This window comes from Cupriavidus sp. UME77 (assembly GCF_014170355.1).
Lineage (GTDB): Bacteria > Pseudomonadota > Gammaproteobacteria > Burkholderiales > Burkholderiaceae > Cupriavidus > Cupriavidus basilensis.
The window spans coordinates 1-56937 of the sequence record NZ_LZZU01000013.1 but is presented as its reverse complement, the minus strand read 5'-3'; the positions used below and the strand labels follow the sequence as shown (position 1 = coordinate 56937).

The window sequence follows — 56937 nt, the reverse complement described above, 5'->3', positions numbered from 1 at the left end:
TCATGGTTGTGCGGGATGGTCTTCTTGCCCGGCACGATCGAATTGAGGTAGAGCGCCGGCAACTGGCCTTCTCCGCTCAGGCGGTAGCGGGTAGAGGTGGCGGTGCCGTCGCTGGGCGGCGGGAACTCGGCAAAGCCGAACAGGTCCTTCTGGTCGGCCAGCTTTTGCAGGGCGGCGGTGACCTGCCCGAGCGTGGCGCGATCCACCTCGCGCTGTGCCGTCAGCGCGCAGACCTCGGCGAGGGTGGCGGCAATGGCCGCATTGCGCTGGCTTTGCTGATCGGTCTGATTGGTCTGGTTGGTCTGGTTGGTCTGGTTGGTCTGGGTCGTCATGGGGGGAGATCCGGTTATGAATACGATGCCGTGGCAGGTGGCGGCCGTGCGCCACTCTACGGAGTGCGGGACCCGGGAAGAACGAACAATATCGCCGATGCATATTCGGTTTTGATCCGGTGCAAGGCGACATGATGCCCACGCCAGGCACGGCATAACGATCTGCGATCTGATTCGTTAGCGCCCGGCGCAACTTCTTTTAGGCTTCAACCTGCCCAGCATTTTCAAGAGCTTCCCGCCATGACCATTACCGACTTGTCCCAGACCTTGGCCGATACTGACGCAAACGCCGACGCAAACGCCGACGCAAATGCCGACGCAAATGCCGACGCCACGGACGCGACCGACCACGTGAGCGGCGCCCGCGCCGCGGCGGTCGCCGCCTTCATCGCCCGTGCTCGCGAGATCGCCGGCGGCCACGCCGCCGACAAGACGCCGCTGGCCGCGATCGCCGACGAACTGGTGGCGCTGGCTGGCCAGGCGCACCTGTTCCCGCCGGCGCACTTCCCCGTGGATGCGGCCAGGCCCGCCGCGATCTACCGGCTGGCCGAAGACCCGGACGGCCGCTTCGCCTTGTTCGCCTCGGCCGGCCTGCCGGGCAAGGCGCAGCCGCCGCACGACCACACCACCTGGGCGGTGATTGCCGGCGTGCGCGGCGTGGAGCGCAACGTGATCTTTCATCGCAGCCCGGGCAGCAAGCCCGGGCTCGACACGCTGGAACCGCTGCGCCAGCTCGATGTGCAGGCAGGCAATGCCATCACGCTATCGCCCACCGACGTGCATACCATCGAACTGATCGGCGACACGCCCGGCCTGCACCTGCACTTCTACGGCCTCACGCTGCCCCGCCTGAGCGAGCGCGTGAAGTTCGACCCAGCGCCCGAGGGCGGCACGCAATACAGCTACCGCACCTTTGCCGCGCCCGCGCTGATCCGCCATCCGCTGGTGAGCCCGGCCGCGCTCAAGCGCGCCATTGCCCAGGGGGAGGAGCTCGCGGTGCTGGACGCGCGGGAAGAGGGCGCTTTCTCGCGTGAGCACCTGTTGTTCGCCGTGCCCGCGCCGCTGGGCCGGCTCGAGACCACGATCGACCGGCTGGTGCCGCGCCGCACCACGCGCATCGTGGTGACGGATCTGGTCGAGGATATCGCCCACGCGGCCGCGGCAAAGCTGCTGCGCTTTGGCTATACCAACGTATCCGTGCTGGAGGGCGGCACGCGTGCCTGGCAGGCCGCCGGCTATGAAATCTTCAGCGGCACCAACGTGCCCAGCAAAGCCTTCGGCGAAGTGATCGAGCACGAGCTGCACACGCCGTGGATCACCGCCGAGGCGCTCAAGCTGCACCAGACGCGTGGCGACAATGTGGTGGTGGTGGACAGCCGCCCCTTCACGGAATTCCAGAACATGAGCATCCCCGGCGCGGTGGACTGCCCGGGGGCTGAGCTGGTCTACCGCATCGGCGAGATCGCGCCCGATCCCGAGACGCTGGTGGTGGTCAATTGCGCCGGCCGCACGCGCAGCATCGTGGGCGCGCAGACGTTGATCAACGCCGGCATTCCCAATCGCGTGGTGTCGCTCAAGGACGGCACCATGGCATGGCTGCTGGCCGGCTACCAGCTCGACCATGGCCAGACCCGATTCGCGCCACAGCCCGGCGAAGCCGCCCAGGCCGCGGCGCGTGAACGGGCCGCTCGCGTGGCGCAGCGCGCTGGCGTGCAACATATCGATGCGGCGCAACTAGCCGCCTTCACGCAGCAGGCGGATGACCGCACGCTGTACCGCTTCGACGTCCGCTCGCCCGAGGAATACGCCGCAGGCCACCTGCCGGGCTGGCGCAGCGCGCCCGGCGGCCAGCTGGTGCAGGCCACCGATGCCTACGCCGGCACCCGCCGCGCCCGCATCGTGCTGGCCGACTGGGATGGCGTGCGCGCACAGATCACGGCAGCCTGGCTGGCCCAGTTCAGCGGCCACGAGATCTACCTGTTCCGCCCGGCACCGCTGGCACCGCGCGAATCCGGCCCCGAGCCCGTGCGCGTGCTGCGCGCCTCCGAGGTCGAAGCGCCATGGATCGAAGCCGCATCGCTGTCCGCGCTGAAAGCGCAGGGCGGGGTCACGGTGGTGGATGTGGATAGCAGCCTGGCATTCCGACGCAGCCACCTGCCCGGTGCATGGTTCGCCACGCCGGAGAAGGTCGCGCTGGTGCTGGAGCATGCCAGTGCCGACGACATCATCGTGGTGACCTCTTCCGACGGCGTGCTGGCGCAAGCGGTAGCGGCCGAGTTGCGCCGCACCGGCCAGCGCGACGTACGCGCACTGCTCGGCGGCAACGCACGCTGGCAAGCGCTTGGCCTGCCAACGGAATCCGGCGAAGCCGGCACGGCCGCCGCAGCGCGAGTCCTGACCGGCGACGAAGACGCATGGTACAGCGCCTACGCTTACGAGGATGAAAGCCGCCGGAAGTCCGAGATGCACGCCTACCTGAACTGGGAAATCGGCCTGGTGGATCAACTAGAACGCGACGGTGATCTGCCGGTACGGCTGGTGGATTACAGCCAGCAGTAGGCGCAAAGGCATCGCCTCGGCCAGCGCCCGCCCTCTCCCCCGGCCCCTCTCCCACAAGTGGGAGATGGGAGCCAACCAGCGGCAAGATCAACCCATTGTTGTAGCCGTGTGAAGCGCCCGAAGGGCGGGCCACACCCCAACGCGATGCGAAGCGAGCCGTCAAGGTTCACCTAGGCCGTATGGGGCGCCTTCTTTGCCTACTTTCTTGGCAAGACAAGAAAGTAGGTCGCCGCCCCGCAGGGGTGGTGAAACTGCAGTTGCCTTTGCCTTTGACGTTAAGCAGCCGAAGCCAGCCGAAGCCGAAGCAAAACCCAACCCCAAAAAAATCACCTCAACGACATCCCCGCCCCCAAAATCACCAAAGCATACCTAGGCAAATCCCGAGCCAAAGCAGCATCCAGCTCCTGCGCCGAAGACCCCACCACAACATACCCCGCATCCTCCAGCTGCCCCCGCGTAGCCGGCACATCAAGCACAGCCGCAACATCGCGGCTAATGCGATCCACCACAGCAGCCGGCGTAGCCGCAGGCGCCAGCAAGCCCTGCCAGCTTTCCACCGCGAAACCCGCGGCACCTGCCTCCGCCATGGTCGGCACCTGTGGCAGCGCCTTCGAGCGATAAGGCGTGGTCACCGCCAGCGCAGTCAGCCGGCCGGAGCGCACGTAATCGGTCACCGCCGCGAGCGTGATCAGCGTTGCGTCGATGTGCCCGCCAAGCAGGTCGACCGTGGCGGGCGCGCCCCCGGCATAGGGAATGTAGTTGACCTTGATGCCGGTCTGGCGCGAAAGCATTTCATGGGCCACGTGGGCAATGCCGCCATTGCCGGGCAGGCCAAGCGTGACCTCGCCGGGCTTCTTGCGTGCCAGCGCGATGTAGTCTTGCAGGTTGCGCACGCCAAGATCCGGCCTGGCGACCAGGATCTGCGGATTCACCACCGCCTTGCTGACACCGCGAAACGCGCGGCTCGCATCGTACGGCAGTGTCTTGAACAGCGAGGCGTTCAGCGTCACGCCTTCGCCACCCAGCAGCAAGGTGTAGCCGTCAGGCTTGGCCCGCGCCACCTGCGCGGCACCCAGGGTGCCGCTGGCGCCCACCACGTTTTCCACCACCACGGGCTGGCCCCATTTCTCGCTGAGCTTGAGCGCCAGCGTACGCGCGAGCTTGTCGGCGCTGCCGCCGGGCGCCACCGGCACCACGATGCGCACGGGTCGCGCGGGGAAAGCCTGCGGGGCCTGCGTGGCATCGCTGTGAAAGGGTACGCCAGCGATGGCGGCCGCAGCAGCGGCGACGGGCAGGCAAAGAAGGGCGCGGAACAGGGTGCGACGTTGCATGACGGTAATGCCTGAGGCGAATCGAGCGCCAAGCTTAGAAAGCGTGGCCTCCGCGGCCAACGAATCTTTCCGCGCATGGATATGCGGACGCGCTGTGCTGACACGGGCAACGGAATGCGCATAACGATTGGCTCTTTTATTCGTTCCGTGCCCGTCGGTGCTTGCGTACAGTTTGTCGGCTGCAATGCATCAACCACGACTTAGCCAACAAGAACTCGAACACACCATGACCCGCACTCTTTCGCTGCGCTCCCCGCGTCCTCTCGCCTTCGCTGCCGCCTTGCTGGCCGGTACCTTCTTTGCCGGCGCCGCGCAGGCCGACGCCACGCTCGACAAGATCCGCCAGCGCGGCAAGATCGTGGTCGGCATCATGCTGTCCGGCAGCGCCTTCGGCTCGATCGATCCCGCCACGCAAAAGCCCGTCGGCTTCAATGCGGACCTCGCGCAGGACCTGGCCAGGCAGCTCAATGTGGAGCTGGAAACGGTGCAGGTGCAGCCGTCCAATCGCGTGCAGTTCCTGCAGCAGGGCAAGGTCGACGTGCTGATCGCGGCGATGGAATACAACGCCGAGCGCGGTGAGCAGCTGGGCCACGCGCCTACGCCTTACTATCGTGTGGGCGGCGCCGTGATCGTGCCCAAGCAAAGCGATATCCGCCGCTGGGAAGACTTGAAGGGCAAGACGGTGTGCATCTCGCAGGGCAGCAGCTATACGCGTGCGGTGCAGGTGGAATACGGCGCCATCCCGAAGGGCTTCAAGGGCTCGGCGGAATCGCTGCTGGCGCTGCGCGGTGACAATTGCGCCGGCGCCGTGCACGACAACACGCTGCTGCAGCCGCTGGTGCGGGGCAACCCGGAATGGCAGAACTACCGCATCGTGCTGCCTGAGCTCAATCCCGCGCCGACCGTGATCTGGACCCGCAAGGGCGAGCAGGACACCATTTCCGCGGTGGACCGCATCGTGCAGAACTGGCATCGCAGCGGCTGGCTGGTTGCCACCGAGAAGAAGGCCGGCATCCTGCCGCCGTCGCCGGCGCTGACCGAGCTGCATGACAAGTTCAAGGGCGGCCGTTCCTGATGGAAGCAGCGATTGCCTGGTGGATCGATGCGGCGCACCGCCTCGGCCTGAACTACGCGTTCCTCGCCGATGCCTATGACCGCGCCTCCTTCGTGCATGGCGCCTGGGTAACCATCCAGCTGGTGCTTTGCACCCTGGCCGGCAGCCTGGTCGCCGGCGTGGGAATGGCGGCGGCACTGACTTCGCGCAATGCGCTGCTGGCCGGTGCCACGCGCGCGTTTGTGGAAGTCACCCGCAACACGCCAACCCTGGTGCAGCTCTATTGCGCCTTCCTGGTTCTCAACATGCTGATCACCCATGCCTTGCAGGACGCGCACCGGACCAATCCGCTTACGCCGTTCCTGTGGGTGGTGGTGGTGCTGTCGCTGCACAAGGGCGTGTTTCATGCCGAAGCCTTGCGCGCTGGCATCGAGGCCGTGCCCAAGGTCACGCTGGAAGCGGCGGCCTCGCTCGGCTTTGATCGCCGCACCTTGCTCTGGCGCGTGCAGTTGCCGCTGGCGGTGCGCTTTGCCCTGCCTGCCCTGGTCAACAATTCCGTGGAGCTGGTCAAGGCCACGGCGGTGGCGTCCGCGATTGCGGTGGGCGATATCACCTACGCCTCCATCATGATCTGGACCCAGCGCGACAACGTGCTGGAACTGATGGTGCTGTTGCTGTTGTTCTTCGGCCTGCTGACCTGGGCGGTCAGCCAGGCGGGTAACTGGCTGGAACTTCGACTAAGGATGCCCGGCTATGGCGAGCGCTGATTCCACTTATCTCGCTGCGCCCGCAACGTCGCGCGCCGGTCGCTATGCGGGGCTGCTGTGGCTCCTGCCGCTGGTGGCGGTGGCGCTGGCGGCGACCCGCCATCCGGACCTGGCCCGCGCGCTGGCCAGCGCCTGGCAATGGTCGCCGGCGCTGGTGCGCGGCTTCCTGGTCAATATCGGCGTGAGCCTGCTGGCGATCTTGCTGGGCACGGCCGGCGGGCTGCTGATTGGCGCGTTGCGCCTGTCGCCGGTGGCGCTGCTGTCGCGCCCGGCGCATCTGTACGTGCAGGTGTTCCGCAATGCGCCCTGGCTGGTGCTGATCTACTTCTCCACCTACGTCTTCCCGTTCGAGGTGAATATCGGCAGCCATATCGTGCCGTTCCCCGACTGGTTCAAGGTGGTGGTGGGGCTGGCGCTGCCGGCCAGCGCCAATGTGGCCGAGGTGCTGCGCGGCGCGGTGCAGTCGATTCCGCTCACGCAGTGGGAGGCGGCCAGCTCGATGGCGTTCTCGCGCTTGCAGATCCTGCGGCTGATCATCGTTGCGCAATGCGTGCGCCGCATGCTGCCGCCGTGGATGAACCTGTACGCCACGCTCACCATGGGCACCGCGCTGGCCTCGCTGGTGGGCGTGCACGATCTGCTCGATACCGCGCAGATGGCCAGCAATACCGTCAACCAGACCGCCTTTACCGTGCTGATCTATTTCACCGTGCTGGCGATGTTCTTTGCCTGGTGCTACCCGATTTCGCGCTTCACCCGTTTCCTGGAACAAAAATATGCTGTTGCCTGAACATAACGGCGGACCCGTGTTGTCCGTGGTCCCCGAGGCTGCCGCGCCGCTGGTTGCGCTCAAGGACGTGCACCTTGCCTTTGGCGGCAACCCGGTGCTCAAGGGCATCGACCTGGAAGTGCGGCGCGGGCAGGCGGTGTCCATCATCGGGCCGTCCGGCTCGGGCAAGTCCACCATCCTGCGTTGCCTTACCGGCCTGCTGGAGCCGCAGCAGGGCACGGTGATGGTCGGCGGCGTTTCGGTGCGCGAGCTGCGCAGCGAGGCCGAGCGCATTGCGCTGCGCAAGCGTGTGGGCTTTGTCTTCCAGCAGTACAACCTGTTTCCGCACCTGACCGTGCTGCAGAACCTCACCATCGCGCCGTTGCGCGTGCTGGGGCGCGGCCGTGCCCAGGCGGAGGCCACCGCCATCGCGTTGCTGCGCAAGGTGCGCCTGGCCGACAAGGCAGGCGCGTATCCGGGCGAGCTCTCCGGCGGCCAGCAGCAGCGTGTCGCGATTGCCCGCGCGCTGGCGATGGAGCCCGAACTGATCCTGTTCGACGAGGTGACCTCGGCGCTAGACCCGGAGACGGTGGGCGAGGTGCTGACCGTGATCGGCGACCTGGTCGAGGAGGGGCTGACCTGCCTGCTGGTGACGCATGAGATGCGCTTTGCCGAGGAAATCAGCGACGAGGTTTACTTCACCGAAGGCGGGCGCATTGTCGAGCACGGCCCGGCCAGCCGCATCTTCAGCGCGCCGCGCAGCGAGCGCACGCGCGCCTTTCTCAACCGCTCGCTCGGCGCAGCCCCGCGCGCGCAGGCCGATCCCTTCGTTTTCTCTTTCGACAAGCTGCGCTTTGCCGTCTGAGCGCGGCGCAAGCCAATATCCCGATCCAGGAACCATGAGCCATCATCGCGATACCCAACTGATCCATGCCGGCACGCCGCCCTTTGTCCAGGGCCACGGCCCGGTCAATGTGCCGGTGGTGCGCACCAGCACCGTGCGCTTCGAGAACTCGGACGCCTATGACGATATCCGGGCGCGCCATGCGCGCGGCGAGCGTGTCAGTTCCTATGGCCGGCAGGGCATGGATACGCACCGCGCGCTGGAAGACGCGATTGCCGGACTCGAAGGCGGCAACCGCACCTTCCTGGCCCCCTCGGGGCTGGCGGCGATCTCGCTGACCTTCCTGGCGCTGCTGTCGCCGGGTGACCATGCGCTGGTGGTGGACAGCGTCTATGCGCCGGTACGCAGGCTGGCGCAAACGCTGCTGCGCCGACTGGGCATCGAGGTCAGCTACTTCTCGCCCAGCCAGGACGATTTGGACACGCTGATCCGCCCCAACACGCGGCTGCTCTACCTGGAGTCGCCCAGCTCTTTGCTGTACGAGGTGCTGGACCTGCCGCGCCTTGCGCAGATCGCGCACCGCCATGGCGTGGTGGTGGCCACCGACAATACGTGGGCTTCCGGCCACGTGCTGCAGCCGCTGGCGCTCGGCGTGGATGTATCGATCCTGGCATCGACCAAGTACATCAGCGGCCATTCCGACCTGATGCAGGGCGCGGTGGTGGTCAAGGACGAGGCGCTGGCGCGCCGCATTGCCGATGCCTACGATGGCTTCGGCCTGGCCATCAGCGCGGACGATGCCTACCTGGCGCTGCGCGGCATCCGCACGCTGGCCGTGCGGCTGGCCCAGCACCAGCGCAATGCCTTGGCGGTGGCACAGTTCCTGGATGCGCATGCGGCGGTAGGGCGCGTGTTCTATCCGGCCTTGCCCTCGGACCCCGGCCACGCGCTGTGGCTGCGGGATTTCTCCGGCGCCAACGGGCTGGTCTCGTTCTCGCTGCCGGGCGCCGATGTGGCGGCGGCGCGCAAGCTGGTGGATTCGCTAAGCCTGTTCGGGCTGGGGGCTTCATGGGGCGGCTATGAAAGCCTGGTGCAGGTGGCAGCGCCGGAGCGCCTGGCGGAACACTCGTACTGGCGTGGCGCCGAGCCGGTGATCCGCCTGCATATCGGCCTGGAAGCACCGGAGGACCTGATCGCCGACCTGGCGCAGGGGCTGGCAGCCACGACGCAGGCATCGGTGCCGCAACGGCGCGCGGCGGCGTGAGGCGGCTTGAGGCGGCGTGAGGCGGTGCGATTTGCGGCCGTTCGCTAGACGGCAAGGCCGCTAAAAAAAAGAAGCGGGACGGGAATTTGCCCGCTTCGCAAAAAAGCCAGTGTCATCGTTGCGCTGGCTTTCAGTACCCACTGGCGTGGCGACACCGGCCGCGGGCGGTGCCGCGGCCGTCAAGCCTCAGATTGCCCAGCCGCCGCCGTAGAACACGGCCAGCGCCAGCGCGATGCCCACGGTGCCCACGTTCAGCTTGCGGTATTCACCGGCCACGAGGCGGCCGATCACCAGGGTGCAGAAGCCCAGCATGATGCCCGTGACGATATTGCAGGTCAGCACGATAAACACCGCGCAGACCAGGCCGGCCATGGCGTCGACCATATCGTCCATATGCAGCTTGCTGACGCTGCTGAGCATCAACAGGCCCACATACATCAGGGCAGGTGCCGTCGCGTACGAAGGCACCAGCCCGGCCAGCGGCGAGAAGAAGATCACTGCCAGGAAGAGCAGGCCGACCACCACCGCGGCCAGGCCGGTCTTTGCGCCGGCGGCCACGCCAACGCTCGATTCGATGTAGGCCGCAGCGGGCGCACCACCGAAGAAGGCCGAGAAGATCGAGCTGAGCGAGTCCGTGGTCAGGGCACGGCCGCCGTTGGGGATCTGGCCCTTCGCATCGAGCTGGCCGGCCTGGCCCGCGACGGCGCGGATGGTGCCGGTGGCGTCGAACACGGCGGTCATCACCAGTGCCAGCACGCTAGGCAGCACCGTCAGCGACAGCGCGCCCTTGATGTCCATCGCACCGATCAGCGAGGCATGGCCCGGCGCGCTCAGCGCGGGCAGCGCGAACACGCCCGTGAACTTGACGGCGGGATCGAAGGCCAGGCCCAGCGCGGAGATGGCGACGATCACCAGCAAGATGCCGCCCGGCACCCGGCGCCGCTCCAGCCCGAAGATGGCGGCCAGGCCGAGGATCGACATGACGACCGGGAAGGCGGTGATCTTGCCCAGTGCGACCGGCAGGCCGGCGCCGGGGTTCTTGATCACCAGGCCCACGTCGTTGGACGCGATCAGCAGCAGGAACAAGCCAATGCCGATGCCCGTGCCGTGCGCCACGCCGGCCGGCAGGTTGCGCAGGATCCAGGAGCGCACGCCGGTCACGGAAATGGCGGTGAAGACCACGCCCATCAGAAAGATCGCGCCAAGCGCAACGGCCGGGGAGAGCCCCTGACCAAGCACCAGCCCGAACGCGGTGAAAGCGGTCAGCGAGATCGCGCAGCCGATGGCGATGGGCAGCTTGGCCCACACGCCCATCAACAAGGAGCCGAATGCCGCGGTCAGGCAGGTTGCGACGAACACGGCGCTGCCATCGAAGCCCGCCTTGCCGAGCATGCCCGGCACGACGAACACGGAGTAGACCATGGCCATGAAGGTGGTGGCGCCGGCCAATGCCTCGCGGCGCCCGGTGCTGCCGCGCTCGCTGATCTGGAAGTACCGGTCGAGGAAGCCCTTGGCCTCCATGGAGGTGACGGCGTCGATGGCCTTGGCCTCGATCGCGTCGGTGCCAGGGGCGGTGGCACGGCCGGGGAACGGCTGTTCAAGCATGGCGGAGTGTCTCCTTTGTGGTGCGCTGGGGCGGCGGCTACGTCGCTCATACCCAGGCTGTCTCGCTTTTTCGTTGTCGTTGCCGAGGCCGTCATGCGGGCCGCTGCGCACAAGGTCTGTGTCGCATTCGGCACTGCATGCAGCCCGGTACGCCGCTGTCGGCCGCTTGCTCGCCACTCCGTGCTGGCGCTGCCGGTCCGACATGGCGCAAGACTAAGGGAGGGGCAGCATTCGTTCATAACGGCGGGAACATGGCTGACATTGGGAATTGAATATGAGTGGCCGGTTGCGCTCGCGGCAGGCGGGGCGTTCGGAAAAGCGCGGATTGTGGCTGGACGCGGGCAGGAAGGCAACTACCAAAGCGGCGATTGTGCGAATGCCGCCCAAATTGTCATGACTGCCGGGACATTGGGTAAGGGGTGGGGCGGCGGGCCCGGCAGCTAGACGCATTCGCCTCTTCGCCCCTACACTGCATGGCCACTCCGGCACATCGAGCGCCTCCACCTAGCCAAGCCATGCACGCCATGCAAGTGACCTTCCGTTGCGATCCGCTGCTGCAGGACTACCTCCCGCGCCCGCAGCCTGCCCAGCAGGCGCTGCCGGAGTGGGTGCGGGCGATGCGTCCCAAGGCGTTCTCGCCCCTGCACGGCCGCGACATCCGCACCATCAAGCAATGCCCGCCGTTCATCGACGCCATGACCCACGGCTTTGTGATTCTGCTGCCATGTGACGTGCGCGTGGAGCGTGGCGTGTTCTCCTGGGATTGGGACTTGCCCGAGCCGGGCATCGACGGCCATCCGCGCGCGCCGCTGAGCTTTCACGTGCCCGAGCAACTGGGCGGCACGCCACTGCACTCGGAGGCCGTCGCCCTGAAATTCAACAGCTTCTGGACCATCGAGCTGCCGCCCGGGTGGTCGCTGCTGGCGATGCATCCGGCCAACCGCTGGGATCTGCCGTTCCGCACGCTGAGCGGCCTGGTCGATGCGGACCGCTTCCATGACGTGGGCATCAATTTCCCGGCGCTATGGACCGACACGGGGTTCGACGGTGTCCTGCCCAAAGGCACGCCGGTCGCGCAGTGCTGCCCGGTGCCGCGCGCGGAGCTTGAACTGTCCTTCGGCACGATCGACGCAGAGGGCGCCGGGCGCTACGAGAAGCTGGCGGCGGAGGTACTGACCACGCCCGGCGTGTACCGCAAGCGCTTTCGCGCGCCGCGCGAGCGGGGCGGTCAGTCCTGAGTGCTGCCCGGGTTGCCCGAGCCGCCGAGGCTGGTTAGCAAGGCACGCAAGGCGCCCAGGTTGGCCCATAGCCGGCCGTGCGGTCCCGAGCACAGCGCCTGCGCAATGCGCCCGAAGGTCTCCGGCGCAACGCGGTAGGCGTGGGCATAGGCGGCCAGGGCCGCATCGGGCTGGCCGTCTTCCTGCAGCACGATGCCAAGGTTGACCGCCGCCGGCGCAGCGTCCGGCTGGCAGGCCAGGGCGCTGCGCAAGGCGGCCTGCGCACCGCGCAGGTCACGCCGGTCCTGCCGCACCAGCCCAAGCTGGATCCAGCCGTCGTAGTCCTGCGGATGCGCGCCGACGAGGGCTTCCAGCGTGGCTTGCGCGGCGCCCAGTTCGCCGAGTTCCTGCTGCGCGATGGCCAGGTTCAGGCGCGCCTCCCGGCTGTGCGGCTCCAGCGCCACGGCACTGGCAAAGGCGCCGGCGGCCTCGGCCTTGCGCCCGAGCGCATGCAGCACTTTGCCCCGCTGGAAATGCGCGCGCGCGATATTGCCCTCCAGCGCCAGGGCGCGGTCCAGCGCCGCCAGCGCGGCTTGCAGCTCGCCGCCTTTGCGCATCGCTTCCGCCAGTTCGAGCCACGCCGGCGCAAAACCCGGCGCCCGCTGGATCAGCAGGCCCAGTTCCGCCACGGCATCAGCCGTCCCGCTCTGCAACCGGGCGAGGCAGGCGAGATAGCTAGGCTCCAGGGCATTGCCACTGAGCGCGCAGGCGCGCAGCAGGGGCGGCAGCGCCTCTGCCGGCGCGCCATCGGCCAGCGCCGCCCGGCCGGCGATCAGTAGCGAGGGCAGATGATCCGGCCGCAGCGAGAGTCCCTGCGCGATGTGCCGCCGCGCCAGCGTGGCCTCGCCACGCTGCAAAGCAATCTGCGCGCTCAGCTGGCACACGGCGGGATGCGCCGGGTAGCGGCCGATGAGCGCGGCCGCATAGCTGGCAGCGGCATCGATGTTGCCCTGGTTCAGATACGTGATGGCCGCCGTCAGCCCGGCCTCCAGCGCAATGGTCAACTCAACTGCCAGCGCGGCTTCGGGCGCGCTCGGGTCCGTACTCGGCTTGGTCATGGCAAGCGGCGTGGTTGCGGTGGCGCAAGCTTAACCGGTCTTGCCGGCACGCGGCGTGCTTACGCCTGGCTCATTCGCCGCTATCCAACGTCATCCAGCGCCAGTCAATGTCGGCATGCAAGTCAAATGCCATCGATATTTCTTAAAGAATGGGCAGAAAATTCTTAAAAAATAGGAAATCAAGTCTTAAAGAATGAGAAATCAACTCAAGTTAGGACTTGTCCGATAGACACCCCTTGAATTAGTGCGCTAGCCTGTTTCGCGAAACGGCACTGGCATACGTGCCCGTGCCGATCAACGAGAAACCGGACTTCACCGCCGCCATGCGAACCCTCAATGATGTTCTGCAGCATCCGAGTGCCAGGCTGACCCAGCATCTCGGGCTCGCGATCGCTACGCTCGCCTCACCGCTGGATGTTCTGGAATTCCGTATCGAGGAAGGGTTCAACGAAACCTACGTGGCGGACATTACCGTCACGTCGATCGACAAGACGATCGACGGCGCAGCCTGCGTGGGGCGCCGGTCGACCTTCACGATCGACGAGCGCGCCGCGATCCCATCGTTGCCGGACCTGGTCGACCCGGTCATCAATCCCGCCCGCACGGTCAATGGCGTGGTGACGCAATGGGAGCGTGTCAGCACGAGCCGTGACGAGGCAACCTACAGGCTGCGCATCGAGCCACGTGTTGCGCTGTTCAGGCAGGTGTACGACTCGGGAATTTTCCTGGAAAAGACAGTGAAGGACATGATCGCCGAGTCGATCATCGACCGCCACCTGATCGAGTCATTCGACGTCGAGTTCAAGCTGGAAGGCGTCGAGGAGCGCTTCGAGCAGGCGCTCATGTATGAGGAAACCGTCTGGGATTTTGTGGCGCGCCATTGCCGGCGCGCTGGCATCTTCTTCTACTTCAAGCAGGGCCGCAAGGCAGACGGGCCACAGCGCGACACAATCGTGTTCGGCAACTCGCCGCGCGGCTACGTGCGCGCGCTTGAGGTGCCGCTGATGCCGGTTTCGGGCCTCTCTGGCAACTGGCATGAGGCGGTGCTGTCGATCAGCTCGGTCCGCAAACTGGTGCCGGCCATGGTCGAGTTGCGGGAGCACAACTACCGTACGCCAGCCGATCCGCTGAAGGCCGAGTCGTACGTCGCACGCGACGACCCCTCCGTGTACGGCAGCGTGAACCGCAGCACCGAGCACCATCACACGGCAGAAGTCGGGCAGATGCTGGCCGACGCCAGACGCGACGAACTGATCGCCCGGCAGACCACGTTCAAGGGCAGGAGCAACGTGATCGGCATGATGCCTGGCATGGTGGTGCGCCTGACCAACCACAAGATGCCCGAGGCCGAACACGGCGTCGTGATCACCAAGCTTGTCACGACAGGCAGTCGCAGCCAGCCGGTCATCAACGCCTTCGAGGCGACGCCCTCGCATCTGACGTATCGCCCCGAGTACATCCCCGAGCGGGACTGGCGCTGGATCAGCGGCACGCTGACCGCCACCGTCGAGTCGGGCGACGACGGCCCCTACGCGTGGCTGGACGAAGCCGGCCGCTACCGGGTATTGCCCCATTTCCAGCGCCGCACGGGCAAGCGGGGCGTGAACACCATGCCGCTGCGTCTCCTGCGCCCCAGTGCCTCGTACCAGGGGGGCTTCCATTCGCCGCTGCTGCCCGGCACGGAGGTCCGGCTCGAAGGCACCAACGGGGACGTGGACCGCATGTATATCGCCGGGGCGTTGCATGACTATGCGCACCCGGACCTTGTGCATGGCAGCGCTGGCTGGCACAGCCGCGCGATATGGCGCTCGCCGCTCCAAGGCGCAAAGATCCGCTTCGAGGATCTGAAGGGCCGCGAAGGCGCGAAGGTCGCGACGGTCCATATGAAGTCGTCGGTCAGCCTCGGCTATCTGGTCGACAGCCAGAAACAGAAGCGCGGCGAGGGCTTCGAGATCAACACGCAGGGCTGGGGCACCGTGCACGGGGCGAAGGGCCTGATGCTGTCAGCCGACGGCTTGTCGAGCCCGAATGCCCCGCAGCTTGAGATGCAGGCGGCGCTCCAGGAGCTTCAGTCGGCCCTGAGCCGCGTGACCGCGCTGGTCGACACCACCACGCAGGCGAAGGCAGTGCCCGCCGACAAGGCGACCCAGGCGAGCCTGAAAGACGCGCTGGACCAACTCAAGAGCGCAGGGCTGATCGCCAGCGCACCAGGCGGCATCGCGCTGGTGACGCCACAGTCAATCCAGCAGGCCGCCAGCGCAAACGTGATGGTGAGCGCCGGCCGGCACGTTGACGTAAGCGCGGTAAAGCGCTTCACGCTGGCCGCTGGCGACCTGATCTCGCTGTGCGCGCACAAGCTCGGGCTGAAGATCTTCGCGGCGAAGGGCAAGGTCGAGATTCAGGCACAGAGCGACGCGATGGACCTGTTTGCCGACAAGCAACTGCGGGTGGCAAGCGCTAGCGCCGACGTGTTGGTTACAGGGCGCACGAAGACTGTCATGGCGAGCGGCGGCGCCGCGCTTACGATCGAGAACGGCAATGTCGTGTTCCACTGTCCGGGCGATTTCAAGATCAAGGCCGCCTCCTTTACCTTCGAGGGGCCTGCGAATTTTGAAAACGCGCTGCCCCATTTGCCGCAAAGCGAATTGAAGGTTTCCAACACCTACAACATGTCGCGCTAAGACGATGATTATCAGCCCTCCCTTTCTTCCCGTTGCCGGCACCGCGTCAAACAACCCCGAACTAACCGACCCGATGATGAGCGTGGTGGATACCTTCGAGCTCGCTCACGGTATCTATCCGATCGCCTTCGACCGCCGCTGGCACACCGGCGTGCATCTATATCCCGATACCGGGAACGAAAAAGTACGGGCGATTGCCGATGGCGAAGTCGTGGCATATCGGGTGTGCCAGCACGCAACCGATGGCGGCAAGGGCGCGCTCGATAGCAACGCGGGCTTCGTCCTGCTCAAGCATACGACGGAGACGGGTGACGGCCGCACGCTGACGTTTTACTCCCTATACATGCATTTGCTGGAATTGAGCGGATACAACGATGTTGGCGTAAACGCGAGCGTGTTGCCGGAGTTTCTGCGCATGCCATCGCCCGGCGGGAGCCAGACTCCGCCCGTGGCGCCGCCGGCGCAAGCGGGCGGTGGCAAAAAGGTATACCGGAAAGACGTGCTCGGGTTGCCGGGACGTTGTCACGAGCAGCGGCATATCCACTTCGAGATCTTTATGCTGCCCGATGACTTCAATCGTTACTTCGCCGCGACGCAACTGGGGAGCAGGCAACCCCATACGCCCACGGGGCCGGACTACTGGGGGCATAGCCACTACATTGTTCCGGCGCACCAACCGTTCTGGACGCAGCCGCCGGGAACGGTCAACGGAAAATTGCAGGGCGTTGCTTTCGCCGCGTTGCAAGGCGGTCAAAACGAGCAACCTTTGCACATCGAATCGTATTTTCACCGGGGTAACAAGTACACGAGCGTGTGGAGTGTCGCCGAAGACGGTTCGCGAACCCAGCTCCTGAAGGACAAGAAAGAGTCTGAGTACGAATACAACCTGTACGACCGGGCAACGAAACTCTATGTGGCGTGCCCGAGCGATGGGTATGAATTGCTGCGCTTTGGCCGGATCCTGTCAGCTTCGCCCACGCTCCCGGCCGGCACGGCAAGAACAACGTGGATACGGGCAGCGTTCGCTGTGGGCAAAGAAGGCTATATCGATCTCAACAACGACGCGATCGTGAAGCTGTCGGATGCGGATTTTCCATTCCTCGCGAACTGGCAGAAGATCGACGAAGGCAGTAGCCCGTTTGCAAGTGACGGGCTGTGCGACATTGATCGATTGCAAGCCATTCTAGGCGCGGCAAAGGAGAGTCAGACGCAGCAGGAGCAAGGCGAGCGCGAGGCGTATCAAAAAGGAAGAAGCGCTCGCCCGGTACGTCAGGAACACGGAAGGCGTGCGTGATCTGCTCAAGGGGTTTGTGTGTCAGGCGCCGAGCGAGTGGGACGGAACAAATAATGAAGCGCGATACGGAAAGCTGCTCAGCCAGCAGGGTGAATTTTATTACGGTAATAGCGCTGGGTACGCGAAATATGTGGCCCTGTTGAAGCAGTTCCAGTTTTGGGATGCGGTAAATCTGCAATCCGGTACGAAACTTTGGTTTTTTCACCCGCTCCAGTTCATCCGGTATTTTAGGCGGTGCGCGTGGTTAAGTTTGCGGGAGCAGATTCAGTTGTTGCCTCGAAGATCGTTGCTGACCGCCGGTGGTCAAATACCGTGGGCTCGAAGCAAAGCGAGGTTTTTCGAAGGGGCAGATAGTGAAGGGGGGACCGCGCCGCGGGGCCTTGGCTTGGCACTCAATCACATGTTCCGAAAATATGGGTTCGATAGTAGCTTGCGCAAGGCTCATTTTCTCGGGCAAGCTTTCAAGGAAACAGCGGCTTTGAAATATACCGTCGAGAATGGTAATGCCACTTATTTCACAAAAATGTATGAGTGCTACACGGTGGCAGACGCGGCTTATGACTTTGACCATAAATATAATTGGCTAGTCACTCTCGATTTTCTGAAGGGTCGCGATCGTCAAACGTATATCGCCCAGCGCCCAGGCGAGATTCAAAATAAGGCTGCATCCCGTGGAAACGTGCAACCTGGTGATGGCCCCCGATTCTGTGGGCGCGGCCTAATTCACCTTACTTGGCGTAAAGGTTACCGGGATTATGGGGTTTTTCGTGCAAAGGATTTTACGACGGATCCTAACCCGCTTCTTCTTCAATCCGATGCGGACGTGGCAGCGGATTCAGGGGGGTATTTTTGGGCCATGACTATTATTAACCGGAAAGCGGACAAGGGTTCAAGCGACAATGATGTCCGCAACTGCCTCAATTTGGTCGGTGGTGCAGGCGGTTTGGCAGAACGTCAGCAGTTTTTCGGCTATGCCTATTTTATTCTTGGTGATGGAGTAAGTATGCCAACGGCAGGGGGGCTGTTGCGCCAAACGGAGGATGATCAATGATTCGGCGCATCATCGCAGCGACCGGGCTGCTCCTATACTCGATGGTCTATGCGCAATCCGCCGCCGATGCGGCTCGTCTCGGCAGCATCGGAACCAATCGCAGTTCCCCTAGAGTGGAGGAGCAATGTGGCATGTCATTGCATACCCCAGTTTTGAAAAGCGTCTCTGATCAAACGATTGGGTTCGGCTGCGTCGGTTCATATAAAAAAGGTGACTACGCCGTCATGGAAATGGATTTTCAATACGATCCGAACTTCAACCCTCGTGGGGGCGATAGCGTTGCCTTCATCGTCGAAGAGATCGGAATCGAAAGAAAGCTGACTGCTAAAGGCCACAGCGTATTCCGATTGAAACCCGGAGATAGCCTGCCGACGCTGGTGATGAGTTCAGCCTACCAAACATCAAACTGCAGTGACCCGGTAATAAAAACCGAGGTGAGGCCGATCCAGGGCAGTAACTGGCATGGCTGGATCGCGGAGGAAACCTTCGCCAAAGCACGTGGACGTTGCAAGCCAGAGAAGGAGTACACATCAGGCTATCGCTGCGTTCATGTCATGGTTGGCAACGACAAGATGACGGCCCAATTAGATGCCGTGTGTCTGCTACGCAAGCGCGAACTTAGCCTGGAAACTGGATTCAGTTACGACCTGTTTATGGAGATGCTTGGGACGCTCCGTTTCATGGAGGAGTAACTTTAAAGTCGGGCGAATGATTGCCAGTGATTTCGCTGGATGACAGTTAGGTTTATCTGCGTTTTGTATCTGAGGATCTAATGAATATGCCAACGTTGTTGATGTTGAATGTGGAAAATTGAATAGAATTGATCGTACGTCGTGCGAGATGTTATTCAGATTTCAGTGATTTTTATGAGATCCTATATTCGCATCGATGATGACTTATTGGGCAGAAAGAGTATCGTTTGATGAAGATATTGACTCGACAGCGTTAGCCAGTGCGATCAGAAATGTCACGCTTTGTGTGAATGCGCAGACAGTTGGCTTTGACGAACGACTAAGGCTCACAAGACACGCGTATTCGTATCTTTCCGATATAGTCGATGGATTTTCAGTTGACTTCAAGCTGATAATGGATTGATTGATGAAATTATTCTATTTGGCCGTGCTTGCGCTGATGTGTGCGGTTTCATCCTCCACCGCATTTTCGGAATCGAGGTGTAATTTTGAGTTGCCTGAGAGCAGGGAATTTAAATTTAAGATGATTTCTGATTGCTATTATGAAATAGAAAACCACACTAATTATGGTGGGGATAATTATCTCTCCCTTGATGATAGGCATGGCATTGATTCCGTGATATCAGATGCTGACAGATTATACTTGGATGATGGGAGGTACTATTTTTCATACGAAGAAATCGATGGCCAGAATTTTACTCGACACCAGATAGAAAATTATCCGGCTCGGCACGTATTTGTCAGTGGAATGGAGAGGTATATAGGTGAGTGGGTCGGATTTATGCAGATGCTGCCTAAATACAAGAGGAATGACGGCTATTCACTGACCGCAAAATGCGTATCAATTGCGCTGGGCGATAAAAAAAATGTCCTGACAACAAAATTTTGCGCTCCAAATACATCTTCGGGGAATAATTTTATTAAAAAATATGAGGCTCTAATTTTGAAAGCTAGGCTTGCCAAACAAGTAGGTCAGTAGAGAGTGATGACGTACAACCCATTGTGTTATGCACATCTTTTGCCCAATTTCCGAGCACCATCCTTAGGAGGCGCATTGACAGAAGGGCTTCCGGGCTGCGGTGGCCGCACAGAGTGGTGCCCGGGCGGCGTCGCTAGCCGCGCGCGCGGTCCTTGGTTCTGGTTTGGCGCGGCGGGCTCGCCCAACGGCTTGCTCCTTCTCGCACTTGGCATTGCACGTGCCGGATACGAGCAATCACAGCTACCGCTGTGTTTACGTCATGGTTGGCAACGAAAAAATGACGGCCCAATTAGGAGGTGTGTGTCTGCTACGCAAGCGCGAGCTTAGCCTGGAAAGTGGCTTCAGTTACGACCTGTTTATGGAAATGCTTGGGACGCTCCGTTTTATGGAGGAGTAACAGTGAAAGGCGGGCATATACGGAGTTTATGCTGACGATGTTTGGAAATACCTATGGGAAGGCAATTTTTACTCCTGGTCGCCCCAGCATTCGGCTCAGCATGACAACACGAATTGATGACCATGCGCATGATCGATAGATTGCTCCTCGTTCCGTTGGTTTTGGCCTCCTGTTGCGTTTTTGCGGAAGATTCGACAATCGCATTCGCGCCGACTCCCGCTACGAGGGCCGTCTTGAGAGTCGACGGTCATTCAGTAACCTTCGATATTGTGGACCTTGAGAAAGGGGTTCATCGTGGAATAATTGACCTCGAAACGGAAAACCCCATTCATATCGCCATTGATGATTATAGCTTCGATGGTCGGAATGGGTTTTCCATTTGGTCTGTCGATGAGGGATGGGTGTTTATACAACTCATAGGGTTTTTCTTTATTCAATTGGTCAATCTACGTTTGTGGAAGCGTACCCGGCGTGTGGGGGTCAGTTTATCAACCTGAAGGTTGATAAAAAGAGGAGTCGGATTATTAGTATGTACTATGAAGAAAATATCCCAAGACTGTGTATGATGCGTCTGCCGGAAGTCGGAAACCAAATGCCATGATGGGGTTTTCATCAAGGCAGATAAATGATCTGAGGCGGGCAATGCGAAACCGTATTCGAAGGGGCGAAAAACGGGGAAGTGGCGATGAGAAGTCGATAGCCGACTCAGGCGTGTTTGGGCGACGGGGCTCGCGTGGCAGGGCGACGATCGCCATGGGCAACGTGTCGCTGCCGGGTAAGGATGGCAAGCTGATTGCGATACGTTTTCGACGCGTCGCTATTTTGTTTTTGATGTGGATGCGTGGGCTTTCTTGTGCTGAATCGACCACAGATAGGGGTTTCAGTATCGAGATAAATTCTGAGCCGGAGATTGTTATAAAAGGGTTCGGATATCGGAATCGTTGCTTGGTCGAAAAAAAGCCGCTTGGTATAAGGCTGAGTTCTGACCGGGAATTGGTGATTGTGTCGGGGACTTCATATATTCCAGTGGATAAATTGATGCGATGTGAGCCTGAGGTGGTCGTTCACGCAAAGAAGGCGGCTCCCCATGTCGGATTTTTATCAGACGTAAATCTGCGGGCTGGTATTTATGCATCTCTTGTTCCCGTTTCCTTGAATCCGATGAGTTTCCTGGCGGTTGTTGCGAAAATCGGTAGCGATAAAAATATCGTTAGTTTGCCTGGGTTTTATATGGCGGGCATGCGTTCGTCAAGAATGCGGAGAGAGGCATCTCCAAATGTTTTGCCAGTGATTTCGCTCGACGGACGTTACGTTTCTCTGAGTTTGCATAGTTGTGGATCTAATGAATACGTCGACGTTGTTGAAATTAGATCGCGTAAATGGACTCGGATTGAACGCGCATCGTGCGAGAAGCTATTCAACTTTCAGTGATTCCTATGAAATCCCCTATTCGTGTCGGTGATGCGTTGGAAAACGGCGGTTCCGTAACGACCGCCTCATCGGAAATGATGTTCATGGGCCGGCTTCTGGCGTGCCTCGGTGACGAGGCACTCTGTGCGCGGCATGGGAGGACGACGATTGCCGAGGGCAACGTCTCGTTTCCCGGCAAGGGCGGCAGGCCGATGGCGATGCACCATCACCGCTGCGCGTGCGGCTGCCGGCTGCTTTCGTCGCTGCAGAACGTGAATATCGCCTGACGATGGCGGTCGATCTGGCAGCGGTGGGCTTGCCGAGCGCCTACCCCGCGAACAAGCCGCGCCTTGTGCCGTGGCTTATCGGCTGGGTGCTGTGCTGCGGGATTGGTGGCGCGGCAGCGCTGTTGCTGTGGCCGGCGGGCACGCCCGCGCGCGGCCCGTGGTTCTGGTTCAGCGTGGTGGGCCTGCCCAATGGCTTGTTTCTTTTCGCGCTTGGCATTGCGCGTGCTGGATACGAAGCGATCTGGTTCCGGGCGCATTACCGGAACATGCACCGGCGTCAATGGCTGAGTCACCGCGTGCGCTATGCGCAGCAGCCATTGCAGGTACTCGGTATTGGGTATTGCCTGCCGCTCAAGAGCGAGCCGCTTTCGGCGGCCCTGGCCGGGACGATGACCTTGATGGAGGCGCAGTCGCCCCGCACTGGTTCCGGAACGATCGTGCATAGCCGGTTTGCAGATGACGATCCGCTGTTTGCGGAGCCGAACGAAGAGGAGCCGGTGCCGTTGACGGATGAAGACATGGCGGACGTTGCCGGACGGCGGCTGAGCGTTGCGCCCGCGCCCACGCGTGAGCAAATTCCGCCCGTCGTGCGGATGCTTGCCCAGACTCTCGACACGCTCGGCCCAAGCCTGCATGCGTTGTCGCAGTATGGCGCGACTTATGCGCCCGCCGTGCGGGTGCTCGCGTCCGCCGAGTGCGCCGATATTCGTGTGCAACAGGTCCGCCACGCCCTGCGGATTGCCGGATTGCCTGCGCTTGAATGCATAGCGGTGCCGGCCGGCAATGGCCTGCTCGTAGCCGACGCGTGGCTCGACGCTGGCGAGAAGCGGCCGCTGCTGGTGATTGCCGCGCAGTGGCACGATGCGCCGCCCGCTGGCAGTACCGAAGGCGGCGTCGCCGTACTGCTCGGTCCTGGTGTGTTTCTGCTACCTGAGCCGGTCAAGGTCATGGCAACCCTGCACCGGCCCGTTGCAGGCGAGCTGGATGCGCTCGCTGATGTGCTGGCGAACGCCGTGATGTGGGGCAACGCCGAAGCCCCGGCCGTCCATCCCGCCTGGATCAGCGGGCTGGACGCCGCGAACGATACGGCTCTGCTGTCTGCACTCGGCAGCGCTTCGCTGAGTGGCGTCACCAAGCTGGAAACGCAGCGACGGCCCGATAGCCTCATCGGTCACGCGGGCGCGGCAGGCGGCTGGCTGTCGATTGCCGCCGCCGTTGAGTCGGGGACTGCCGGCCCGCACCTGATCCTTCACACGCCCGAGCACACGCAAACCGCGCAGGCCGCCATCCTTTACGTGAGTCCCAGAACTGACCCAACGGACCCCACAACGGACCCCACAACGGACCCCACTTCGCCGTATGACGAATCCAACGAATAACCTCAAGGCACTGGCACCGCGCGACGACTCCTCTGGTGCTTCCGGCTCGCTCGCCACCTGGGGGCTGGTGGTGGCCGCCGTCGCGTTGGCCGCACTTGCGCTCGGTCTGGTCTGGCTCAAGGGCGATCAGTTCAATGTGCCGACGCTGGACGCCAAAAAGACGGCCTCGATCTGGATTCTCGCCGTACTGGCTGGGGTCTTGATCCTGCATCCCGTCGCACTGGGACTTGGCGCATACAGCGTGGCAGGCCGGCTTTTTCGCCGGGAGACCGGCAGCCAGCAGGAGGCCATCAAGGGCACCTCCGCGCTCAAACGTGATGCGCGCCTGCAGTACCTGTGCGAAGACCTGCGTGCCTCGCACGGCTGGTTCTGGCGCTACCGGCTGCCGTGGCTGCTGGTGAGCGGCAGCGATACGCTGGTCGACACCGTAGCCCCCGGCCTCAAGCAGGCGGGTGTGATGCATATCGCCGATGCCATTCTCGTGCACGCGGCGCCCGACGGCATGGATGCGGGGCTGTGGCGCAAACAGGTCAGGCAGTTGAGACGCAGGCGTCCGGTCGACGCCGTGGTGCAGGTGGCGCGCACGGGTGAGGCCATCCGGCCCGACGCCGAGCTTGCGCGCACGCTCTCGACCATCGCAACCGACTTCGGCTGGGCCGCGCCCGTGACGTTCCTGCATCCGGTGCCGACGACCGGCCGCCAACCCGAGACGTTCCAGGCCATCGGCGCCTTCCTGACGGGTTCATGCCACCGTCGTGCTCCGGGGCCTGCCAATGCACTGAACGACCAGCTTACGATGCTTGAACAGCACACGGGGACGATTGGCGTGCCACTGTGCTACGAGTCGACGCGCATGCCGTACCTCGCGCAGGTATCGCGGTACATTGGCGGGCAACGCGAGCGGATCGTGGCCAGTTGGGATGCGTTGATGGCCTCGAAGTGGCTTCGCGCGCCACTGCAAGGCGTGATGTTCGCGCCGGTGTTTGCCGCGAGCCAGCCGGTTGCGGTACCGGTTCTGACGCCAGCTATGGCCGCTTCGGCCGCCTCGGCTGAAGCGGCCCGGCCTGGCATCCCAAGCATGGCGCTGCGCGAACAGCCAGCCTCGCTACGGCCCACGTGGCAGGAGATTGGTCGCAGCCTGCGCCGGCATCGCGGCAGGCGCATCGGCTTTTACTGGCCGAAGGCGCTCGCCGCGCTTGTCACCGTGGCAGCGATCGGCTGGTGCGTGGCGATGACAATCTCGTTTGCCGGCAACCTGCAAGGCATCCGGCAGGCGCGGGCGAGCGCCGAGGCAGCCGACGCAACCGTCGCGGCCGCGCCTGGCAGCCCGGCAGCCCTGCGCGCGCAGCTCGCACTGCAGCAGCGCATCGAGATGCTGGAGTACCGGCAGCAACATGGCGCGCCGTGGCATCTGCGTGCGGGCCTGAACCGCAACGACACGATTCTCGATGACCTGTGGCAGTCGTATCGGACGGTCGCCGAGCGCAACCTGCAGCGCCCGGTCGTGCAGACCCTCCGGGCCACGCTCACCGATCTCGCGCAGACGCGCGCCGATGCGTTGCAGAGCCACGACGCGCAGCGGCGCGGCTATGACGCGCTCAAGGGGTACCTGATGCTGGCGGAACCGCGCCGCACCGATCCCGCGTTCCTGACCGGGCTGATTGTCTCTGCGTGGCCCGCACCGGCTATGATGCCGGCCGGCGAGTGGCTGGACACGTCGCAGCGGCTCGCCAGCTTCTACGCAGCCCACCTGAAGGCACACCCGGAATGGCGCATCAACGCGTCCGACACCGTCGTGGCCGAGGCGCGCAACACGCTCGTCAACCAGATCGGGCTCGCGAACGCCGACGACACGGTCTACCAGAACGTGCTAGAAGACGCGAGGGGCAAGTACGCCGATGGATCGCTCGCGACGCTGCTCGATGGCGCAGACGCGCGTGGGCTCTTCACCACGACGCGGACGGTGCCGGGCGTCTTCACGCGCGCGGCGTGGGACGGCATGATCGCCGAGTCGATCGACAAGGCCGCTCGCGAACGGCGCGTGCATGGCGACTGGGTGCTGGCGAACGGGGGGGCGGCACAGTCGGTGGACGCGGCCGTCGTGCAGGGGGCCGTGACGACGACGAGCGCAAGCCAGGAACAACATGCCACCGACGATCTCAAGGCGCGGCTGACTGCGCGCTATTTCGCGGAATACACGGGCGCATGGCAGGGCATGCTCAACAGCATCCAGTGGCAGCCGGCGGCGAACCTGAACGATGCGATCGACCAGCTCACCCGGCTGACGGACGCGCAGACGTCACCGCTGATCGCGCTGATGCGGTCCGTGCAGTATCAGGCACAGGCGGGCCGCCCGCCGCAGGCGCTGGCCGACACACTGGTGCGCAAGGCGCAAAGCCTGATCGGCAGCGACGATAAGGCCCAGGCCGCCGCCGTCCATCCTCTGGACAAGCCATTTGGGCCGCTGCTCGCGCTGATGGGCGACGGTGGCGGCAGTACTAGCACTGGCAGCGGCGCGGGTCACGGCGGGAATGCCGCCGGTGCCACCACGACGCTGAACGGGGTGAGCCTCGCGCGCTACCTGACGGTCGCCACCACGATGCGCCTGAAGCTCCAGCAGGTGGCGGCGAGTCCCGATGCGCAGGCGATGGCCCGCTCGCTCGCGCAGGCCGTGTTCCAGGGGAAGCTCTCGGAACTGGCACAGGCAAAGGATGACGCAGCGCTCACCGCCGCCAGCCTGGGCACGCAGTGGTCTGGCTTTGGCGACGCGCTGTTTGCGCGACCGCTCGACACGGCCTGGCAGACGATCCTGCAGCCGGCCGCCGCGAGCCTGAACGAGGCGTGGCGCGTGAGCGTCGCTGCACCGTTTGCGACCACCTTCAGTGGCCGCTATCCGTTCTTCGATACAAATGCCGATGCGTCGTTCGCCGAACTGGGGCGCTACGTGCGGTTCGACACGGGACTGGTCGCGCGCTTCATCACGACACAACTGGCCGGCGTACTCAAGCCGCAGGGCGACCTGTGGGTGCCCAATGAACTGGCGCCGCAGGCGTTGCAGTTCGATCCCGCGTTCCTCGCCGCGATCCGGCAGCTCTCCACGCTGGGTGCCCAGATGTACGTGCAGGGCGATGCGGGATACCGCTTCGAGATCATGGCATTGCCGACACCGAACGTCACGCGTTCGGCGCTGTCCGTTGACGGCAAGCAGATCGTCTACTTCAATCAGCGCGAAGCGTATACGCCGCTCGCGTGGCCCGGCAATGGCCTGAACGGCCACGCGGGCTTGACGTGGCAGTCGATCAATGCCGGCACGCGCCAGGCGTTCGAGTCGACCGGCGACTGGGCCTTCCTGCGCCTGCTGGCGAAGGCCGAGGTCCAGCCGCTCGACAGCACGCGCTATGCACTCACGTGGAAGGCGTTGGACAAAGATGCGGACGGCGAGCCGCTGCGCTACGTGCTGCGCACGCAGGTTGGCGCGGGTCCGCTGGATCTGCTCAAGCTGCGCGGCTTCAGGATGCCAGAGCGCGTCTTTATCGTCGGCAAGGCCGGGACGGCGCCGGTTCTGCCTCCTTTGCGACCGGAGATGACACCATGAGTGACGAGGACAATCCGCTGCTGAGATATTACGACGCGGAGATGCGCTATCTGGGCGAGGCGAGCAGGGAGTTCACCGCGGCGCAGCCCGATGCGGCGCGCCGGCTGGGCCTGACGCGCCTGGGTGAGCGCGAAGACAGCGTGGAACAGCTTTACCAGGGCTTTGCGTTCCTGATGGCGCGGATGCGCGCGAAGCTCGATGACGCGCTGCCGGAAATCACCGACCCGCTGATCGACAACCTGTGGCCGCACGCCGGGCGCACGATTCCGTCGCTGGCGATCCTCGAATGCGTGCCGCGCGCGGGCGGGGCACGCGTGCTCGGCACGCTCCCCGCGGGCACTCAAGTGCGCTCAAGCCCGGTCGGCCCCGAGGGCACCTTATGCGCGTACCGCACCACCCAGCCCGTGCGCCTGCTGCCGCTCGAGCTGGTGGAGGCGGCACCTGCGGTGCGCGCCGACGGCCGCAGGGTGATCCGCATCGCGTTCGAACTGCCGCATTTTGACCAGCGCCCGCTCGATGACCTGGCGCGCATCCGCTTGTACCTGCATGGCGACCGGCCGACCGCCTCGGCGTTATATGCGGCGTTGACGCGCCAGGTCGACGCGATTGCAGTGCGCATGGCGCGGATCCATGATGGGCGCCCGCAGCCACTGCCGCGCATGAGGTTCGAGGTGGCGGGCTTCGGCCCTGAGACACGGCTCTGGCCGTCTGACCACGAGCGGCGCAACCGGGAGCTGGATCGCGAGCAGACGATGCTCGAGTACTTCACGTTCCCCGAGAAATTCCATTTCGTGGACCTGTGCGGCTTCGATGCGGCGAGCGTGCCTCCGGGCGAAACACGTATCGAGTTCGAGGTCCTGCTCAACGGGCTGCTCAACGGGCTGCTCAACGGGCCGCTCGCTGGCGACGTCGCGTTTGGCACCAGCAACCTCCGGCTCTTCTGCACACCGGTGATCAACCTGTTCGAGCTCGATGCGCAGCCGCTGCAGCCCAACACGCACGATCGCGATTACCTGGTGCGCGCGCCGGACGCCGACGGCGCGCACATCGAACCCTACGATGCGCTGTCGGTTGCCGCCACCGACCTGAACAGTGCGGAGCAGCATGCCTACCGGCCCTTCAAGACATTCCAGCACCGCGGTGGCATGCTGCGGCACGAGGCGCCCGAACGTTTCTTCCATGCAACGCTGGGCTTTGGTGTGACCGGTGGCCGCCAGATGTGGATCACGCTGGGCGGCAACGTGTGGGACAAACTCGGGGACGCCCCCGGCAGCCCGCCCGATACGCACGTGAAAGTGCGCGTGCTGGCGAACAACGGCACGTTGCCGCGCACGGCGCTGCGCGAGTCGACGATCACCACGCTCGCATCGGGCGCGGGGGACGTCGGCAGCGTTCGCAATCTGACGCAGCCCACGCTGCCGCTCTATCCGCCGAGAGACAGGCAATACCCGTGGCAGGTCATGTCGCACTTCTCCGGTCACGAGTTCAACGCACTGGACACGGATGTGCTGCGCGGCGTGCTTGCCCTGTACGACTGGACCGGGCGGGACGACAACGCGAAGCGCATCGCGGCGATCCGGCGCGTCAGACTCGACCAGCGGGGCGTCCTGCGCAAAGGGGGCCTGCTGCGGGAGTTCGCCATTCACGTGGAGATTGATCCGGCGGGCTTCGCCGGACCTGGCGATGTGGTGCTGTTTGGGGACGTGCTGAGTCACTTCGTGGGGCGCTACGCCAGTCTTCACTATTCGGTGCGGCTCGTGCTGGTCGCGAACGGCAAGGAGACTGCGTATCCCGCCACCGAATTCACCGGATCGGGGTTCTGATGGCAGCGAAACACGCGACGTACGTGATGTACGTGACATTGCGCTGGGTGCAGCGATTTGCGGTCTGGCTGGGGCTGGCAGGGATGGTCATGGTGCTGGCTGGCTGCGGTGCCTGGCAGTCGGTCAAGGACACGACGGCGGCGGCGGCGAGCGCGGTTTTCGTCGCGAAGGTCAAGCAGATGAACCTCGTGATCGTGAGCCGCAGCGCACTGAATCAGGATGAGCGCGGCGTGTCGTTGCCGGTCGTGCTGCGTATCTACCAGTTGAAGGACGCCAAGGCGTTTGATACGGCCACCTATGCGCAACTGCTCGAAGGTGCCGGCGACCCGCTGAAAACGGATAGCCTCGGCCGCACGGAAGTGACGCTTGGCCCCGCCGCAACGGTCGGCCCGTCCGAGCCGATGGCTGATGATGCGCAATACGTCGGCGTCGTCGCGTTTTTCCGTGAGCAGTCGGGCGCCGAATGGCAACTGGTGATTCCGAAGGCGCGATGGAAGAAGGGCGATCCGGTAAAGCTCGCTGTCACGGACAACCGGCTCGAACTGGAGCCAACGCATTGAACGCCAAGAAGCGGATGCGAACCCTGGTATCAATCAGCGGTTCCAGTGCCGGGCATGCAGCATCGGCGGGCGCTGGTTGCCCGCCGCCCACGGACGTGCGGTAACATCTGGTCAAAGGCGGCGCCGCTGCCTCCGCTTCTCAACGCTGTTTTCCCGAGCCTCCCGCTTCGTGTCCGCCGAACCCTATTTCTACGAGCCCGCCAACGGGCATGGCCTGCCGCATGATCCCTTCAACGCCATCGTCGGGCCGCGCCCGATCGGCTGGATTTCCTCGCGCGCTGGCGATGGGATTGTCAATCTCGCGCCCTATAGCTTCTTCAACGCCTTCAACTACACGCCGCCCATCGTGGGTTTTTCCAGCATTGGCTACAAGGACAGCGTGCGCAATATCGAGCAGACCCGCGAGTTTTGCTGGAACCTGGCCACGCGGCCGCTGGCCGACGCCATGAATGCAAGCTGTGCGGCCGTGCCGCCAGAGGTCGACGAGTTCGAGCTGGCAGGGCTCACGCCGGTAGCGTCGCGCCTGGTCGCGGTGCCGCGGGTGGCGCAAAGCCCGGTCTCGTTCGAATGCAAGCTCACCCAGTTGATCCAGCTCGAGGGCGTCGACGGCCATAAGGTGCCAACCTGGCTGGTGCTGGGCGAGGTGGTTGGCGTGCACGTGGACAAGGCACTGTTGAAGGACGGCATCTATGACACTGCCGCGGCCCGGCCGATCCTGCGCGGCGGCGGGCCGGCCGACTACTTCGAAATCGGGCCCGAGGCGCTGTTCCGCATGCGGCGCCCGCGCTGAGCGCTTCCTCGGCGCTGATGGCGGATTCCAGGCCGGCTGATTGCCGGCTTTTTCACGCCTGCAGATTCGCCTTGACAGACAGACCTGTCTACTAAAATAATGTAGACAGGTCTGTATCATTTTGAGTTTTGCCGAATGTGATGCGGGCCGCCTTTTTCAATTCACTGCTGTCGCAGCCAGGAGAAGTCGATGTCGTCCAGCCCCGAAATACGTCCGCCCGTGCCCCCGTTCACCCGTGCAACCGCCATCCAGAAAGTACGCGGCGCCGAAGACGGCTGGAACAGCCGCGACCCCGAGCGTGTGGCGCTCGCCTACACCGTCGACAGCGCGTGGCGCAACCGCGCGGAGTTCGTGAACGGGCGCGAGGCCATCGTCGGCTTTCTGGCGCGAAAGTGGCAGAAGGAGCTGGACTACCGCCTGATCAAGGAACTGTGGGCTTTCGACGGCAACCGCATCGCGGTACGGTTCGCGTACGAGTGGCATGACGATTCGGGCAACTGGTATCGCTCCTACGGCAACGAGAACTGGGAGTTCAACGAAGCTGGCCTGATGCAGCGGCGCTTTGCGTGCATCAACGATGCACCGATCAAGGCGTCCGAGCGCAAATTCTTCTGGCCCCTGGGGCGCCGGCCGGACGACCATGCCAGCCTGAGCGATCTCGGCCTTTAAAGGCCATTTCAAAAAGACAAAAAGACGCTGGCGTCGTTGCGCGGCCTTGGCGGATCCACTTGTACGGTCTGCGGCCGCGCGCCTGGCCTGAATCGCTTCGCTTCATGTTGAAACAATCAGCCTCTTAGTCCGCATGGCCCAATCGGGGATAATCGCCCCACTTTCGTGCCACTTTTCGCAGCAAGGAACACTTCAGCCATGGCCACGCCTTCCGCCCGCGAGCGCATCCTGGATACCGCCGCCCGCCTGTTCTACCAGGACGGGCTGCGCGCGACCGGCATCGACAAGATCATTGCCGAGTCCGGCGTGGCCAAGATGTCCCTGTACCGGCATTTCGCCTCAAAGAACGAGTTGATCGCGGCCTTCCTCGACCGGCGCCACGAAGGCTGGATGCGCTGGTTCGAGCAGGACGTGGAAGCGCGCTTTGCCGCCAGCCCCGGCCTGGAGGTTATCGCGCTCGCGCTGGCCGACTGGTTCTCCGACGAGGATTTTCGCGGCTGCGCGTTTATCAATGCGGTGGCGGAGGCGGGCGCCTCCGGCGAGGGCACTCAGGTGGCGCAATCCGTGGCGCACAAGGCGGAACTGGCGGCCTTGATCGGTTCGCTGGCCAGGCGCCTTGGCCTGCCGGAGCCCGATGCCATTGCCGAGGAGGCGATGCTTTGCGTGGAGGGCATGATCGTGCGGTACCAGATGACGGCCGATCCGGGCGTGGTCGATGCAGGACGGCGCTTGCTGCGCCGGTTGCAGCAAGTGCGTTGAAGGCTGGGGCGTAAAGCCCGTTTCGGGGCGGCAGTTACAGCGGCGCGGGCTGTGGCTGCGCTGCCTGCGCCGGCGGCGTTGACTGTGCTGGCGCGGCCGGCTTCTTGTCGCTCGTGCCGCTGTAGGCGAAATACTTGGCCTTGGCGCCCTTGGCCCAATACGCCAGGGTGAACTGCTTGCTGTCGCGCGCGTAGAGCATCTCGAGGCTGCCGTTGGCTGCTTCCCACTCGGCGTAGCCGTTCTCGGCACCGGGGTCGGTCTTGCGCTTGGACTCGTAGCGGGCGTCGAGCTTCTTGCTGACGTCATCCAGCGCGGACCGGTCGAACGTCAGTGTGACGAGCGCCACCGCGTCGCCCGCGTCGCAGTTCACGATCGCGCGGGTCAGGCCCGGCAGATTGAAGCGGTCAAGGTGCTTGAGCTCCACCGTGTCCCCGCCGGCCCACGGCGTGGTGCCTGTCTTGACGCGATTCGGGCCGGGTGTCATCCGCGCGCACTTGGTCTTGCCAAGCTCAAGGCCGAGGGGGGCCGCATCCTTGCCGGGCGGTTGCGCGTGGGCGGCGATCGACGCGAACAGGAGGGCGGCGAGGAGGGGGCGCTTCTTCATCATGGTTTTGGCGAGATTCGAGATCTCGAAACGAACATGAGCGCGATTTTAAGGCCTGCCGCCGCGAGGATAGGTATTTCCGCGGTTTGCCCCAGTGTGTTGAGCAAGCTTTGACGCCGCCACTGTTTGTGTTTTGGATGGCGCACAGCGCGTTCCGGGCGCGCGATTGGCGGCCGGAACGCGTAGCATGCAGCGGCGTTGACGCGTCATGCGCCGTAGTAGAAGGCGCTGCGCACGGCGTCGATCCGCGGTTGCAGGCTGGCCTGAGCCTGAGGCTGCGTTGGCATGCTTGCCGCGGCCCCCTTGGCTGCGGCGGCATCTTGCGCGGCCACCTTGGCTTCGGCTGCTTGAATGTCCCGGGGATAGGTCGCGTCGTCGCCGCGGCCCGGCTGGTAGCCGGCTTGCTCCAGCCGGATCAGGTCGGCGCGGACTTCGGCACGGGTGAGTGGCGCCTGCTCGCTTTGGGCGAAGGACAGAGCTGGGGCTGCCAGGGCGCAGGACAACAAGAGTGTGCGAACGATTGCTTTCATGGTGCGTTACCTCTTTCAGTTGGAAGGGCCCGGTGTCGCTGGGGCCACCGCGCTTTCATCGAGATGATGAAAGGCTGTAACCAGTATGGGTTTTGCGCGGTGACCTCGGCCTTACCATCTCATTACAATCCCGTCATGCACCGCTGATGCTGCCAATGCCGCTATGCCGCTATGCCGCTATGCCGCTATGGCGCCACGGCAGTCCGTTGCCAGCCGCCGCCCAGTGCCTTGACCAGCATCACACTCGCGATCAACTGGCGTCGGTGCACCAGTTCGGCGGCCCGTTCGCTGGCAAGCGCGGTGCTCTCCAGCACGCTGACATCCAGGTAGGCCACCGCGCCCTTGCGGTAGCGGTCCAGCCCCAGCGCCAGGGCGCGCTCGGAGGCCTCGGTGGCGGCTTGCTGGCTGCTGGCCTCTTCCTGCAGCGCATGCAGTGCGGCAAAGTTGTCTTCCACCTCCTGGAAGCCGCGCAGCACGCTTGCGCGATAGTCGGCGGCACTGGCGTCGAACTGGGCGCGCGCGCTGTCGGCCATCGCCTGGCGGCGGCCACCGTCGAACAGCGTGGCAGCCAGTGCTGGGCCGATCGCCCAGAAGCGGCTCGGCGCGGTCAGCCAACTGGCCAGGCTGGTGCTCTCCAGGCCGCCACCGACGGCGAGCAGCAGGCTCGGGAAAAACGCGGCGCGGGCTACGCCGATCTGCGCATTGGCGGCTGCCACGCGGCGTTCGGCGGCGGCAATGTCGGGGCGGCGCTCCAGGAGTTGCGAGGGCAAGGCGGCCGGCATGGCCGGCATGGCCGGCAGGGTGGGCAGCACGGAAGTATCAGCCAACGGCGGCAGCGAGAAGCGCGCCACGGGCTCGCCGATGAGCGTGGCGATGGCATGCTCCAGCTGCGTGCGGTTCAGGCGCAGGTCGGCTAGCTGCGCCCTGGTGCTTTCGAGCTGCGCCTTGGCTTGCGCCACGTCGCCTTCGGTGGCGATGCCGCCACGGTAGCGGTTGTCGGCCAGTTGCAGGACCGTGCCGTAGGCGTCGACGGTGCGCCTGAGCAGGTCGATCTCCCGGTCGGCCGAACGCAGGCCGAAGTAGTCGGCGGCCAGCTCCGCCTGCAGGCCGAGGCGCACCGCCGCCACGTCGTCCGCACTGGCCTGGGCGCGCGCCTCGGCTGCATCCACGCCATTGCCGATGCGTCCCCACAGGTCGGGTTCCCAGGAGGCGGTGAGCCCCAGCAGGTGGTCGGGCTCGGTCTTGCCGGCCAGCGAGCGGCCAACCACATTGGCCGAGGTATGGCTGCTGCTGGTGCTCAGCCCGGCGCTGACGGTGGGAAAGTAAGCCGCATGCGCGGCCCGGGCCTGGGCCCGCGCGTCTTCCAGGAGGGCCACGGCCTTGCGCAGCGTCTGGCTGGAAACGTCGATGCGGGCTTCGAGCGCGTTGAGCGGCGCGTCGGCATACACCTGCCACCAGTCCGGCGCGATGCCCGCCGGACCGCCCGGATGCGCGGCGCTGGCGCCGGCTTCCTTGTACGCGGCGGGCGTGTCGACAGTGGGTGGCTGGTAGGCCGGCGCGGTGGCGCAGCCTGCCAGCAGCGCTGCCAGCGCCAACGAGACGAGCGACGCCGCCAGGCGGCATGGCCGGGCTGCAGGCACGCGGGTTTGATGAGAACGCTTGGGAGTCTGCATGGCGGGCCTACTTAGCCTGGCTGGCCGTGGTTGCCGGCTGCGTGGCCGGCGTGGCAGATGCATTCGCCGCATCCGCCGCATCCGTCGCCACCCGGACCCGATCGCCCGCCAGCAGGCCGTCGCCGGGGTTGACCACCACCTGCTCCCCGCCCTGCAAGCCCTCCGTGATCTCCACATGCGAGCCAAAGTCCCGGCCCAGCGTCACCAGCCGGATCGCCAGCATGCCGTTCGCGCCCACCACAGCCACGCAGGTGCCTTGCGGGCGGAACATCAACGTGTTGGCCGGCAGGGTCAGGCCTGCCCTTGCTTGCGGCGCGCTGAGGTGGACCTCGGCGTAGGCGCCCGGCAGGATCCGTCCCCCCGCATTGTCCACGTCCAGCTCCACGCGCAGGCTGCGCGTGACGTTGTCGATGGCGCCGGCATTGCGCGCCACGGCAGCGGCAAAGCGCTGGCCGGGGAACTGCGGCAGTGTCAGCCATGCCTGCATCTGCGGGCCAACCATGCCGCTTGCATCCTGTGGCACCTGCACATACACACGCAGCCGCGTGCCAGCGGAGAGATGGAACAACTCCCGGCCGGGTCCGCCGGCGCTGCCGGCATCGATCAGCGCGCCGGTATCCACGTTGCGCGCGGTCACCACGCCGTCGAAGGGCGCGCGGATCTGCGTGTACGAGGCGAGTTGCGCCAGCCGGGCCGTGTTGGAGCGGGCAGAGGCCAGCGTGGCGGCCTTGGCCTGCATGTCGGCCACCTTCTGGTCGGTGTCCTGCTGCGCCACCGAGCGGGATTTGAGCAGATCTTGCCAGCGCTCGGCGGTGCTCTTGGCCAGGGCGTAGTTGGCCGCGGCGATGGCTTCGTCGGCGTGCGCTTGCCGCAACTGGTCGCTGACCTCGGGCGCGTCGATCTCTGCCAGCAACTGGCCTTGCTTGACCGGGGTGCCGATGTCGGCGTACCAACGGCGCAGGTAGCCGTTGACGCGCGCATAGACCGGTGCGTCCTGGAAGGCGCGCACGTCGCCCGGCAAGGTCAGCTCCTGCAGCGCTGGCGCGCTGGCAGGGCGCACCGTCGAGACGGTGGTGGCCAGGGCTTCGGCGGTGCGCGCGGCCAGCGTGGCATGGGCATGCAGCCTGGGCAGGATGCCGGCGGCCAGCGCGCCGCCAAGCACTGCCAGTACCAGCAAGCTGGCTCGCAGGCGGCGCGTGCGCGCGGGTGCCTCGCGTGGGGCGGCGGTGACGTCGCCGGATGGGGACATGGGGGGAGCAGGGAGAGTCATGCCGGGCCTTTCTGGTCGAGACCGAGAGCGGGATGCAAATCAGGGACAGGGCTGGGGGCCGGCGCACGAGCGGCAAGCCACCGGTGTAGCAGCGCAAACAGGGTGGGCACCAGCACCAGCGTGGCGACGGTGCCGCAGGCTAGCCCGCCGATCACGGCGCGGCCGAGCGGGGCGTTCTGCGCGCCGGCATCGCCCGCGCCAAGCGCCATCGGGACCATGCCGATCAGCATGGCCAGCGCGGTCATCACCACCGGACGGAAGCGCCCGATGCCGGCTTGCAGCGCCGCCTCGAAGGGCGCCACGCCCGCCGCGCGCAGTTCGCGCGCCAGGCTGACCACCAGGATGCTGTTGGCGGTGGCGATGCCGATGCACATGATGGCGCCGGTCAGCGCTGGCACGCTGATGGTGGTGCGCGTGACAAACAGCATCCACGCCATGCCCGCCAGCGCGCCCGGCAGGCCGCCGATGATGGCCAGCGGGTCAAGCCAGGACTGGAAGTTCACCACCATCAGCAGATACACCAGCACCACCGCAATCGCCAGGCCGCCAAGCAGCCCGGCGAAAGAGGCATGCATGGTCTGCACCTGTCCACGCACCACCAGCTCGGAGCCGGGCGGCAGCGTCTTGCGTGCGGCATCGACGATGCGGCCGATGTCGCCCGCCACCGCGCCAAGATCGCGCCCGCGCACCGAGCCGAAGATGTCGATCACAGGCTGCACGTTGTAGTGCGACACCACGCCTTGCTGGCTGGAGCGCTCCACGTTGCCGAGCGAGCCGAGCAGGTCGCCGCCGCTGCCGGAGCCTGGCGTGGCAGCGCCAAGTCCCATCGGAATGTTGGACAGCGACTGCAGCGAGCCCATGGCGGACTGCGGCACCGACACCATCAGCGGATAGCTCACGCCGTTGCGCGGATTAAGCCAGAAGTTGGGTGAGGTCTGGCTGCTGCCGGAGAGCGAGATCAGCAGGTTCTGCGCCACCTCGCGCTGCGACAGCCCGGCCTGCAGCGCGCGGGTGCGGTCCACATTCACCGTCAGCGCGGGCTGGTCGTCCGGTTGCTGGATATGCACATCGGCCAGCCCCGGCACCGCGCGCAACTGGCCAACCAGTTTTTGGGCCACCGCGCGATTGGCTGCCAGCTGATTGCCCACCACCTGGATATCGATCGGCGCCGGCAGCCCGAAATTCAGGATCTGGCTGACAATGTCGGCCGGCAGGAAGGAGAAGCTTACGCCCGGGAATGCCTTGGGCAGCAAGGCGCCCAGTTGCTCGATATAGCCTGCCGTGGCGCCATGGCCCGGCTTCAGCGACACCAGGATCTCGGCGTCGGCGGTGCCGATCGGCAGCGCGGAGTCATAGGTCAGGTTGATGCCGCTGACAGGCAGGCCGATGTTGTCGATGATGCCGGCCACCTGGCCCGGGCCGATGGCCGCGCGGATGCGGTTCTCCACCGCATCCGCGATGCGCGCTGTTTCCTCGATGCGGGTACCCGTGCGCGCGCGCATGTGCAGGCGGATCTCGCCGCTGTCCACGCTGGGGAAGAAATCCTGCCCCAGGAAGGGCACCAGCGCCATCGAGGCGCAGCAGCTGGCCAGGAAGGCCGCGGCCAGCCGCCTGGGGTGGCGCAGTGCTGCAGCGAGGGTAGCGGCGTAGCGCGTGCGCACGTCTTCGAACCCGTGTTCAAAGCGCGCCTGCAGCCGTGCGCAGGCGCGACGCAAGCGGCCTGGGTCGCGCGCCTGCGCCGCATCGTTGTGCTGATCGTTGTGTTCGTCGTTGCGTTCGCCACGCAGCAGGTAATGCGCCAGCGTGGGAATCAGCATGCGCGAGAAGAAGTAGGACGCCGCCATGGCGAACACCACGGCCTCGGCCATCGGCACGAACAGGTAGCGCGCCACGCCGGTGAGCAGGAACATGGGCAGGAACACGATGCAGATCGACAGCGTGGATACCAGCGTGGGCACGGCGATCTGCGCCGAGCCTTCCAGGATCGCACGCTCCAGCGGTTTGCCCAGCTCGCGGTGGTGGGTGATGTTCTCGATGGCCACGGTGGCGTCGTCCACCAGCACGCCCACCGCCAGCGCCAGGCCGCCCAGCGTCATGATATTGAGCGTCTCGCCGAGCGCGCTGAGCGCCATCAGCGCGGCCAGCACCGAGAGCGGGATCGAGATCGCGATGATCAGCGTGGCGCGCCAGCTGCCCAGGAACAGCAAGATCATCGCGGCGGTCAGGCACGCGGCGATCAGCGCTTCGTGCAGCACGCCGTGGATGGCGGAGGTAACAAAGACCGACTGGTCCGACACCGGCTGCACCCGCAGCGAAGACGGCAGCCCGGCCATGATGCGCGGCAGCATGGCCTTGACCTGGGCGATGATGGACAGCGTGGAGGTGTTGCCGCTTTTCTCGATCTCCAGCAGCGCGGCGCGCTTGCCGTCGCGGCGCACCACGTTGGTCTGCGGCGCGTAGCCGTCGCGCACCTGGGCCACGTCGCGCACATAGACCGTGCCGCCGGGGCCGCTCTTGACCGGCAGGTCGTTGAGGCCGGCCACGGTGGCCGTGCTGCCGTTCAGGTCGACCCGGTATTCCAGCGCGCCGATCTTGGCGGTGCCACCGGGCAGGACCAGGTTTTGCGCATTGATGGCGTTGACCACGTCCAGTGGCGCCAGGCCGCGTGCCTGCAGCGCACGCGTATCGAGATCCACCATCACCTGGCGCACCTTGCCACCGTAAGGCAGCGGCACCGATGCGCCCTGCACCGTAGCCAGCTGCGTGCGGATGAAGTTGTTGCCCAGGTCGTAAAGCTGCTGCTCGGGCAGTTGGTCGCTGGCCAGCGCCAGCCGCAGGATCGGCACGGTGGAGGCGCTGTAGCTCAGGATCAGCGGCGGCGTGGTGCCCGGCGGCATGTTGCGCAGCATCGATTGCGCGCCCGACGAGGTCTCGGCAATCGCGCGGTTGATGTCGGCGCCGGGATGGAAGAAGATCTTGATCACCGCCACGCCGGCGAGCGATTGCGACTCGATATGCTCGATATCGTCCACGCTGTTGGTCAGCGAGCGCTCGTAGCCGGTGACGATGCGGCGCGCCATGTCCTCGGCGGACAGGCCGTTGTAGGTCCACACCACGCTGACCACCGGGATGTCGATAGCCGGAAAAATGTCGGTAGGCGTGCGCAGCAGCACCAGCGGGGCGGCAAGCAGCAAGCACAACGCCAGCACCACAAAGGTGTAGGGGCGGCTCAGCGCGAGCCTGACAATCCACATGGTGTGCACTCCGGGATGAGGGGTGGGGGGCCGCGACGGCCGCTTTGTTGCGGCGTCAGCGGTGTGCGATGGCCGCATTCTAGGAAGCCAGGGGAGCCGGTAATGCTGTCGAATCGATTACAGATTTGTCATTCAGGAGCGCCGCGCCAACGGCTATCATCCGAGCATGCAAGGCGCCCGAAGCGCGCCCTGCCGGCATAGGTCAGGCGAGGACGGACATGAGAATTCTGGTGGTGGAGGATGAGCCCAAGACGGGCGAGTACCTGCGCAAGGGGCTGACCGAATCGTCCTTCGTGGTCGACCTGGCGGTGACCGGCGCCGATGGCCTGCACCAGGCGCTGGAGGTGGTGTACGACCTGGTCATCCTTGATGTGATGCTGCCCGGCATGAACGGCTGGGACGTGCTCAAGCAACTGCGCGAGCACAAGGACACACCGGTGCTGTTCCTGACCGCGCGCGATGAAGTGGAGGACCGCGTGCGCGGGCTGGAGCTGGGAGGTGACGACTATCTGGCCAAGCCCTTCGCCTTTGTCGAGCTGCTGGCGCGGGTGCGCACCTTGCTGCGGCGCGGCCCGGTGCGCGAGGCCGACCGCATCGAGATCGAAGACCTGGAGATCGACCTGATCCGTCACCGCGTGACGCGCGCCGGCCGGCGCATCGAGCTGACGCCGCGCGAATTTTCCCTGCTGCATTTCCTGGCGCGCCGTCACACCGAGGTGCTGAGCCGTACCCAGATCGCCTCCCATGTATGGGACATGAACTTCGATAGCGATACCAATGTGGTGGATGTGGCGGTGCGCCGCCTGCGCGCCAAGATGGACGACGATTTCCAGCCCAAGCTGATCCACACCGTGCGTGGCATGGGCTATGTGCTGGAGCGTCGGGAACCCTGATGCGCAGGCTCTCGCTCACAGCCCGCCTGGCGCTAGCCTTTGGCCTGGTGGCCGCGATCGTGTTTGGCGGCGCGGGCGCTTACCTCTACCGCGCGCTGGCCATGCAGGTGATAGAGCGCGACGACGCGGAGCTGCTGCGCAAGGTGGCGCGCGCGCGGGCCGAGCTGATGGAGCAGGGCGCCCGGCCCGACAGCGACTGGCGGGAAGTGGCCGGCGTGGTGTCCGGCAACGATGAGTTTGCGCTGGTGGTGCGCGCCGCTGGCGGCGCCGTGCTGCTCGCGGCCAATGCCGGCGAAGGGCCGCCCGCCTTGCAGCCGGTGGCGCCGGATGCGCCGCTTGGGCCCGAAGCGATCCGTGCCTGGACCACGCGGCAGGGCTACCCGGTGCATGGCGTGCAGGCGCTGGTCCCTGTCGGTCCAGGCACTGCTGGCACTGGCGCCGTCACGCAGACGCTGGCCTTCACGCTCTACCAGACCGCCATCTCCCGCACAACGTTGCTGCGCGCATACCGCGCGAGGCTGCTGTTGACGGGGCTGCTGGGCACGCTGGCCGTGGCCGGGCTTGGCTACCTGGTGCTGCGCGCCGGCATGGCGCCGCTGCGGCGCATCGCCGCCGGGGCATCGTCGGTCACGGTGCGGCGGCTCGAGCTGCCGATCGACCCGGCGCGGCTGCCGCCCGAACTGGCGGAACTGGCTGCGGCCCTGCAACAGATGATGGACCGGTTGCGGGATGGCTTCGAACGCCTTTCCCAGTTTTCCGCGGACCTGGCGCACGACTTCCGCACGCCCATCGGCAACCTGCTCGGGCAGAGCCAGGTCGCGCTGTCTAGCGAGCGCAGCGCCGACGAATACCAGGCGCTGCTGGCGTCCAATATCGAGGAATATGAACGCCTGGCCCGCATGATCGAAAACATGCTGTTTCTTGCGCGGGCCGAGAACGCCCGCGTGGCGGTCAAGCCGGTGCGCCTGGACCTGGCGCGCGAACTGGGCGCGCTGTCCGACTATTTCGAGGGGCTGGCGGAGGCGAGCGGCGTGGCGATCGCGGTGGATGGCGGGGGCGCCGTGCTGGCAGATCCGCTGCTGCTGCGGCGCGCGGTCAGCAACCTGGTGGCCAATGCCATCCGCTACACACCCGCCGGGCAGACGGTGGTGATGGCGGCACGCACCGGCCCCGCAGGCAGCCGTATCGAAGTGCGCAACCCCGGGGCCGGCATCGCGCCGGAACACCTGTCCAAGCTGTTCGACCGCTTCTTTCGCGGCGATCCTGCCCGCGCCAACTCGGGAGAGTCGGCGGGAATCGGCCTGGCCATCGTGAAGTCCATCATGGACTTGCACCATGGGCACGTCGAGGTGGAGTCCGAAGTCGGGGGAACCACGGTCTTCAGGCTGCTGTTTCCGGCGAGCATCGCAGATCCCGCGTCTTAGGGTGCCGCTGCCGGAGTTACTGGCGCAGCGAGGTGAGCAGCCGGATGCCGAGCAGCGCCATCACCCCGCCGGCCGCGCGATCCAGCCACAGCTTGAAGCGCAGGTAGAACGCACGCGGCCTGGCGGAGGAGAGCGCGATCGCCACGATGGCGTACCAGCCCGTCTCGATGGCAAAGACCATCAGCGGCAGCGCCAGCAGCAGCGAAGCCGGCACCTGGGCGGGCAACAGCGCGGCAAACACGCTGGCGTAGACCACCGCCGTCTTGGGGTTGCTCAGCTGCGTGGCGAAGCCGCTCAGCAAGACACGCCCGCGCCCCGTGGCGGGCGCTCCACCGCCTGCAGCTGCGCCGGCCGCCATTGCCAGGGGCGCGCTGGCGCCACGCCAGATGCGCACGCCCAGATACACCAGGTAGATGCCGCCGCCCACTTTCATTGCCATGTACAGCCAGGGCACCGCCGTCAGCAGCAGCTTGAGCCCGAGCAGCGCGGCCGCGGCAAACACCACGCCGCCCAGCCCCATGCCCAGCGCCATGCAGAGCGCATCGGCGCGGGAGCGGGCAATGGCGGCGCGTGCCACCATGACGAAGCTAGGGCCGGGGCTGACCGCGCCGAGCGCCAGCGCGCCGCCAATGGCCAATGTCGATGTGAATGCGTCCATGGGTTTGTCTCGTCAGGAAGGAGGGGATCCGCTGCGGGCTAGCATGAGGCCGATGCGCGTGGCGAAATGGTAGCAGCAAGACGCACGCGCCGCCGGCTTCGGCAGGCCCCGCTCAGTTAGCGCCGAATCCCGCCCCGCTCAGTGCCGCAATCGTCTGCGCCAGTTCCTCGCGCAGTGTCGCCACGAGTTGCGCCGCCGGCAGGGCGCGCGCCAGCGGCGCGGCTTGCCCGGCCCATTGCGCGGCGTAGTCCGCGCTGCCGCGCGCCTTGGCTGCCGCATGCAGGGCCTTGCCGGCGTCGTAGGTGATGGGGTAGTCGGGGATCGCCGGGCGGTCCGCCGCCTCGCCCAGCGCCGTCAGCCGGTTGACGAAGCCGCGCGCGGCCCGGCCGGAAATGGAGCGGGTCAGCGTGGTGCTGGCCGGCCGGTCCGCCAGTAGGGCGGCGCGGTAGGGCGCGTCGGCCACGGTCTCCGGGCAGGCCACGAAGGCGGTGCCGAGCTGCGCGGCCTGCGCGCCCAGCGCCAGGGCCGCCGCAATGCCGGCGCCGTCCATGATGCCGCCGGTGGCGATCACGGGCAGGGCAGTATGGCGGACCAGCAGCCGCACCAGCGCCAGGGTGCCGAGCCCTTCGTCATGTCCTTCGGGCTTGAACGTGCCGCGGTGGCCGCCGGCTTCCACGCCCTGGGCAACGATGGCATCGACGCCGGCAGCGGCGATCTGCCGCGCTTCGTCCAGGCTGGTAGCCGTGGCCATCAGGAAGATGCCGGCGGCTTGCAGCGCCTCGATCCAGGCCTGCGGCGGCAAGCCGAAATGGAAGCTCACTACCGCGGGCCGCTCCTCCAGCAGCATCGCGTACATGGCGTCGTCGGCGACAAAGCTGGTGTAGATCTCGCGCAGGCTGGCGGGCGGCGTGGCGCCGAATTCGGCGAAGCTCGGCGCCAGGTAGGCCAGCCATTGCGCCTCGCGCGCGGGGTTGGCGACGGCGGGAGCGTGGCAGAACAGGTTGATGTTGAAGGGCTTGTCCGTTAGCGCACGGGTTTCGCGGATGGTCTTGCGGGCACCCTCGGCGTCCATGGCGCCGACGCCGAGCGAGCCCAGGCCGCCGGCATTCGACACTGTCGCGGCAAGGGCCGGTGTGCTGACGCCCGCCATCGGTGCCTGGATGATCGGGGTGGTAAGGCCGAGCCGGGAGAGCAGCGTGCGTGCTGGCGTGGCGTGGATGGGGTTGGTCATTGACGGGCTCCTCGTTTGCTCGTTAACAGGCGGATTTTGGGGTGGGTGCTGTGGGGTGGGTTCCGTGCCGCGCGCCGGGCGTGCGATGGCCTTCACAGGAAGCAGAACACGGCAGATGCCAGCAGCGCGGCAGCGGCGGCGGCAAGCGGGCCGCTGAAGCTATGGCTGTGCGCCATCAGCGCATCGGATACCAGCGGGCCGGCAATCTGGCCTACGCCATAGGCGGCGGTCATGATGGCAAGCAGGTTGAATGTCACGCGGTGGGCCACGCGTTTCGCGGCGGGCATGGCGATGGTCACGGTGCCAACGAAGGTGCCGCCCACCAGCAGCGCGCTAGCCAGGTAGGCCACGGCCGAGTGGCTGAGCGCGGGCAGGATCACGCCCACCGCCTGCACCAGCAGGTTGAGCGCGAGCGCGCGCCGCGTGCCAAGGCGGCCGTGCAGCGCATGCCAGAGAAAACACGAAGGTGCCGCGCCAAGCCCGAAGGCGGCCCAGATATGGATCGGGTCGACGTGGCCGAGCGCATCGCGCACAAAGAGCGGCAGGTAGGTTGCCGTGACGATGTAGCCGAACCCCGCCAGCCCGTAGCTGGCCACCAGCGGCCACGGACCAGGGCCGTTGGCATTGGCCTCATCCGTGGCACTGGCAGTGGCATGCGGCTGGGGTGCCGGCACGCGGCCCGCTAGATACGGCCATGCCAGCGAGCTCAGCACAGCGGCGCCACCGCCGATGGCCAGCCACAGCAAAGGACTGTGCCAACCGGCCAGGTTGCCGGCGGCAATGAGCTCGGCGGACAGCAGGATGCCGGCACCGACGCCCGAGAACAACAGCGGCGCGCCATGCGGATGTCCTACCACCTGGAACAGCCACACGGACGCGCAGATCAGCGCGATGGCGCTGAGCACGCCCGCCAGGAAGCGCACGCCGATAAAGAACCAGGGCGCGGCCGGCACTGCCAGTGCCAGCAGGCACAGGGCGGTGCCGAAGAGCGCGATGCGGCAAAAGCGCGGCGCAGCGCGCTGCGGCATGCGGCTGACCGCGAGGGCGCCCACGAGATAGCCTGCATAGTTTGCGGATGCGGCCAGCGAGCCGGCACTGACGCTCAGCAGGCCGTCGCGCACCATCAGCGGATACATGCCGGTAAACGCAAAGCGCCCGAAACCCATACCCACCGCCAGCACCAGCGCGGCGGCCAGTGAGGGCATCCAGGGTGCCATGGTCTTGCCGAAGGATTGCGGCGCTGCTGTGACGGTCCGGATCCTAGCCATGCTGCAGCTCCTGGAGAAACGCCGCGTATGCCGACGTGGCAAAACCCGAACGGCGCACCAGCAAGGTATGCGCGACTCGCACGGGCACGGTTTGCAGGCTTGCGGCATCGGGGTGCAGCGCCAGCAGCGACCTTGGCAGGATGGCCACGGCCGAGCCCGCCGTCACGCAGGCCAGGATCGCGTGGTAAGACGCCAGTTCCAGCACGTTCAGCGCCAGCCGGGGGCCCTCGCCGCTGGCGAGCCAGGCCTCGGCACACAGGCGATATGTGCAGCCACGCGAGAACGTGGCCAGGCTGCGCAGCTTGATGTCCTGCGGCGTGCGCACCGGCGGATGGCTGTGCGGCAGCACCAGCAGCAGTTCTTCCGAGAACAGGAACGTGCCTTCCAGGCCGGGGCCGAGCACGTCCATGTCGAGCGTGTCCGGCGCGCCCTCGGAGGGATGGGCCACCACGGCGCAGTCGATGCGATGCGCCAGCAGCGCGTCGATCAAGGCTTGCGTGGTGCCGGTCTGGATCTCGATCCGCACGTCCGGCCATTTGCCGTGATAGCGCGCCAGCGGGCGGGGCAGCCGGCTGGCGGCCGAGCTTTCCATGCTGCCCACGCGCAGCGTGCCCGAGGGCGCATCGTCGCGCATGGATTGGCGGGCCTCCTCGGCCAGCGCCAGCAGCCGCTCGGTGTAGCCCAGGAAGCGCTGGCCTTGCGGCGTCAGGGTCATGCGCTTGCTGTCGCGCAGGAACAGGGCGACGCCGAGCTCCTCTTCGAGCTGCTTGACGCGCGTGGTGACATTCGACTGCACGCGGTCCAGGGTCTTGGCCGCCCGCGTGATGCTTTCTTCAAGCGCAACGGCTCGGAAAATCTCAAGTTCGGCCAGATCCACGGCAATCCTTTGGTTGAAATTGGTTCTTAAAAAGAGAACGAATTTCAATTAACTATCATCGATAGGGAATGATAAGTCAAGAAAGCCATGATGGCAGTGGGGTGGGGCGAAGCGGGAAGGACATGCCGGCGAACAACGCCGTGGCCCGCCGTGTACCCAAGCCGTGGGACTAATGCGGATCCTGATATTGCGAGGGTTGGGGTTGCGCGGGTTGCTGCGGCGAATGCCGCTGCGCCGGTGCCGGCCGCGCCAGGAGCGCACGGATCGACGCAAGGTAGCAGTCTCCAACCTCCCGGCTGGCCCGGTTCGACTGGGCGCGCAGGGTGCGGCGGGCCGGTGGCGTGATGTTCAGGCTGCGGCAGATCGTTGACAGGTAGGGCTTGCGGTCTCCCGCCAGCCGCTGTGCCGCGGCTTGCACCGCCGCATCGCCTACGCGTTCGCGCAACCAGGCCAGGACCTGCCTGTCGTATTCGTTCTGTACCCGGACCAGGTGTTCCATGATCGGCTCCCGTAGATACTGTTCATCCATACAGTTACTGTAAATATATACAGTAATCTGGTTTTTTCAAGGATGAATGCCGAGGAGCAGATACGGGCCACCGCCCAGAGGGCTACAGGACCATGCAGGCGGCGGCGCTGGCGCCTGCACGTTGCGCCAGGCAGGCGGGCGCGGCGGGCGGCCTCTCCAGGTGGCGGCGCTGGCTTGCAGGCAGGTTCTCTTCCGGGGGCTTGCTGGCTGGGCGCGCGTCATGCCGCGGCGGGTGGTTGTCGCGCAGGGCCGGATGGTGCTTTTCCACCCAACGCGCCGCTCTCCAGAGCGCGAAGATGCAGGCAACCGCATAACTGCAGTAAATGAGGATCAGCATAAGCACCTGGCTTCGCGCCCGCTTGGGGGCGAGTAGTTCAAGAAAGTGCGAGTATGCGCAAGATCACTCACAACGCGGTATCACTCGATTGGGGGGAGCCAGGTGGCCGCGCGGGCCGTAAGGCCAGGCGGGTGGCCGATCTAGCGCCGATCTGGCGGAAATGCGGCAGGGGGGGCGAGACAATTGTTTGCAGTTCGCCTGGCCAGCGCGGGCCGCGCTGGCGGGATAGGCCAGGCGCTCAGGCCTGATCTTCGCCAGGCATATCGGCGCGGTACTCCAGCAGGTCGCCCGGCTGGCAATTCAGCGCCTCGCAGATTTTCTCCAGCGTATCGAAACGGATGCCCTTGACCTTGCCGGATTTCAGCAACGAGAGATTGGGCTCGGTGATGCCGATGTACTGGGCGAGCTCGCGCGATTTCATCTTGCGCTCAGCAAGCAGGACGTCAAGCCGGACGAGGATAGTCATAGGGTCAGGGTGCCTCAAACGCAAACGCAAACGCAAACTCAAACAAAGCTCTCATTCTCCAGCGCGACGCGCGCGGCCTCGACCATCGCCCAGGCGATGGCCAGCAGCAAGCCGCCCAGCAAGCCCAGCATCACGTCGCCGAAGGTGAGGATCACCACCATGTAGGGGCCGTTGGCAGCCGTGCTGGCCAGGGTCATGGCCAGCAGTGTTTTGGTGAGCGGAACCACAACGCTGAGCGCCGTCACCACCAGCGCCACGCGGCGCAGGCGCACGGCCGTCTGCAGGGTAAGGACCGCGCCGCCCGCCAGGGCCGCGAATAGCCTGTGCGCTTGTATCAGTCCACTAACCAGCAAAGCCGTGGCCGCGCTCGTGATGGCCAGCCCGAGCAGCCGGTACGGCATCGACACCAGCAACTGCCCGCCTGGCGCAGGCCCGGCCAGGAACGCGCGCAGGTTCCGGTCCAGCTCCGCATCGGGAAGCAAGAACCAGAAGGCGATCAGGCCTGCCGTCACCACGACGGCGCAGCACAGTGTCAGCCACTGCATGCGGCGCGCGATGACGCTAACGCGCGTTAGCGCGCCATCAGCGGGCAAGGGAAGGGAAAGGGGGTTCGGCATGCCGGTCTCCTGAAGGGATTGCGCATGGCAAAAAATTACTGTAAAACAGCAAAGTATTATCGTTTTACAGAAATTTATATTCGTAGGAGATTAAATTATATGCGTTCTCTCGCCATCCCTGGCCGCCTCCTTCCCATCGCGCCTGCTGCCATGTTGGTGCTTTTGTCGGTTGTGCCGGCGCATGCCGCTGCCGCGGAACCTGCCGCCAACTATTGGTACGTCGGCGGCGACCTCAATATTGCTCGCGACAAAGTCAGTACGAGCGCGCCCGGCTGGGCGGGCGGGTCGTCCAACAACCTTGGGCTTGGCTTGCGGGGCGGCTATCAGTTTTCGCCCTATATGTCGGTCGAAGGCTCGCTGGCCAGCCTTGGCCGTGTCGTGGCCAAGAATGGCAACGCCAACGACAAATTCGACGTGAACGCCTTGTCCGTCAACGTCGTGGGCCATCTGCCCCTGACCGAGCGCTTTTCGCTGCTGGGCATCGCTGGTGTCAACTATATGCATGGCCGGCGCTCGGGCGATCTCGAATCGAGCAACAAGTCGCAGGGGCTCATCAGCCTGGGGGTGGGCGCGTCCTATGCGGTCACGCAGAACTGGCGCTTGCGGATGCAGTACATGAATTACGGCAAGCTCAGCTGGAAGGGCAACGATGCTTCGGTCAAGAGCCAGGCCGTATCGCTTGGCGTGGACTACCTGTTCCGCTGAGGCAGGCGCATCGCGCTGGTGCCAATGACCCCGGGGCCTTGGCGCCGTGGGACGCAGATCATGCGCGCCGCCTTGCCGCGCAAGCGATCGGGCCCGCGGCGCTACCAATACTCCAATACTTCAATACTTCAATACTTCTTCAATACTTCAATTGCCATGACCATCAGGACAATCGCAGGCGTTGCATGGATCGCCGCAAGCTGCGCGCTGGCCGGCTGTGCGCCAACGCAGCTTTCCAGCCCGGCCGCATCGGCGGTCAGGATCACCCACAACGAGCCTGCCGCGGGATGCACCTATCTTGGCGACGTGACCGGCAGCCAGGGCGATTTTGTGCGGGGCGCCATCACGGCCAATGCGGATCTGGAAACCGGTGCACGCAACGACATCAAGAACAAGGCCGCGGCAATGGGCGGCAATCTGGTGTACCTGCTCACCCAGCGCGCAGGGCAGACCGGCGGCAAGGATCGCCTGGAGCAAACCAATGTGACCCTGTCGGGCAACGTGTATCGCTGCGCGTCCCCAGGCGCGCACTAGCGCGCCGAACAGGGATCAGGCCAGCTTCTGCTTGAGGATGTCCTGCGCGGATACCGGATGGCGGCCCCGCTTGTGCCGGTAGTTGCCGTCCGCGTCCATTTCCCAGGTGTCGCGGTTGTCCTTCAGGTAGACCTTCAGCCCTTCTTCGATCACGCGATCCTTGAGGGCTTTGTCCAGCACGGGGAAGCAGACCTCGATGCGCCGGAAGAAGTCGCGGTCCATCCAGTCGGCGCTCGATAGCCGCACGTCTTCGGCCTTGTCGTTGTAGAAGTAGAAAATCCGCGCATGTTCCAGGAACTGGCCAAGCACGGAGCGCACCCGGATATTCTCGGACAGGCCCGCAATGCCAGGACGCAACGCGCAGGCCCCGCGCACGATCAGCTCGATCCGCGCGCCATCGCAGGACGCCTGGTACAGGGCCTGGATGAGCTTGGGCTCCAGCAAGGCGTTCATCTTGGCGATGATCAATCCCTTGCGGCCAGCCTTGGCGTGCTTGCCTTCGCGGCGGATGGCTTCGAGCAGCGCCGCGTGCATGGTGAACGGCGATTGCCAGAAGTGCGCCAGCGTGCCGGGGTGGCCGAGTCCGGTCAGCTGGGAGAACACGTTGGCCACATCGTCGACGAGCGCTTCCTTGCAGGTAAACAGGCCGAAGTCCGTGAAGCTCCTGGCCGTCTGCGAGTGATAGTTGCCGGTGCCGATATGCACGTAGCGCCTGAGCTTCTTGCCTTCGCGCCGCACCACCAAGGCCATCTTGGCGTGGGCCTTGTAGCCAACCACGCCGTACACCACGTGCGCGCCGGCTTCTTCAAGCTGGGCTGCCCAGTTGATATTGGCCTGCTCATCGAAGCGGGCGAGCAGCTCCACCACCACGCTGACTTCCTTGCCCCTGCGCGCGGCGCCGATCAGCGCCTCCAGCAGGGCTGAGTCGTTGCCGGCGCGGTACACCGTCTGCTTGATGGCCATCACCTCCGGATCTTCCGCGGCCTGGCGGATGAAATCCACCACGGGCGAAAACGACTGGTACGGATGGTGCAGCAGGATATCGCCGTCGCGGATGGCGCGGAACATGTCGGGCTGGTCCTGCAGCGCCTTGGGCAGGCCAGGGCGGCACGGCGGGTACTTCAGGTCATCGCGGTCCACGCTGTCAGGAACCGGCAGCAAGCGCACCAGATTGACCGGGCCGTTCACCGAAAACACCTCGGCATCTTCCAGGCCGAACTGGTTTTGCAGGAAGCGGGTCATCTCCTCTGAGCAGTTGTCCGCGACCTCGAGCCGCACCGCATCGCCAAAATGCCGCTGCGGCAACTCGCCCTGCAGCGCATCGCGCAGGTTCTTGATTTCTTCCTCGTCGACGAACAGTTCGCTGTTGCGGGTGACGCGGAACTGATAGCAGCCGCGCACGCGCATGCCGGGAAACAACTCGCAGACGTGGGCATGCAGGATGGACGACAGGAACACGAAGCCGTGTTCGCAGCCGGAAATCTCCTTGGGCAGCAGGATCACGCGGGGCAGGGCCCGGGGCGCCTGCACGATGGCCGCGTTCGCCTCCCGGCCAAAGGCATCCTTGCCTTCGAGTTCCACGGCGAAGTTCAGGCTCTTGTTGAGCACGCGCGGAAACGGGTGCGCCGGATCCAGGCCGATGGGGGTGAGCACCGGCATCAGTTCGCGGAAGAAATAGCTGCGGATCCACTCGCCCTGTTCCTGCGTCCAGTGCGGACGGCGCAGGAAGCGGATTCCCTCGCGGTCCAGGTCCGGAACCAGCACTTCGTTGAACAGGCGGTACTGTTCCGCGACCAGCTTGTGCGTGCGGGCGCTGACAAGCGCGTAGATCTGCCGCACGTCCAGTCCATCCGGGCCGGTGGTCGCTGGCGCCTGCAGCTTGATCTTCTCCTTCAGGCCGGCAACGCGGATCTCGAAGAACTCGTCCAAGTTGCTGCTGAAGATGCAGAGGAAGCGCAATCGCTCCAATAACGGAATGTCGTGGTTCTCGGCCTGGGCGAGTACGCGCCGGTGGAACTCCAGCTGGCTGGCTTCGCGGTTCAGGAATAGCTGCCGTGCGTTGGCGCCGAGGGTGGTGCTGGCACTGGCGAGGAAGTCCGATGGAGCGCCGTGAACGTCTCTCGTTACCAGGGGGAGGGAAGGGGCGATCTCGAGTGGCGCTGCCGAGCCTTCTTCCATGATTCGCTTCAATCCTTCTCTGGGAATGGATCATCGTGCACCGATGACCTGTTGCAAAGATATTACCGCGCGCCGCGCCGCTTGAGGAGTGGGCGCGGTGCACGTTTGCGCGTCTGCGCCAGGGCCGTGTGGTTGGCGGGCCACGGACAGGCGCCGGGGAGGGGCGTCCGGTCGTGGCTGCCTTGCGGGAAAACCCTGAAGGAGTGAGGCACTGCCCCCGGCCCTGCAGCCAATGGAAATTGCAGCTACCCTGTCGCGCAGTGATGGACTGACACCGAGGAAATACAATGCAAAAGACACTGAAAATCGATTTTGTCTCCGACGTCGCGTGCCCGTGGTGCGCCGTTGGCCTGAGTTCGCTGCAACAGGCGCTGGCGCGGCTTGGCGATGCCGTTTCGGCAGAAATCACGCTTCGCCCATTCGAGCTCAATCCGGACATGGGGCCGGGAGGCGAATCGATCCAGGATTACATGGCACGCAAGTATGGCCGCACCGAGGACGAAATCGTGCAGAGCCAGGCCATGATCCGCCAGCGTGGCGCCGATGTCGGATTTGAGTTCGGCTCCCGTACCCGCGTATACAACACGTTCGACGCGCATCGGCTATTGCACTGGGCAAGCCTGGAAGGGCGCCAGCTGCCGCTGAAGATGGCGCTATTCCGTGCGTATTTCACGGAGTCCAAGGATTCCAGCAATCACGAGGTCCTCGTCGAGGCAGCGGCCGCGGCCGGCCTAGACGCCGAAAAGGCACGCACGGTGCTGTCTGGCGACGCGTACGCGGCCCAAGTCCGTGAGATGGAGAAGCACTATCAGGACATGGGCATCCGTTCCGTGCCTTCGATCATCTTCAATGACCAATACCTGGTGAGCGGCGGGCAGCCGGTGGAGGCGTTCGAGAATGCCATTCGGGAGGTGCTGGCAAAAGGCTGAAGGGGCGCAAGGGGCGCATCACTATCCATGACGCTTGCGCCAAGCCCGCAGCCATGGACGCCCTGCGCACGGGGTCCCGGCACGTCGCGCGAGTGAGGAGACCGAGGCTTGCTCGCTGGAAAGCGTTGCCTTTCTGCATACGTACTATCACCTAATGCTGCGCCGCGTCATTTCCTTTGCTATGATTAGGGAAAACCCGATGAGGGTAATCCCTAGAGAGAAAGCCATGAACACGCAAAGCGACATCAAGATGACCGACCAAATGGAACGCGATCTGATCGAGCGCGAACTTGGTCCCCGCAGCCCCAGCCTGGCGGCAGACGTGAAGAGCGCCATCTTCGCCGTCCAGCATATGCTGAGCCGCCTGCAGAACCAGGCACGCAAGGCAAAGATCGTCTACGCGAACGGCTGATCGTTCAGGTAGCGGCATCGCAATGCGGGAAGCGTTTCCCGCGCAGCAAGACCGGCCTATACGCCGCTCCGCCGGAGCGCAGCGTGGGCCGGTTTTTTTTATGGGTGTCTCGCGGGCCGGAACCGCGGCACATTCGCCACGGGGCGTTGCGCCCGCGCATCGCATTGGCGGCGTATCCGATAGCTCCGGTGCTCACTCCCCCGTTGGGCGGTTGACGTCTTCCTGCGAGACGATTTCCCTTCCCTCCATCACCCAGCGCGTCGGCGGTTTCCCGAATTGCCCCCCAAACCACCGCGTGAACGCGCTCACCTCCGAGAATCCAAGCAGATCCGCCGTACGCGATATGGACTGCCGCTGGCTCTGCAGATAGCGCTCGGCCAGTTCGCGCCGCACCTGATTGACCAGGCCCGAGAATGTTTCCCCGCGCTGCTCCAATTGGCGCTGCAGAGTCCTCGGGCTGACACCCAGGTTCTGCGCAACCTGTTCCACCGCACTGCGGCCGCGCGGCAGCAGCAGGTGAATTGCCCGTCGTACGTCAGCCGCCAGGGAGTGCTCCTTCGAGGGCGATCGAAGGTCAAGTAATTCCCTGGCGTATCGGGCCAGGCTGGCATCGGCCAGGGGGTTCACGCGATCCAGATCCTGGCTCGACAAGACCACGCCATCGAATTCGCAGCCAAATTCGACCTGCTGGCCGAACAGGCGACGGTGCACCCGCAGGTCTGCAGGGGCCGCATGCGAAAAGTGCACGCAGCGGGGTTTCCATTGGGCGCCAAGAATGGCGCGGATCAGGCAGAGCACCGCGCCTACGGTCAGCTCCATAGCCTGCCGGCCGGGTTGCTGCCTGCCGGTCAGCAACGTCACTCGCAAGACCGCGATATTCGCATGCTCGGTGAACTGCGTCGCGACGGAGTCGCTGAGCAGGTGGCGATAACGCTCGACCTCGGCCAGTGCATCCCGCAGCGTGGGCTGATGCTGCAGCGTCAGGCTGACCGGGCCGAAGTCGGATAGCCGCCACGATTCGCCCATGAGCAGCCCGAGCGAATGACAGGCAGTGATCCGCGCGGATGTCTCCAGAACCTCCGCAAGCCGGAATTCGGGGATGCGCAGGTCGGGCGTGTGCAGGCATTCCCGGTCCAGGCCGACATGGGAAACCATCTGCACCGGGTCGATACCCGCCGCGCGAGCGATCCCGGAGTACTTCGTGAGGGAGGCGCTGCGAACCAGGACGGTCATAGGGGCTCTTTCTGAAGAGGGATAGTCAGGTTGATCGAAGGCCTCCGCAATCCACCGGTGAAGCCACCGTCGCCCGGCTGCCAGTGTCGGTCATGCATTGCATACGCCGCTGGCGCCGCGCCTGCGTGCAGTGACGCACGCCGGGAAGCGACTGTCATGGATGGTCAACTTCTGGCGTGGCCTGTCAAAGGTCTCGCGCATGCGAGAGCCGACAATCAACCCAGGCCACCGAATGATAGTGGCGGCAGCAACAGACGACAACAGGAGACGGAATTGGCAAAAGCCGTTCGCATGTACGAGGTGGAAGGGCCAGAGGTCCTCCGAGATGAGGACGCCGAGGCTGGCGAGCCGGGTCCCGGCGCGGCGCGAGTCCGGCACGTCAAGGCGGGGCTGAACTACGCCGACACACATTTTCCTGATGGCACCTACCCTGTGCCGCTGCCCAACGACATCGGGATCCATCAGTGCCATGCGCCGCAGGGTGCGGTCCAGGCGTATCGGGACCTGGAGTCGCGCAAGGCCACCGGCTCGTCAATCTTTGTAGTGTAAAGGGAGCTTTCCATGCACGTAGAACCTCTTACCTGCACCATCGGTGCCGAAATCAGCGGCGTCAACCTGGCCGATGCTGCGCGAGACGACGCCTCGCTTGCCGAGATCAAGGCGCTGCTGCTCAAGCACAAGGTGCTGTTTCTGCGGGACCAGGATATCAGCCGTGCCGATCACGTGGCGTTCGCCCGCCGTTTCGGCGAACTGGAGGACCACCCGGTCGCTGGCAGCGACCCGGATCATCCCGGCCTGGTACAGATCTATCGCAGCGACAAGCGCGAGAACTACGAGAACAGCTACCACACCGACGGCAGCTGGCGCGAAACCCCGCCGATGGGCTGCGTCCTGCGTTGCATCGAATGCCCGCCGGTCGGCGGCGATACCATCTGGGTGAACATGGCAGCGGCCTACGAGAACCTGCCCGAAGAAATCAAGGAGCGAATCGCTGGGCTGCGCGCCAAGCATGGCATCGAACATTCATTCGGTGCGGCGATGAGCCCGGAAAATCGCGCCAAGCTTGCCGCGCAGTACCCCATGGTCGAACACCCCGTGGTGCGCACGCATCCGGAGACTGGCGAGAAGGTGCTCTACGTCTGCGGCTTCTCCACGCATTTCGCAAACTTCCATACGCCAGAGAACGTGCGCTACGGACAGGACAAGACCCCGGGCGCGAGCCACCTGCTGAACTACTTGATCAGCCAGGCGGCGATCCCCGAATACCAGGTGCGGTTCCGCTGGCAGCCAAACAGCGTGGCCATTTGGGACAACCGCTGCACCCAGCACTACGCGGTACAGGACTACTGGCCGGCCCCGCGCAAGATGGAGCGCGCAGCCATCATCGGAGACAAGCCGTTCTGAGGCGCGCCAGCCGCCACCAAGCCTTGCCCTACCTTTATCAATGGAGACATGCCGTGAACTACCTCGATGGATCCCTGTTCCCTGAAAACCAGCAGCCGTTGATCATCACTGCGGCACCCTACGCACCGGGTTGGCTGCCGTCCGATTTCCCGGAAGACATCCCCGTGACGATGGAAGACCAGATCCAGAAGGCCGTGGATTGCTACAACGCCGGCGCGACTGTGCTGCACCTGCATGTGCGCGAGCTTGACGGCAAAGGCTCGAAGCGTTTGTCCAAGTTCAACGAGCTGATCGCCGGGGTGCGCAGCGCTGTGCCGGAGATGATTATCCAGGTGGGCGGGTCCATCAGCTTCGCACCCGAAAACGAGGGGGCCGCCGCCAAGTGGCTGTCCGACGACACCCGCCATATGCTTGCCGAACTTGATCCCGTTCCGGACCAGGTGACCGTCACGGTGAACACGTCTCAGATGAACGTGACGGAGCATGCGGAACTCGCGGATTTCAAGGGCACCTCGCGTGAGAACCCCGCGATCTTCGACGCGTACAAGGAAATGACGGTTCCCGCCCAGCCTGGCTGGGTCGAAGAACACATCCGCCGCCTTACCGCCGCCGGCATCCAGAGTGCCTTCCAGTGCTACAACATCAATAGCTTCGAGTCCGTGGAGCGGCTGATTCGGCGTGGTGTCTACAAGGGCCCGCTGGTCATGAATTGGGTGGCAATCAGCGGCGGCATGGATGCGCCCAGCATCTTCAACCTCGCCAACATTGTTCGTGCCGTCCCGGATGGCGCGGTGCTAACCGTTGAAAGCTCTGTGCGCAACGTGCTTCCTGTCAACATGATGGGAGTTGCCTTGGGCCTGCATGTGCGATGCGGGACTGAGGACTGCCTCTGGAACCAGTCGCGCACGGCCAAGATGAGCACGGTGAAGCAGATTGAGCAGTTGGTGCGCATCGCGAGCGAATTCGGCCGCAAAGTGGCAACGGCCCGGGAAGCGCGCGAAATCCAGAAGATCGGCGTGTTCTATGACACGGTCGAGGAGACGCTGGCTGTCAATGGCTTCGCGCCGAACCGCAATGGCGGCAACCAAGGCTTCCTGCGCAAGGCCGCCTGACTCGGGCCGGTTGGAACTGACCGGCAGGTGAGGGTGCCAGCGCTTGCGCGGCGTGGTGCCAGGGGGCACGCCTGCATGTCAAGCCTGGCTATCTTATTATGGTCAGTTTGTTTATGTCGACAATAAAAAACATGACTGCTATGATCGTGCCGAAGACAGCCTGGGACAGCTAGGGATAGCTTGTCGCGCAGTTGGCCTCGGTGAGGCCGACAGCACTTGGCGGGCTGGATAGTAGTCAAAAAAAATGGGGAGACGATGTCAATACTGAAAAAGCTGCTCGCAGCTGCGTTGTGCGCCGAGACAATCATTGCCTTATGCGCGCCAGGCCCGGTCCAGGCACAGGAAGCCTGGCCGGCGCGCCCGATTCAAATGATCGTGCCGTCGTCTGCCGGATCGGGAACCGATGCGCTGGCGCGGGTCATGGCGCAGCGCCTTTCCGAATCACTGAAGCAGGCTGTGGTCGTGGAGAACCGGCCGGGTGGCAGCGGGGTGATCGGGACCAACGCCGTCCTCAAGGCGGCGCCGGATGGCTACACGATTCTCTACACAACGGCGTCCAACATGGTGGTGGCGCCGGCAGTCATCAAGTCCATTTCCCAAGAGGCACGAAAGAGCCTCATGCCGATCGCGCAGACGGCCGTGGGTGGCGTGCTGCTACTGGTGAGCCCGGATCTGCCGGTGTCCGACTTGCCCGGGCTTATCGAGTTCGTGAAGGCGAATCCGGATAAGTACAGCTATGGCAGCTGGGGCACCGGCTCATCCGCGCACTTGACGATGGAGTGGTTGAAGAAACAGACCGGCATGAAGACCGAACACGTTGCATACCGGACCTCCAGTCAACTGCTCACCGAGCTTTCCTCGGGTGTGCTTAAGATCGGCTGGACCGATCCGAGCGTGGCGGTGCCGTTCCTGCGTTCGGGGAAGGTGCGCGGCATTGCCATTGTGGGCAATGTGCGGTCTCCCCAGCTCGCCAACGTCAAGACGCTGGGTGAACAGGGCTACAAGTTCAGTACGGTGGGGTGGTTCGGCATGTTCGCGCCGGCCGGAACGAGTCCCGTGATCGTGAAGCGGCTGGCGGATGAGGTCAACAAGGTGCAGGCGTTGCCGGAGATCGCGGCCCTGATGAAGAAACAGAACTTCGAGCCGCCGCCGGTAAAGTCCTCCGCGCAGTTGGGCGAAATTGTCCAGAACGATCTGCAAGTCTGGACGAAGATCGCCAACGACGCAGGGATCAAGCTTGACGAATAAACTGTACCGTGCGCTAAGGATGGTGTTCAAAACGACGTCAGCAGGTTCGTGCTGACAGTGTGAGCGTGACAAGATGCATTTGATGAGCGCTTCGGCCAGAATTCGGCACCGGCTTCGGCATCATCACCGGCGTTGTCGCCCGCGTTTCGCGTCGGCGAAGGCGCACTCATCCTTTGGCGCCCGGCTGCAGTCGATGGCGCATCATCCACAGATTGCTCAAGGCAAACAGCGTCTGCAGTTGCTGCGTGTTCTTCATCAAGCCACGGTAGCGCACCTTCATGTGGCCGAACTGGCGCTTGATGATGCGAAACGGGTGCTCCACCTT

General features: G+C 64.7%; 52 protein-coding genes (1 of these 52 only partly in view). 32 read left to right on the top strand and 20 right to left on the bottom strand.

What is annotated here, in order from left to right:
* A protein-coding gene (locus tag A9975_RS05890) for a cysteine dioxygenase family protein (RefSeq protein ID WP_183031809.1) crosses the window boundary here: on the bottom strand, nucleotides 1-332 show its 5' portion. Its footprint begins 319 nt before the window's first position; 332 of the gene's 651 nt are visible here — the first part of the coding sequence; its start codon is at nucleotides 330-332; the stop codon falls past the left edge of the window.
* A 240-nt stretch (nucleotides 333-572) separates the two neighbouring features.
* Here A9975_RS05890 and A9975_RS05885 point away from each other — a divergent pair, with 240 nt between their 5' ends.
* Nucleotides 573-2891 (top strand): rhodanese-like domain-containing protein, encoded by a 2319-nt coding sequence (locus A9975_RS05885; RefSeq protein WP_220810638.1) that lies wholly within the window; start codon nucleotides 573-575, stop codon nucleotides 2889-2891.
* A 326-nt stretch (nucleotides 2892-3217) separates the two neighbouring features.
* On the opposite strand, the gene A9975_RS05880 is transcribed toward A9975_RS05885, so the two are convergent.
* A complete protein-coding gene (locus tag A9975_RS05880) occupies nucleotides 3218-4222 on the bottom strand; it encodes a tripartite tricarboxylate transporter substrate-binding protein (RefSeq protein ID WP_183031808.1) in 1005 nt (334 codons plus the stop codon).
* A 226-nt stretch (nucleotides 4223-4448) separates the two neighbouring features.
* Here A9975_RS05880 and A9975_RS05875 point away from each other — a divergent pair, with 226 nt between their 5' ends.
* From A9975_RS05875 to metC, 5 genes are read left to right on the top strand one after another with little or no spacing between them, the layout of a single operon-like run.
* Nucleotides 4449-5297 carry a transporter substrate-binding domain-containing protein gene (locus A9975_RS05875; RefSeq protein ID WP_183031807.1) on the top strand — a complete coding sequence of 283 codons (849 nt, stop codon included), beginning with the start codon at nucleotides 4449-4451 and terminating at the stop codon, nucleotides 5295-5297.
* Nucleotides 5297-6043 (top strand): amino acid ABC transporter permease, encoded by a 747-nt coding sequence (locus tag A9975_RS05870; RefSeq protein ID WP_183031806.1) that lies wholly within the window; start codon nucleotides 5297-5299, stop codon nucleotides 6041-6043. The genes A9975_RS05875 and A9975_RS05870 overlap by 1 nt, the downstream gene beginning before the upstream one ends.
* Entirely contained in the window at nucleotides 6030-6833 is an 804-nt protein-coding gene (locus tag A9975_RS05865; protein ID WP_183031805.1) for an amino acid ABC transporter permease, read from the top strand. The genes A9975_RS05870 and A9975_RS05865 overlap by 14 nt, the downstream gene beginning before the upstream one ends.
* The gene (locus A9975_RS05860; protein ID WP_220810637.1) at nucleotides 6820-7677 is read left to right on the top strand and encodes an amino acid ABC transporter ATP-binding protein; all 858 of its coding nucleotides are present in this window, start codon (nucleotides 6820-6822) and stop codon (nucleotides 7675-7677) included. Before A9975_RS05865 ends, A9975_RS05860 begins: the two co-directional genes overlap by 14 nt.
* Before the next feature lie 34 nt (nucleotides 7678-7711).
* Nucleotides 7712-8920, top strand: coding sequence for a cystathionine beta-lyase (gene metC / locus A9975_RS05855; protein WP_183031804.1), 1209 nt, complete (start codon nucleotides 7712-7714; stop codon nucleotides 8918-8920).
* A 186-nt stretch (nucleotides 8921-9106) separates the two neighbouring features.
* Here the strand turns inward: metC and A9975_RS05850 are convergent, their stop codons facing one another.
* A complete protein-coding gene (locus A9975_RS05850; protein ID WP_370563975.1) occupies nucleotides 9107-10525 on the bottom strand; it encodes an NCS2 family permease in 1419 nt (472 codons plus the stop codon).
* Between the two features lie 524 nt (nucleotides 10526-11049).
* On the opposite strand from A9975_RS05850, the gene A9975_RS05845 reads away from it, so the two are divergent.
* Entirely contained in the window at nucleotides 11050-11763 is a 714-nt protein-coding gene (locus A9975_RS05845) for a hypothetical protein (RefSeq protein WP_183031803.1), read from the top strand.
* Here the strand turns inward: A9975_RS05845 and A9975_RS05840 are convergent.
* On the bottom strand, nucleotides 11754-12860 hold the full coding sequence (locus tag A9975_RS05840; protein ID WP_183031802.1) for a tetratricopeptide repeat protein: 1107 nt from the start codon (nucleotides 12858-12860) through the stop codon (nucleotides 11754-11756). The genes A9975_RS05845 and A9975_RS05840 overlap by 10 nt on opposite strands.
* Nucleotides 12861-13183: 323 nt before the next feature.
* Here A9975_RS05840 and A9975_RS05835 point away from each other — a divergent pair, with 323 nt between their 5' ends.
* The 15 genes from A9975_RS05835 (at nucleotide 13184) to A9975_RS05765 (ending at nucleotide 31226) form a co-directional block, all read left to right on the top strand.
* Nucleotides 13184-15541: a type VI secretion system Vgr family protein gene (locus A9975_RS05835; RefSeq protein WP_183031801.1), complete on the top strand. Its 2358-nt coding sequence runs from the start codon at nucleotides 13184-13186 to the stop codon at nucleotides 15539-15541.
* A gap of 4 nt (nucleotides 15542-15545) precedes the next feature.
* Entirely contained in the window at nucleotides 15546-16835 is a 1290-nt protein-coding gene (locus A9975_RS05830; RefSeq protein ID WP_183031800.1) for a M23 family peptidase, read from the top strand.
* Nucleotides 16828-17886 carry a glycoside hydrolase family 19 protein gene (locus A9975_RS05825; protein ID WP_370563973.1) on the top strand — a complete coding sequence of 353 codons (1059 nt, stop codon included), beginning with the start codon at nucleotides 16828-16830 and terminating at the stop codon, nucleotides 17884-17886. The genes A9975_RS05830 and A9975_RS05825 overlap by 8 nt, the downstream gene beginning before the upstream one ends.
* A complete protein-coding gene (locus A9975_RS05820) occupies nucleotides 17883-18578 on the top strand; it encodes a hypothetical protein (protein ID WP_183031799.1) in 696 nt (231 codons plus the stop codon). Before A9975_RS05825 ends, A9975_RS05820 begins: the two co-directional genes overlap by 4 nt.
* A 406-nt stretch (nucleotides 18579-18984) precedes the next feature.
* The gene (locus A9975_RS05815; RefSeq protein ID WP_183031798.1) at nucleotides 18985-19557 is read left to right on the top strand and encodes a hypothetical protein; all 573 of its coding nucleotides are present in this window, start codon (nucleotides 18985-18987) and stop codon (nucleotides 19555-19557) included.
* A gap of 519 nt (nucleotides 19558-20076) precedes the next feature.
* Nucleotides 20077-20451: a hypothetical protein gene (locus A9975_RS05810; RefSeq protein WP_183031797.1), complete on the top strand. Its 375-nt coding sequence runs from the start codon at nucleotides 20077-20079 to the stop codon at nucleotides 20449-20451.
* Between the two features lie 100 nt (nucleotides 20452-20551).
* A complete protein-coding gene (locus A9975_RS05805) occupies nucleotides 20552-21385 on the top strand; it encodes a hypothetical protein (protein ID WP_183031796.1) in 834 nt (277 codons plus the stop codon).
* Between the two features lie 5 nt (nucleotides 21386-21390).
* Nucleotides 21391-21651 (top strand): PAAR domain-containing protein, encoded by a 261-nt coding sequence (locus A9975_RS05800; protein WP_183031795.1) that lies wholly within the window; start codon nucleotides 21391-21393, stop codon nucleotides 21649-21651.
* 2 nt (nucleotides 21652-21653) lie between these two features.
* A complete protein-coding gene (locus A9975_RS05795; RefSeq protein ID WP_183031794.1) occupies nucleotides 21654-23030 on the top strand; it encodes a hypothetical protein in 1377 nt (458 codons plus the stop codon).
* 70 nt (nucleotides 23031-23100) lie between these two features.
* Nucleotides 23101-26625, top strand: a complete 3525-nt coding sequence (locus tag A9975_RS05790; protein ID WP_370563969.1) for an ImcF-related family protein — start codon at nucleotides 23101-23103, stop codon at nucleotides 26623-26625.
* Entirely contained in the window at nucleotides 26622-28448 is a 1827-nt protein-coding gene (tssF, locus tag A9975_RS05785) for a type VI secretion system baseplate subunit TssF (RefSeq protein WP_183031792.1), read from the top strand. Before A9975_RS05790 ends, tssF begins: the two co-directional genes overlap by 4 nt.
* The gene (gene tssJ / locus A9975_RS05780; protein ID WP_255503079.1) at nucleotides 28448-29008 is read left to right on the top strand and encodes a type VI secretion system lipoprotein TssJ; all 561 of its coding nucleotides are present in this window, start codon (nucleotides 28448-28450) and stop codon (nucleotides 29006-29008) included. Before tssF ends, tssJ begins: the two co-directional genes overlap by 1 nt.
* Before the next feature lie 169 nt (nucleotides 29009-29177).
* Nucleotides 29178-29798: a flavin reductase family protein gene (locus A9975_RS05775; protein WP_150991443.1), complete on the top strand. Its 621-nt coding sequence runs from the start codon at nucleotides 29178-29180 to the stop codon at nucleotides 29796-29798.
* 189 nt (nucleotides 29799-29987) lie between these two features.
* Entirely contained in the window at nucleotides 29988-30467 is a 480-nt protein-coding gene (locus A9975_RS05770; RefSeq protein ID WP_183031791.1) for a nuclear transport factor 2 family protein, read from the top strand.
* Nucleotides 30468-30665: 198 nt separating this feature from the next.
* A complete protein-coding gene (locus A9975_RS05765; RefSeq protein WP_183031790.1) occupies nucleotides 30666-31226 on the top strand; it encodes a TetR/AcrR family transcriptional regulator in 561 nt (186 codons plus the stop codon).
* A gap of 34 nt (nucleotides 31227-31260) precedes the next feature.
* On the opposite strand, the gene A9975_RS05760 is transcribed toward A9975_RS05765, so the two are convergent.
* The 5 genes from A9975_RS05760 to A9975_RS05740 form a co-directional block, all read right to left on the bottom strand.
* A complete protein-coding gene (locus tag A9975_RS05760; protein WP_183031874.1) occupies nucleotides 31261-31830 on the bottom strand; it encodes a hypothetical protein in 570 nt (189 codons plus the stop codon).
* A gap of 206 nt (nucleotides 31831-32036) precedes the next feature.
* Nucleotides 32037-32360: a DUF4148 domain-containing protein gene (locus A9975_RS05755; RefSeq protein WP_183031789.1), complete on the bottom strand. Its 324-nt coding sequence runs from the start codon at nucleotides 32358-32360 to the stop codon at nucleotides 32037-32039.
* 185 nt (nucleotides 32361-32545) lie between these two features.
* Entirely contained in the window at nucleotides 32546-34033 is a 1488-nt protein-coding gene (locus tag A9975_RS05750) for an efflux transporter outer membrane subunit (protein WP_183031788.1), read from the bottom strand.
* Between the two features lie 7 nt (nucleotides 34034-34040).
* Nucleotides 34041-35282, bottom strand: coding sequence for an efflux RND transporter periplasmic adaptor subunit (locus tag A9975_RS05745; RefSeq protein WP_255503078.1), 1242 nt, complete (start codon nucleotides 35280-35282; stop codon nucleotides 34041-34043).
* Between the two features lie 17 nt (nucleotides 35283-35299).
* The gene (locus A9975_RS05740) at nucleotides 35300-38557 is read right to left on the bottom strand and encodes an efflux RND transporter permease subunit (RefSeq protein WP_183031786.1); all 3258 of its coding nucleotides are present in this window, start codon (nucleotides 38555-38557) and stop codon (nucleotides 35300-35302) included.
* 218 nt (nucleotides 38558-38775) lie between these two features.
* Here A9975_RS05740 and A9975_RS05735 point away from each other — a divergent pair, with 218 nt between their 5' ends.
* Nucleotides 38776-39450 (top strand): heavy metal response regulator transcription factor, encoded by a 675-nt coding sequence (locus tag A9975_RS05735; RefSeq protein ID WP_150991420.1) that lies wholly within the window; start codon nucleotides 38776-38778, stop codon nucleotides 39448-39450.
* The gene (locus A9975_RS05730; protein ID WP_183031785.1) at nucleotides 39450-40874 is read left to right on the top strand and encodes a heavy metal sensor histidine kinase; all 1425 of its coding nucleotides are present in this window, start codon (nucleotides 39450-39452) and stop codon (nucleotides 40872-40874) included. The genes A9975_RS05735 and A9975_RS05730 overlap by 1 nt, the downstream gene beginning before the upstream one ends.
* Nucleotides 40875-40890: 16 nt before the next feature.
* On the opposite strand, the gene A9975_RS05725 is transcribed toward A9975_RS05730, so the two are convergent.
* The 8 genes from A9975_RS05725 to A9975_RS05690 form a co-directional block, all read right to left on the bottom strand.
* Nucleotides 40891-41532, bottom strand: coding sequence for a LysE family translocator (locus A9975_RS05725; RefSeq protein WP_183031784.1), 642 nt, complete (start codon nucleotides 41530-41532; stop codon nucleotides 40891-40893).
* Nucleotides 41533-41644: 112 nt separating this feature from the next.
* Nucleotides 41645-42763, bottom strand: coding sequence for a nitronate monooxygenase family protein (locus A9975_RS05720; protein ID WP_183031783.1), 1119 nt, complete (start codon nucleotides 42761-42763; stop codon nucleotides 41645-41647).
* Nucleotides 42764-42855: 92 nt separating this feature from the next.
* Nucleotides 42856-44031, bottom strand: a complete 1176-nt coding sequence (locus A9975_RS05715) for a YbfB/YjiJ family MFS transporter (protein ID WP_255503077.1) — start codon at nucleotides 44029-44031, stop codon at nucleotides 42856-42858.
* The gene (locus A9975_RS05710) at nucleotides 44024-44908 is read right to left on the bottom strand and encodes a LysR substrate-binding domain-containing protein (protein WP_183031782.1); all 885 of its coding nucleotides are present in this window, start codon (nucleotides 44906-44908) and stop codon (nucleotides 44024-44026) included. Before A9975_RS05710 ends, A9975_RS05715 begins: the two co-directional genes overlap by 8 nt.
* A gap of 169 nt (nucleotides 44909-45077) precedes the next feature.
* Nucleotides 45078-45407 (bottom strand): hypothetical protein, encoded by a 330-nt coding sequence (locus tag A9975_RS05705; protein ID WP_183031781.1) that lies wholly within the window; start codon nucleotides 45405-45407, stop codon nucleotides 45078-45080.
* A gap of 112 nt (nucleotides 45408-45519) precedes the next feature.
* Nucleotides 45520-45774, bottom strand: coding sequence for a hypothetical protein (locus tag A9975_RS05700; RefSeq protein WP_183031780.1), 255 nt, complete (start codon nucleotides 45772-45774; stop codon nucleotides 45520-45522).
* Nucleotides 45775-46012: 238 nt separating this feature from the next.
* The gene (locus tag A9975_RS05695) at nucleotides 46013-46240 is read right to left on the bottom strand and encodes a helix-turn-helix transcriptional regulator (protein WP_183031779.1); all 228 of its coding nucleotides are present in this window, start codon (nucleotides 46238-46240) and stop codon (nucleotides 46013-46015) included.
* 38 nt (nucleotides 46241-46278) lie between these two features.
* Complete coding sequence (locus A9975_RS05690; RefSeq protein ID WP_183031778.1) at nucleotides 46279-46857, bottom strand: DUF2975 domain-containing protein; 579 nt, start codon at nucleotides 46855-46857, stop codon at nucleotides 46279-46281.
* 99 nt (nucleotides 46858-46956) lie between these two features.
* Here A9975_RS05690 and A9975_RS05685 point away from each other — a divergent pair, with 99 nt between their 5' ends.
* Together A9975_RS05685 and A9975_RS05680 are read left to right on the top strand one after the other, a co-directional pair.
* Nucleotides 46957-47562 carry a porin family protein gene (locus A9975_RS05685; protein WP_183031777.1) on the top strand — a complete coding sequence of 202 codons (606 nt, stop codon included), beginning with the start codon at nucleotides 46957-46959 and terminating at the stop codon, nucleotides 47560-47562.
* A 156-nt stretch (nucleotides 47563-47718) separates the two neighbouring features.
* Entirely contained in the window at nucleotides 47719-48096 is a 378-nt protein-coding gene (locus tag A9975_RS05680; RefSeq protein WP_183031776.1) for a DUF4156 domain-containing protein, read from the top strand.
* 15 nt (nucleotides 48097-48111) lie between these two features.
* Here A9975_RS05680 and ppk1 read toward each other — a convergent pair whose 3' ends face one another.
* Nucleotides 48112-50274 (bottom strand): polyphosphate kinase 1, encoded by a 2163-nt coding sequence (ppk1, locus tag A9975_RS05675; protein ID WP_183031775.1) that lies wholly within the window; start codon nucleotides 50272-50274, stop codon nucleotides 48112-48114.
* 287 nt (nucleotides 50275-50561) lie between these two features.
* Here ppk1 and A9975_RS05670 point away from each other — a divergent pair, with 287 nt between their 5' ends.
* Both A9975_RS05670 and A9975_RS05665 read left to right on the top strand, forming a co-directional pair.
* On the top strand, nucleotides 50562-51203 hold the full coding sequence (locus A9975_RS05670; RefSeq protein ID WP_183031774.1) for a DsbA family oxidoreductase: 642 nt from the start codon (nucleotides 50562-50564) through the stop codon (nucleotides 51201-51203).
* A gap of 226 nt (nucleotides 51204-51429) precedes the next feature.
* Nucleotides 51430-51615, top strand: coding sequence for a hypothetical protein (locus A9975_RS05665; protein ID WP_150991478.1), 186 nt, complete (start codon nucleotides 51430-51432; stop codon nucleotides 51613-51615).
* 192 nt (nucleotides 51616-51807) lie between these two features.
* Here A9975_RS05665 and A9975_RS05660 read toward each other — a convergent pair whose 3' ends face one another.
* Nucleotides 51808-52848, bottom strand: a complete 1041-nt coding sequence (locus tag A9975_RS05660; RefSeq protein WP_183031773.1) for an AraC family transcriptional regulator — start codon at nucleotides 52846-52848, stop codon at nucleotides 51808-51810.
* A gap of 273 nt (nucleotides 52849-53121) precedes the next feature.
* Here A9975_RS05660 and A9975_RS05655 point away from each other — a divergent pair, with 273 nt between their 5' ends.
* The 4 genes from A9975_RS05655 to A9975_RS05640 all read left to right on the top strand — a co-directional run bounded on the left by A9975_RS05655 (nucleotide 53122) and on the right by A9975_RS05640 (nucleotide 56612).
* Complete coding sequence (locus A9975_RS05655) at nucleotides 53122-53397, top strand: hypothetical protein (protein WP_370563959.1); 276 nt, start codon at nucleotides 53122-53124, stop codon at nucleotides 53395-53397.
* 12 nt (nucleotides 53398-53409) lie between these two features.
* Nucleotides 53410-54252 (top strand): TauD/TfdA family dioxygenase, encoded by an 843-nt coding sequence (locus A9975_RS05650; RefSeq protein ID WP_183031772.1) that lies wholly within the window; start codon nucleotides 53410-53412, stop codon nucleotides 54250-54252.
* Between the two features lie 53 nt (nucleotides 54253-54305).
* Entirely contained in the window at nucleotides 54306-55364 is a 1059-nt protein-coding gene (locus A9975_RS05645; protein WP_183031771.1) for a 3-keto-5-aminohexanoate cleavage protein, read from the top strand.
* A 255-nt stretch (nucleotides 55365-55619) separates the two neighbouring features.
* Nucleotides 55620-56612 carry a tripartite tricarboxylate transporter substrate binding protein gene (locus A9975_RS05640; protein ID WP_183031770.1) on the top strand — a complete coding sequence of 331 codons (993 nt, stop codon included), beginning with the start codon at nucleotides 55620-55622 and terminating at the stop codon, nucleotides 56610-56612.
* A gap of 166 nt (nucleotides 56613-56778) precedes the next feature.
* On the opposite strand, the gene A9975_RS05635 is transcribed toward A9975_RS05640, so the two are convergent.
* The coding region (locus tag A9975_RS05635) for a transposase (RefSeq protein WP_183031769.1) at nucleotides 56779-56937 on the bottom strand (159 nt) is incomplete at its 5' end.

Excerpts from the sequence above, each read along its gene's own strand:
- A9975_RS05725 (WP_183031784.1), bottom strand. The coding sequence starts at position 41,532 with ATGGACGCATTCACATCGACATTGGCCATTGGCGGCGCGCTGGCGCTC.
- A9975_RS05765 (WP_183031790.1), top strand. The coding sequence starts at position 30,666 with ATGGCCACGCCTTCCGCCCGCGAGCGCATCCTGGATACCGCCGCCCGC.
- A9975_RS05715 (WP_255503077.1), bottom strand. The coding sequence starts at position 44,031 with ATGGCTAGGATCCGGACCGTCACAGCAGCGCCGCAATCCTTCGGCAAG.
- A9975_RS05885 (WP_220810638.1), top strand. The coding sequence starts at position 573 with ATGACCATTACCGACTTGTCCCAGACCTTGGCCGATACTGACGCAAAC.
- A9975_RS05665 (WP_150991478.1), top strand. The coding sequence starts at position 51,430 with ATGAACACGCAAAGCGACATCAAGATGACCGACCAAATGGAACGCGAT.
- A9975_RS05705 (WP_183031781.1), bottom strand. The coding sequence starts at position 45,407 with ATGGAACACCTGGTCCGGGTACAGAACGAATACGACAGGCAGGTCCTG.
- A9975_RS05840 (WP_183031802.1), bottom strand. The coding sequence starts at position 12,860 with ATGACCAAGCCGAGTACGGACCCGAGCGCGCCCGAAGCCGCGCTGGCA.
- A9975_RS05820 (WP_183031799.1), top strand. The coding sequence starts at position 17,883 with ATGATTCGGCGCATCATCGCAGCGACCGGGCTGCTCCTATACTCGATG.
- A9975_RS05745 (WP_255503078.1), bottom strand. The coding sequence starts at position 35,282 with ATGTCCCCATCCGGCGACGTCACCGCCGCCCCACGCGAGGCACCCGCG.
- A9975_RS05670 (WP_183031774.1), top strand. The coding sequence starts at position 50,562 with ATGCAAAAGACACTGAAAATCGATTTTGTCTCCGACGTCGCGTGCCCG.
- A9975_RS05740 (WP_183031786.1), bottom strand. The coding sequence starts at position 38,557 with ATGTGGATTGTCAGGCTCGCGCTGAGCCGCCCCTACACCTTTGTGGTG.
- A9975_RS05650 (WP_183031772.1), top strand. The coding sequence starts at position 53,410 with ATGCACGTAGAACCTCTTACCTGCACCATCGGTGCCGAAATCAGCGGC.
- A9975_RS05700 (WP_183031780.1), bottom strand. The coding sequence starts at position 45,774 with ATGCTGATCCTCATTTACTGCAGTTATGCGGTTGCCTGCATCTTCGCG.
- A9975_RS05815 (WP_183031798.1), top strand. The coding sequence starts at position 18,985 with ATGAAATTATTCTATTTGGCCGTGCTTGCGCTGATGTGTGCGGTTTCA.
- ppk1 (WP_183031775.1), bottom strand. The coding sequence starts at position 50,274 with ATGGAAGAAGGCTCGGCAGCGCCACTCGAGATCGCCCCTTCCCTCCCC.
- A9975_RS05770 (WP_183031791.1), top strand. The coding sequence starts at position 29,988 with ATGTCGTCCAGCCCCGAAATACGTCCGCCCGTGCCCCCGTTCACCCGT.
- A9975_RS05685 (WP_183031777.1), top strand. The coding sequence starts at position 46,957 with ATGCGTTCTCTCGCCATCCCTGGCCGCCTCCTTCCCATCGCGCCTGCT.
- A9975_RS05695 (WP_183031779.1), bottom strand. The coding sequence starts at position 46,240 with ATGACTATCCTCGTCCGGCTTGACGTCCTGCTTGCTGAGCGCAAGATG.
- A9975_RS05810 (WP_183031797.1), top strand. The coding sequence starts at position 20,077 with ATGCGCATGATCGATAGATTGCTCCTCGTTCCGTTGGTTTTGGCCTCC.
- A9975_RS05720 (WP_183031783.1), bottom strand. The coding sequence starts at position 42,763 with ATGACCAACCCCATCCACGCCACGCCAGCACGCACGCTGCTCTCCCGG.
- A9975_RS05845 (WP_183031803.1), top strand. The coding sequence starts at position 11,050 with ATGCAAGTGACCTTCCGTTGCGATCCGCTGCTGCAGGACTACCTCCCG.
- A9975_RS05640 (WP_183031770.1), top strand. The coding sequence starts at position 55,620 with ATGTCAATACTGAAAAAGCTGCTCGCAGCTGCGTTGTGCGCCGAGACA.
- metC (WP_183031804.1), top strand. The coding sequence starts at position 7,712 with ATGAGCCATCATCGCGATACCCAACTGATCCATGCCGGCACGCCGCCC.
- A9975_RS05850 (WP_370563975.1), bottom strand. The coding sequence starts at position 10,525 with ATGCTTGAACAGCCGTTCCCCGGCCGTGCCACCGCCCCTGGCACCGAC.
- A9975_RS05875 (WP_183031807.1), top strand. The coding sequence starts at position 4,449 with ATGACCCGCACTCTTTCGCTGCGCTCCCCGCGTCCTCTCGCCTTCGCT.
- A9975_RS05755 (WP_183031789.1), bottom strand. The coding sequence starts at position 32,360 with ATGAAAGCAATCGTTCGCACACTCTTGTTGTCCTGCGCCCTGGCAGCC.
- A9975_RS05735 (WP_150991420.1), top strand. The coding sequence starts at position 38,776 with ATGAGAATTCTGGTGGTGGAGGATGAGCCCAAGACGGGCGAGTACCTG.
- A9975_RS05660 (WP_183031773.1), bottom strand. The coding sequence starts at position 52,848 with ATGACCGTCCTGGTTCGCAGCGCCTCCCTCACGAAGTACTCCGGGATC.
- A9975_RS05760 (WP_183031874.1), bottom strand. The coding sequence starts at position 31,830 with ATGAAGAAGCGCCCCCTCCTCGCCGCCCTCCTGTTCGCGTCGATCGCC.
- A9975_RS05690 (WP_183031778.1), bottom strand. The coding sequence starts at position 46,857 with ATGCCGAACCCCCTTTCCCTTCCCTTGCCCGCTGATGGCGCGCTAACG.
- A9975_RS05750 (WP_183031788.1), bottom strand. The coding sequence starts at position 34,033 with ATGCAGACTCCCAAGCGTTCTCATCAAACCCGCGTGCCTGCAGCCCGG.
- tssJ (WP_255503079.1), top strand. The coding sequence starts at position 28,448 with ATGGCAGCGAAACACGCGACGTACGTGATGTACGTGACATTGCGCTGG.
- A9975_RS05880 (WP_183031808.1), bottom strand. The coding sequence starts at position 4,222 with ATGCAACGTCGCACCCTGTTCCGCGCCCTTCTTTGCCTGCCCGTCGCC.
- A9975_RS05865 (WP_183031805.1), top strand. The coding sequence starts at position 6,030 with ATGGCGAGCGCTGATTCCACTTATCTCGCTGCGCCCGCAACGTCGCGC.
- A9975_RS05830 (WP_183031800.1), top strand. The coding sequence starts at position 15,546 with ATGATTATCAGCCCTCCCTTTCTTCCCGTTGCCGGCACCGCGTCAAAC.
- A9975_RS05805 (WP_183031796.1), top strand. The coding sequence starts at position 20,552 with ATGATGGGGTTTTCATCAAGGCAGATAAATGATCTGAGGCGGGCAATG.
- A9975_RS05835 (WP_183031801.1), top strand. The coding sequence starts at position 13,184 with ATGCGAACCCTCAATGATGTTCTGCAGCATCCGAGTGCCAGGCTGACC.
- A9975_RS05870 (WP_183031806.1), top strand. The coding sequence starts at position 5,297 with ATGGAAGCAGCGATTGCCTGGTGGATCGATGCGGCGCACCGCCTCGGC.
- A9975_RS05800 (WP_183031795.1), top strand. The coding sequence starts at position 21,391 with ATGAAATCCCCTATTCGTGTCGGTGATGCGTTGGAAAACGGCGGTTCC.
- A9975_RS05730 (WP_183031785.1), top strand. The coding sequence starts at position 39,450 with ATGCGCAGGCTCTCGCTCACAGCCCGCCTGGCGCTAGCCTTTGGCCTG.
- A9975_RS05860 (WP_220810637.1), top strand. The coding sequence starts at position 6,820 with ATGCTGTTGCCTGAACATAACGGCGGACCCGTGTTGTCCGTGGTCCCC.
- A9975_RS05680 (WP_183031776.1), top strand. The coding sequence starts at position 47,719 with ATGACCATCAGGACAATCGCAGGCGTTGCATGGATCGCCGCAAGCTGC.
- tssF (WP_183031792.1), top strand. The coding sequence starts at position 26,622 with ATGAGTGACGAGGACAATCCGCTGCTGAGATATTACGACGCGGAGATG.
- A9975_RS05795 (WP_183031794.1), top strand. The coding sequence starts at position 21,654 with ATGGCGGTCGATCTGGCAGCGGTGGGCTTGCCGAGCGCCTACCCCGCG.